Origin of the sequence: Empedobacter sp. UBA7252, assembly GCF_002472765.1 — a bacterium.
Classification (GTDB): Bacteria; Bacteroidota; Bacteroidia; order Flavobacteriales; family Weeksellaceae; genus Empedobacter; species Empedobacter falsenii_B.
The window spans coordinates 1-51,838 of sequence record NZ_DKSQ01000003.1 but is presented as its reverse complement, the minus strand read 5'-3'; the positions used below and the strand labels follow the sequence as shown (position 1 = coordinate 51,838).

Sequence of the window (51,838 nt, the reverse complement as noted above, 5' to 3'; positions counted from 1 at the left end):
TAATTAATATTGAATGAAAAAATATTTTACGCTGTTTTTTTGCTTAACATTTTATGTTATGAATGCGCAAGAAAATTTAACTGCTTATTACCAATACAAAACTTCATTTCTTAACTCAAACTTAAATGGTGTTTCAATAGTTTATGAACTTAATAAAAAAGGAGATGAAGCAAATTTTGAAATCAGAAAAAATGATAGATTTTATGATGGACAAATATACAATTATGTAAATTACAGAGATAAGATAGCAGAAACACAGCGAAATTATAAAGATAAAAGAGCTATAATCTTCAGTAATTTTAAGAAAATTGATTGGGTTTTTAAAGATGAGACAAAAGTTATTAATAATTGTAATGCGAAACGTGCAGACTTTCAATTTGAAGTTGGCAAATTAACACATACGATAGAAATATGGTATTGTCCATCTGAAATCCGATTTTCCCCAATTGATCAGGATATTAATTATTTTGATATTCCAGGATATATCATTTCCTATAAAGAAACACTAAACAATAAAGCTAAAATGGTAACCGAATATAATTTATTGGAGTTTAAAGAAAATAATACGATTCAGATAAAACGTCCAAATGAAGGTGAAAGAATAAATTATGATTTAATTGATAAAGGATTTACAACTTCAAATAATTAATATTGAATGAAAAATATTTTTACGCTGTTTTTTTGCTTAACATTTTATGTTATGAATGCGCAAGAAAATTTAAAAATAGAGTATGAATTCAGAAATGAATTTGATTATCAAAATGCCTCAGATGCTAAGAGTAGAGATATGTACAAAAATAGTAATGATAATCGGTTGTATTTTGAATTGATTACATCTAAAGACGAATCTACTTTTAATAAAATTGATCGAGTAGATAATTCACAAAATAAAAGTGGAATGTCAATAAGTTTTGTTAGTGGTCCTGGAGGATTTTTTTATAAAAATTTAAAAGACAATAATTCACTTTCTGAAATTAATTTTAATGGTAAAAATCTCCTTATTTCTGATTCAATTCCACAATATAAATGGATACTTAAAAAAGAAAATTCTAAAATTTTAGGATTTGATGTCAAAAAAGCAATTTTACAAGAATCAGAGAATACATTTGTAGAAGCTTGGTATGCGCCAAAGCTCAATTATAAAAATGGACCAACAAATTATGGCGGATTACCTGGTGTAATTCTAAAAATTATTTTAAACAATAAAGAAGGAAATCAGTTGAATAAGCAAATTTACGTTGCAACAAAAGTTGAAGTGAGTGATAAATTCAAAATAAATAAACCAACCAAAGGAAAACAGATAAGTCAAGCCGATTTTGAAGAAATGGTTGAAGAAGAAAACCGAAAATTTAATGAAATGTTTTTACAAAAATAAGATACGAAAAAAGGATTTCAATTGAAATCCTTTTTGATATTAAGTAATAGTTATTTGTAATCTATGAATATTTTTAATCAATATAATTACACTTTTTCTAAAACAAAGAATTCTTATCTTTGTTAGAGAAAAGTTGAATTAGATTTTATTCTAACAGAATACTTTTTTTATTAATTAAGATTTTTTGATACATGAAAATATTACTTTCTCCAGCGAAGATGATGAATTTGGAAACGAATGCTAAATGGAGAGCAACGACACCTCAATTTTTGGAACATTCACAAGAAATTATGGATGTTATGAAAGAGATGAGTACAACAGATCTTGAAAAATTAATGAAAATTTCGAAAGATATTGCAGAAATGAATGTGGAGCGTAATCAGGTTTGGAATGTTAAACCTACTGCGAAACAAGCTATTCCAGCAGCTTTAGCTTTCAAAGGTGAAGTTTATAGAGGTTTGAATGCTGAAACTTTAGATGATGAAGCATTTGATTACTTTAATAAACATGCATTTTTGTTATCTGGACTTTATGGGATGTTGCGTCCTTCTGATAAAGTAATGTTGTATCGCTTGGAAATGGGTTCGAAATTGGATGTTCATGGTTCGAAAAATTTGTATGGTTTTTGGAAAAAAATTTTGACACCTTTTCTAAATTTAAAATTGAAGAAAGGCGAGTTTATCTTAAATTTAGCAAGCAATGAATATGCAAAAGTTTTGGATAGAAAATCGTTAAAAGTTCCGATGATTGATGTAGAGTTTCAAGATTACAAGAACGGTGAATTGAAAAAAATCATGATGTATTTTAAACATGCTCGTGGTGCAATGGCGCGTTATTGTGCAGAAAATAAAGTTGAAACTTTGGATCAAGTGAAAGCATTTGACGTGGATGGTTATCGTTTTGATGAGAATCTTTCTACCGAAGAAATTTTGGTATTTACAAGATAATGACTAAAAAAATAATAACTTGAAGACTGCTTTATTAGTAGTCTTTTGTTATTTTTAAATAATATATGAAAGAAAATTTTATCGATAAATTACCCCTCAAAATTATTTACTCGTTCCAATCGCTGATTGAAGAATTAGAACGATCTGAATACAACTTTGGAGAGTTTAAAGCTTTTTTAGAATATCTGAAAGCTACTCGACCAGAGTTGATTGATGGTGTTGAAACATTTGAAGATTTTCAGAAAATTATTAAAGATGTTGAGCCAATTATTGAGAAAATTATTCCTAAACCATTTGTAAAATATAATTTAAAAGCGATAACTTTTCCTTTTTCTGACAAATTTATTTTTGCAACAGATCGACTTAAAGAGTTGATTGATAATAATGAATCACGACTAAAATTCAATTTTGAAGATTTAGATTATGATACATTATATAAGTTTTGTTGTTGCTTCATCTTATCGAAATATTATCATAAAAATTTAGATTTTAATCTATCAAATCAGTTGGTGATAGACAATCAAAATGGCTACAGAATTTATCTTGGGACTGATATAAACCATGATTATTTTCGTATTTATCCATCCGAAGATAAATTTAAATTGACTGAAGATGAAATTGAAGAGTTGTTGAATAATTATGAAGATACAGCTTTGTGGATGAGAAAAATTCCAATTGGATCTTGGATTGCAAAAGGGTTTAATCTTGTTTCATTTTTTGATAATACGACTGAAATTGCACTTTCTAACTTAAAATCTAAATTATTATCTTATGGAGAACCTTTTAATATTGTTCGAAATGATATTATTTCTGCATTAAAATCTATTTTTAGAATCAATAATTTAGAAGTTGGTTTTTCGGCTTATAATTCGGATAAAAATCAATTGGAAATTAGTCATTTATTACAATTGAATGATAGTTTATTGATTGATAATCATAAAAAAATAAAACTGAATGAAATTTTTTGTGCTGATTTAGAGAACAAAATATCGAAATCAGATTATTATGTTGTTTCTAATATTGACGCAGCTTTGGAGAAGTTTCCGCAAGATAAAATGTTGAGAATGGCAAATGAATCTGGTCTGAAAAGTTTGATTCTTTATCCATTGAAAAACGGAAAATCTCATTTAGGTATTTTAGAAATAGGCTCGAAAGAAGCTGGAGTTTTCAATCGAATTAATGCAAACCTTTTGCGCGAAATCACGCCTCTTTTAGAAGAATCTATTTATCGCTATACGGTAGAGTTTGAGAATCAAATCAATGCTTATATACAAACCGAATATACGTCGTTGCATCCAAGTGTAGATTGGAAATTTAGAGAAAAAGCTCGCGAACATATATTGCATCCGGGAAATACAAAACAAAAATTGCAGATCTCTTTTCAAAATGTATATCCAATTTATGGTGAATTGGATGTGAGAAATTCGTCAGTGATTCGAAATCAATGTTTAAAAATGGATTATACTAATCAGATTAATTACTTGATTTTGATTTGTAACGAGTTATATAATCGTACAAAAAAGAATAAATTTTTGGATTATATTGACGATTTGACTGATTTTTTGCAACGAATAGATAATGTAGATAAAATCTATTTCGAAAGCGAATTATTTGATTACATTACGTTGCATATTCATCCTGAAATTCCCAAATATGTAAAGGACAATGAGAAATCAATTATCGAAGAATATCTAAAAAAATTAGATTCTACAACGGGATTATTTTATGTAGATCGCAAAAAATTTGACCAAACAATTGTAATGACAAATTCACTTTTGTCGAACAAATTAGATACTTTTCAGAAAGATGCTCAAGGTGTATTTCCGCATTATTACGAACGTTTCAAGACAGATGGAATTGATTATAATTTGTATGTTGGACGAAGTATTGCGCCGTTCAAAAAATTCTCCTATCAAAATATTCGTGAAATTAGATATTGGCAATTACAGGCGATGATTTCGATGGAGCAATCGTATAAAGAAATTCAGAAAAAAACACCGCTAAAAGTAGAGGTTGCTTCGTTGATTTTTGCAACGAATACCACTATAGATATTTTGTTCAAATTAGATGAGAAACGTTTTGATGTTAATGGATACAACAATGCAAAATATGAAATAATTAAGAAAAGATTGAGTAAAGCTTTTGTGAAAGGAACAAATGAACGAATCAATTTGCCACACAAAATTTGTATTATTTATACCGAAGATATCCTAAAAGAAGAATACTCAAATTATATCAATTTATTAATTGATAAGAAATTTTTGAAAAAAGATGTTGAATATTTGGAAATTGATGATTTGCAGGGTATAAGCGGTTTGCAAGCAATTAGAGTTTCGATTAATTATAAAAATAAACTCGAAAAATATACTAAAATAGAAGAATAAAGAATGGAAAAAGATGATGTATTGCTTAATATTTCGATAGATAGTACTGCCGAAAATATTTGGAAAGTTTTGACAGATGAACAAGCGTTTAATGAATGTTTTGAAAACATAAAAATGACTTGTAACGAATGGAAAGTAGGAGAGAGGATAAAGTTTGTAACGCAAAAAAATAATGAAACGTTGGTAGATGAAGCCTTGATTACATCTATTATGGAGAATGAACGTTTGCGATATAATTATAAAAAACAAAATACAGACCATGAGATTGAAGTAATTTTTAATCTAAAATCTTCAGGTAATTTTACTTATCTATCAATTGAAGGAAAAGATTTTGCGGATGATTTTGAACGCTCACATTCAGAGAATGCGTGGATAAATATGATGCAAGCAATCAAGAAATATGTACAAAAAAAATAACCTTCAAATTTTTGAAGGTTATTTTTTTATATGTTAAAATCCGAAATTCAAACCAAAAACGATTCGCCCTGGATCTTCACCTTTAAAGTATGAAACTGTTGCGGTAATAGATTGTGCTCCGTTTATCCAAAGTCCACCACCCATAGATGAATGCCATTTATTTGAGTCTTCTCCGTTTAACCAAACTCGTCCATAATCAGCTCCAACAAAAAGACCTAATCGAAGTGGAACAACAGCTTTGAAACGTAAAGCATCAAATCGTAAATCAGATGTTTGTAAGAAAACTTTGTCTCCTGCAAAACGACCTAATCGATAACCACGTAAATCCTGATCTCCACCTAAATTAGCCATTTGATAGAATTCCATAAAATTACCCCAAACTGCTTTACCTTTTAGCATAGAAGCAACTGTTAATCTTCCATTTGCAGAAATTTTATGTGTGAAACCTAAATTAAGTTCGGTATAAAAATGATTACGTTCAAAATCTGTCAAATTAGAAATCCACTTTGCATTTGCTAAAAATGTCATGCCTAATTTTGGCAATGATTCGTTATCGTAATTTTTGAACAAATATTTAGCTCCAATTTCTCCGAAATGTTGTCCTTTGAAAACGTCTCTATTAATTGATGGGAAATCTTCGACGATACGATCTTTATTCTCTTCAATCTTTTTGTAACTATAAATTGCAGAAAAATCTAAACGACCATTGTTATTCATAATCTTGAAAATAGACGGTCCAATGCTATAACTTTCTAATCGAACACGGTTATAATCCATTCCAATTTCTTCTTGATTATTCACGGTCTCGTTTCCTAAACCAAAGAAATTTGTACTATAAGTCGGGCTCGTGTAAGCTGCATTAAGATCTAAATTCCACTTACCCAACGCTTTTGTAAACGTTCCTTTATATTTGGCATCCCAACCGCCTGTCGCAAAATAATAACTTAATTGCAAATTGTGACGTTGCGAATATGGTTTACGATCAAAACCGTTGACAGTGTAGGTTGGCGATAAACCAATTTTTATTCCGTCATCAGGATTGTAGCCAATATTAGGTAACATAGTAAAGAAATTATACATCGGTTGTTTGTAATCGTATGTATTAACCTCGTAATCGTTGACAAAATTTTTCGATGTTAAAAAGGTAGATTCTGATGCATCACTTCCGTTTGCGTAATCATATACTTTTACTTTTGCAGAACGCTTTACTTCGTATATATCGTCATCTATTCCACCAATAATACGAACTAAAATAGCGTTATTTGGCTTTCCTTCAACCTTGAATTTATCTTTTCCGTTTAATCCATATAAACGAATTTCTTTCGTTTCTTTTTTATCAAAATCTTCATCAAGAATTAAAGTTCGATCTTGTCCTGAATAGATTTTTACATTTGTTTTTCCCTTTGGTAAACGAGTGATCACAAAATCTTCATCTTCGTTTGTTCCTTTCAGAATGATTAATTTGCGAAGAACTTTATTATATTCTTCTGCAAATTTTTCTAATTTAGATTTTCGGGCAATAAGATTATTGATTACTTCTTGATCGTATTCTTGTTTTGTTTCTTCAGGAATTAATTCAAATGATTGTTTGATATAATCATCACTCAAATTATCTTGAATATATTTTGCTTCTTTTATCCATAATTCAAGATCGGATGATTCTAAAATGGCTAAATCCAATGGATAAGGTTCTCTATTGAACCATTTTACATTTTTGATGTCATCTTTATAATCTTGCATATGTCTCAAAGGAGGAATTTTCATAATTAAATGAAAGAAAAGTCCATCATAACGTGGAAATGCTTGATCTCTATCGCGTGGAATTGGTTTATAAACAGTTTGTTTATTCTCTTTGTAAACGCCCCAACGCCATTGGTCAGAATGTCGATCCCAATCTCCAACTAACATATCAAAAAGTCGTGCACGAATGTAGGCTTGCTTATCCACGACAACATCTTTGTTTTTGTGAATCGCAGCCAACATATCATCTGTGCTAACAATATCTTTTGGTTTTCCGAAAACACCGTCTTGATATCCGGACATTGGTCGTTCTTCTATCATGTATAATTCATCACCAAAATTCTCATTATATGCTTTCAAGGCTTCTTGTTTTGGAACGTAATATAATTTTGGCGTAGAATGCATAATATTGATTGGTTTCATCAAATTAGCAACTGTTAATGGATAATATGGATGATTGGTTGTATAGAAATCCATCAAAAATTTCTCTGTGAAAGAATCTTCAAATTCATCTGCAACATATTTATTTTTAAATGCTACTTGCTGAATGAATTGCGTGGCACTTTTCTTCACCGAGCGCATATTGTATTCTTCACCTTTTGCATTTGCCAATCGTAAACTTTGCGTTTGATGTCCACCACCCATTCTAACAGGGGTTAAACCTCCATTTAGTTGACTTAAATTAACAGTATTAGCAGTAATTGTTTGTCCATATGTTCGACGATAATGACGACCAAAAAAGAATTTATACGGATCAGATTTACGTGTAACGTCTAATGGATATACACTTGTTTCTTTCGTTTTTGGCATTTTTTTATCATCATAAACTTGTGCCAAATATTCCTTTTTCTTTTCTGTAATTTGTTTTGTTAATAATAATTCGATTCCATCGTCTTTAAAACCATAGAAATTAGCTTTAGAAGCGCCATTATCATATAAATCTAGTACAACAAAACCATTATCTCCGTAAGAAAAATCGTTTTTACCAACCGCTTTTGCAGATTCTTTTTTAGAACCAGAACCGCTGATAATTTGTTTGACATTGTTTTGTTGAATATATTGCAAGTTGTGATCGTGTCCAGAAACAACAATTACATTATTTCTATTTTCGATAAGTGTTGCAATACGAGAAGCCATTTCTCTGTATTTGAAATTATTAACATCTTGAGGACTAAGACCTGTTGTACTTCTTAATAAATTAATAAAAGATCCGATTACCGGTAATGGAACTTTGAAATTATCTCCTAATGGATAAAACTGTTTTTTGAAATCAAATTGTCCACCATGTGTTCCGTTCGAATATAGCGGATGATGCATTGTGATAACAGTTGTTCTGTTTTGATATTTGTTCAACTGCGATTCTAATTCTTCGAAGAAAGCTTCTCGCGATTTGATATCACATTTTTCATTTAGACCAGGATGTTTGTCCCAATCTTGCAAATACCATTCAGAATCTATCGCAATAATTCCGATACTATCATTTACATTTATTTTATCAATTGGACACGCATCTTTTGGTAAAAATGATTTTTTATTACCCAATTGTTTTTTGACTAATTTTTCTTGTTCTTTTAATCCTTTTACACCATTTCGCCAATCATGATTTCCTGGAATAAAAAGGGTTTTTCCTTTAAATTCTTTCGCTAAATCAATCTGAAATTGAAGTTTCTCTCTACTTGTTGTATATTCAGCTTTTGTAGAATCCGTTACAATTCCATTTTCGTAAACATTATCACCTAAAAAGAAAAGATAAGAAGAAGAGTCAGCTTTCGCTAATTGATTCTTTAAAATTTCTAAATTTTGTTTATTTTTTGGTTGATCAAGATCTCCTGCATCGCCTATTAAATAGATAGATTGAATTTTATTTCCTTCTACATTTTGTACTTTTTCTGTCTTAATGTTTTTCCCATATTGAGGATGTTGCGTAGCGCAAGATGTCATATAAAGGCAAGAACCTACTAAAGCCAAAAAAGGATAATTCAATTTTTTGTTGTTTAGTGTTGGTAATAATTTCATACATTTAAGCGTTAAAAACTTGTGATGAACCAATTGTTATTAAATATAGAAAACTATGTTTTCAATCTGTTCAAAGATAATCTTTCTTTAGATTTTACGTATCATAATTTTATGCATACCGTAAAAGTTGTAGAAGCAATAAAAACGTTGTCTACTGATGAGCAAATATCTACAGATTTACGAGAAAAATTATTAATAGCGGGTTGGTTTCATGATACGGGTTACACAAAAATCGTGCAAGGGCATGAAAGTGAGAGTGCAAACATTGCAAAAGAGTATTTGATTGAGCATAATTTTGACGAAAATTACATCAAAGAAGTCCAAGATTATATTTTAATCACAGCGCTAAATAATGTTCCAAAAAATATAGGTGAAGCAATTGTAAAAGATGCAGATAACTATCATTTAGGACAAACTGAATATCCTAAAATTTCTGAGTTATTACGTGATGAAATAGCTAAAATATGTCACAAAGAATTTTCTGATTATGAATGGCATGTAGAGAATAGAAATTTTTTTCTAAACATACATCATTTTTATACGGATGCCGCAAAAAAGCTTTGGCAGAAAGGAAAAGAAGAAAATTTGATCTTTACCCAAAATAAAATCAAAGAGATAGAGTTGATTGGTGATATTCCCAATAAGTATGAAATCAAGAAAAAGAAAAACGATAAGATTCAACAACCAGATCGTGGTGTTGATACACTTTTTCGTGTAACGTTGAACAATCATACTCGTTTAAGTGATATTGCTGATAGTAAAGCCAATATTTTATTGTCTGTAAACGCGATCGTGATTTCGATTGCACTTTCTACTTTGGTTCCAAAGTTAGGAAGTCCAAAGAATGAGTATTTACTTTTACCTTCAATTGTAATGCTTTTATCAAGTGTTGTTTCAATTATTTTTGCAATTTTAGCAACTAAACCAAATGTAACATACGAAAGTTTTAACGAAGAAGATGTCAAAAACAAAAAAGTGAATTTGCTTTTCTTTGGTAATTTTTATCAAATGTCACTTGAAGCCTACGATGATGCTATGCAAGAGTTGATGAAAGACAGAGATTATGTATATACTTCTTTGACAAGGGATTTGTATTATTTAGGAAAAGTTTTGGAACGAAAATATCGTTTGTTAAGCATAACCTACACAATTTTTATGATTGGAACTATTTTATCTGTTCTAACGTTTGCTTACGCGATGATCACAAATGTTGCTTAATTATTTTTTTACTTTTTCAAAAGTAAAAGCAATTTTACTTGATTCATCATTGCTAATTTCAGCTTTTAACTGATGACCAATTTTCCAATATTTGATAAGTTTAGGAAAATCATTCTCTTGATTTTCTAATGTAAACGAATTTCTATCAGAATTGATTAACTCAAAATCAGTTGTCTCTTTTTTAGTTTTGTCCAAATTAACTTTCAATATCCATTTATCATCAATCTTTGTGATAGTAAGATGTTCCTGCGAAATTGTATCATTATTTTTGATTGTAAACCCGCAACCTAAAAAAGTGTTTTTATCAACTTTTTTCCAGTTTTCATACGTTTTTCGATCCGATTTTTCATTTGTTCTAATCCATTCTCCAACCAAAAAATCAAAACTTGGTTTATCAGCAGAAGTTTTAGTTGATTCGCAAGAATTCAACAAAAAAATAAATAAAAGAAGAAAAGTAAATAGTTTCATATTAGTGTGCTTAATAGTAAAAATAATCAATTTGAAATAGTTAAAATGATAGAAATGATTTTTTCTCAAAAATTTTATTCTTTTATGTATTATTGGTTTACTTTTTGTGTAATTCGTGGCAGTTAAATTAGGCAATAAACAAAAGGTACACTATTTTTGAAGTATGCGACTTTCTACAAAACAAAAGTTTTTTCAATACATTAAAAAATCATTTAATTTTTTTCAAAACTTGTTGAACCTGTTAAAATTGGTTTTATCAGAGCGACAATTTTTGTATTTATCGTGTATTTTAGTAGCTATTTCATCTGCTTTTGCAGTGATTGTGCTAAAAACTTTTGCGCACAATGTTTTTCAATTTACTATTTATATTAATAATTTAGTCAAACTACCTTATATCAATAGTATATTGCCAATTATAGGTATTTTGTTGACGGTTTTTGTTGTGCAGAAATTTTTGGATGGTTCGATAGAAAAGGGAACTTCTCAAATTATGATTGCTGTAGCTAAAAAGTCTGGAATAATGCCTAAAAAACAGATGTATGCTCAGATTTTAACGAGTTCCTTAACAGTTGGTATGGGTGGTTCGGCTGGTTTAGAATCTCCAATTACAATTACTGGTGCAGCTTTTGGTTCTAATTATGCACAATATTACAGATTCAAATACAAAGAAAGAACACTTTTGTTGGCTTGTGGTGTTGCAGCTGGTATTGCGACTGCATTCAATGCACCAATTGCAGGTGTTTTGTTCGCGATAGAGATTGTATTAGCGGATATGAGTGTTACTGCTTTTATTCCTTTATTGTTATCTTCTGCAACAGGAGCTTTAATTGCCAATTTAACATTAAAAAGCAATATGTTATTATCCTTTCGTTATGCGTTAGGATTTGATTATCATAATGTTATTTTCTATGTGATTTTGGGTGTTTTAGCGGGGTTTGTTTCAGTTTACCATGCTCGATTATTTCGTAAAGTTGAACATTTGATAGGGAATTATTCGGATAATGTATATTGGCGAGCGATTGTTGGAGCGGGAAGTTTAGCAATATTGATTTTCTTTTTCCCAACATTATTTGGTGAAGGTTATGAGAGTATAAAATATTTAGCAAATGATGAAGCTGGTTTTATTTTAAATAATTCATTGTTAGAGAGTTTTAGAACGAATCAATGGATAGTTTTAGGATTTGTTTTTGTCACAATTTTAATCAAATCTATTGCAACAGGTTTAACTTTAGGAAGTGGAGGAAACGGAGGAAACTTCGCGCCTTCGTTATTTGTTGGGTCATATCTTGGTTTTTTCGTTGCAAAATTCTTTAATTTAATCGGTTTCAAAGAAGTTCCAGTCGGTAATTTTACTGTTGTTGGAATGGCAGCTGTTTTAAGTGGGTTATTTCATGCGCCATTAACAGCAATTTTCCTAATTGCCGAAATTACGGGAGGTTATGGATTAATTATTCCCTTAATGATTGTTTCTTCGATAAGTTTTGCAATTTCAAAACGATACGACAAATATTCGATGGATATATACGCAATAGCAGAAAAAGGAATTGTTTTTACATCTGATAAAGACCGAAATTTGTTTAATAAAATTGATTTGTTTTCGATTTATATCAAGAATATCAAAACATTGACGGTTTACAATTCAATTGAAGATATAAAAGAAATTTTTTCTACTACAACACAAGATTTTATTCCAGTCCTCAATGAAGATAAATCGATTCATGGAATTATAGTTTTAGATAATATTCGATCATTTATTTTTAATGATAATATTGATAAAAGTTACTTAGAATGTATAACAGAAGCAACTTCGACATCTATTTTTACGAATGCTGCTAACGTGATGAAAATGATGGAAGCAAAAAAAATAGATTATATTTTACTCACTAAAAAAGGTAAATTTGAAGGTTATGTAACCGAAAGTTTATTATTAGAAAGTTATCGAAGTAATTTGAATAAGTTGAGAATTGAGTAGAAATATTTGAATATAATATACAAAAAAAGCCTCTTAAATAGAGGCTTTTCATTATAATTCTTTTTTCATTTCGTATTGTTTGTCGTACAATTCTAATCCCATCGATTGAATAAAATCATTTGTAGAGATTTCTCTTTCGTCAACATTAATCATTTTAATCTCTTTATTTTTCAAATCGCTGAAAAGGATGGAAGCTAAATAACGATTTCTATAATCGTGATGAACACCAAATTGATAAATACGTGTATTATTTTTGTTGATAATTTTGTAAGCAACTAAAATTCCATCTTCATAAATTCCATTTATTTGACAATCTTCGATGATATTTTTTACACTTTGAATATCATTTTTCCAAGTAGGTTTTATATCCCAAAAGTTTTCACTTGTAATCAAATCTAAATCACTAAATTCTATAATTTCATGTAATGGATTTACGACCAAAATAGGAATTCCTTTATAACTGTTTAAAGTTCTTGTTTTTTCGAAACCACAAGCTTCATAAGCGTTAATAGCAAAATCATTTTTAATATTTACTTCTAAAAATATGTTTTTTACTTGTTGTTCTTTCAATTTTGGAAAACTAAAATCTAACATTTGTTGTGTGATTTTTTTTCCACGATGTTCAGGACAAACGCCCGTTCCACCAATATAAGCTGTTTTTACTTCGTTATAATTTCTAATTCCATAAAGTAAAAAGCCAACTAATTTTCCATCAATACTAGCACCTACAGAATAATCTAGATTGATATCTTCCATTTTTAATTTTCCCTGAAATTGTTCAGTTGAAAGATTGATAGAAACGTAATAATTTTGATAAGAAAGATTATATAAGGCTGATAATTCTTCCAAATCAACATGATTTAATGAGTGTATTTCAATGTTTGTTTGCATAGCTGTAATTTGCAAAGCAAAAATAGCCCCAACATTTAAGTTTTTTCTAAAAAAAATCTTAAAAAATTAGTAAAGATTGAATTTTATTTGAACTATGTAATCCGAATTTGATAAAAATATAATTTATTTAATAATATTGACTGAATAATTATACATAAATTTTAAAAATAGTGTAGAGGATGGTAAATAGAATTAAGAAAACTTCTTTTTTTTATGATTTAACATAAGCTTATTATTGATTATGCTGAAGAAAATTCTGTAATCAATAAATTTGCATACATTTTTAAAACTAAAACTACGAGAGAAGTCTAACTTTCTCCTCATTTGTTGAAACAATTATTCTTCTCTCGATTTTTTTTGAAAAATACTCCTCGAAGAATTCAAGTAAAGTGTATTTGTTACACTAATTAAAATACCAAATTCTCAAAATTTCTTTCCAAAACTTATTTCAAAATATCTATTTCTCAAAAAATATTTAAACATATGATGAATTTAATAAAGCTTTGAAAAATTATTAAAAAATGATTAACGAACATTTGTTAGTTTTTTTCTTTTGATTATTTTAGTCGTTCAAATTATCACAAAAAAAATGAGTAAAAATTTAACAAAATTGGCTTGTCTAGCTATATTTTGCAGCTATAGCTATGTCTCTGCTCAACAGAAAACGACAGATAGTGTGGTTGTAGAAAAAGTAGAATTAATACAACCAAGAGAAAACAAAGACAAAGTTGATGTGCAGTTTTATGGATTTATCAGGAATGATATTTTTATGGATACGCGTCAAATGATTGGAGCAGGAGAGGCTTTGGTTCCGCTTTATCCAAAAGATCGTTTATCGGATGTAAACGGTGCTGATATCAATGCAGCTTCTAAATTTCACATGTTATCGATTATTTCGAGAGCTGGTGTTAATTTGAAAGGTCCAGAATTACTTGGAGCTAAAACTTCTGGTATTTTAGAGGGAGAATTTTTTGGAGCAACAGAAGGAGGAATCAACGAGTTTCGTTTGCGTCACGCATATGTGATGTTGGATTGGGAGAAAACGCAATTAGGGATTGGACAATATTGGCATCCTTTCGTTGTGTTAGAAGCTTTGCCAAATGTTGCAAATTATGGAACTGGTGCGCCTGTTTATGCTTTAAATCGTAATCCTCAAGTTCGTTTAACGCATAAATTCACAGACAAATTTAAAGTTATTGCTGCTTTACATTCTCAACGAGATTTTACTCCAAATACAGAGCCCTTTCGAAATAGTGGAATGCCAGCGGCTCATCTTCAATTTCAATATAAATCACAAGTTTTTACTGCCGGAATTGGTGCGCAATATGAAAATTTGAAGCCAAAATTATCTTCAGGAAATCCTCCTGTTAAGTCTAATGAACGAGTTGAAAATGTTTCGTTTATGGCTTATTCTAAGTTAAATACAAAACCTTTACAAGTAACTTTCGCTGGATATTTGATGCAAGATGCGTCGTCTTTTGTACAACTTGGTGGAATTGTAGGATATCAAACAAGTCCGACGGCTGTTGAAACATATAAACCAATGAATACGCATAGTATGTGGATTGATTTGCAACAAAACTCAACAGGTAAATTTTCGTTCGGACTATTTGCAGGTTATGTTAGAAATAATGGTGTGAAAAATCCAGTAGAAGGAGCAATTGCATCAATATCTTATGGTGTAACGACAAATTGGGGCGCAATTTCGGCAACTCCAGGTACACGCACTGTAAATTATTTGTACAAAGTAGTTCCTCGTTTAGATCTTACCTTAAGCAAAGCCTTAAAATTTAGATTAGAATATGATCGAAGCACAGCGCAATGGGCAGATGCGACGATAAAAGGTACGGGAACCGAAAATAAATATTTAGCAAATAACAATAGATTTCAACTGACAACATTATTTAACTTCTAATATTACACAAAAAACATGAGTACAAATACTTTAGATACTTCGCAAACAGTAGCGAAGAAGGATAATATTTTCCAAATTATTTTAGCATCATCTGTCGGAACCTTAATCGAATGGTACGATATGTTCTTGGCAATCATCTTAGCTAGTGTATTATCAACACAATTATTTCCTAACGATGGTTCGTCGCATTTCTTAGAAACACTTGCAGTAGTGGTTTCATCATTTATGTTCCGTCCGATTGGATCATTAATTTTTGGAAGTATTGGAGATCGTATTGGTAGAAAATATTCATTCTTAGTTTCTTTAATTATGATGGGAGCAGCTACATTCTTGATTGGTTGTATTCCAACTTTTGATAGTGTAGGTTGGTTTGCTCCTGTTTTATTATTGTTTTGCCGCATTATGCAAGGACTTGCAATTAGTGGAGAATATGCAGGTGCTGTAATTTATGTAGCAGAACATGCGCCAGCAGAGAAGCGAGGATTTTACACAGGGTTTATTCAAGCAACTGTTCCAATTGGATTATTATTATGTTTAACAGTTGTTTTCTTAACACAATCATTTTTATCAGAAGAGGCTTTTGCAAGTTTCGGATGGAGGATTCCATTCTTATTTAGTGGAATATTAGTGATTTTGAGTTACTTTATTCGTCAACGCTTACATGAAAGTCCAATTTTTGAACAATTAAAAAAAGAAGGAAAAACATCTAAAACTCCAATTAAAGATGCTTTTACAACTCCAGGAAACGTAAAGTTAATGTTAAAGGCTATTTTTGGAGGAAATGCGGCGCAAAGTACAATTATGCAAACAACGTTATTCGTTACGCTTTTCTTCTTACAACGCGCAGTTAACTTACCTTACGAAACAGTTTTAATTGTTGTTTTATGTTCTACATTATTTAGTTCATTTTTCTATCAATGGTTTGGTGCATTAAGTGATAAAATTGGTCGTAAACCTGTTATGTTAGGTGGAATGATTTGTAGTTTTATCTTAATTCCATTATCATTTTTTTTGTACATGAAATTAGGAAATCCTGAAGGATTGAAAGAAGTTCATGATATTTCGAATTTAGCAGTTTTAGGAATTGTAGTTGTAAGTTTAATTACTTCAATTGCAGGAGCAGCAACATATGGTCCGCTTGGAGCTTTTATGTTAGAAATTTTCCCAACAAAGATTCGATACACTAGTATGGGATTTGCACAAAATATGGGAAATGGATTTATTGGTGGAGCAACAACTTTTGTAACGGAATTAATCAAAAGTACGATTATCGTTTCGGCTGCTATGTCGCCTTATATTGGATTAGCTTATCCATTGATATTAATCTTTATTGCGATTTTAGTGAATTATTTTACAATTCCAGAAACATACAAAACAGATTTAACAGAAGATAATTAAAATCAATAATAGACAAAATGTAAAAATCCTTCAAGTAATTCTTGAAGGATTTTTTTAGAGGAATTAAATTTCAATGCAAAAAAAATCCACTCAAACGAATGGATTTTTTTATTGTATCAGAAATATTATTTTTTCTTTTTTGTATCAACTGCTCCTGATAATTCAGATCCAGCTTTAAATTTAGCTACTGTTTTAGCAGCAATTTTAATTTCTTTTTTAGTTTGTGGGTTGATACCTGTTCTTGCAGCTCTCTCAGAAGTTGAGAAAGTACCGAATCCTACTAAAGCAACTTTGTCTCCTTTTGCTAAAGCTTTAGTTACATTTTCTGTAAATGAGTTTAAGGCTTTTTTAGCAGCTTCTTTAGAAATTCCAGCGTCAGCTGCAATCGCATCGATAAGTTCTGATTTGTTCATAGTTGTAACTTTTTAAATTAATTTATACACAAATATACTCTTTCCCTTTATTTGTGCAAGTTTCAACGCAAAAAATTTCAAGAAAAATGCAAAATTTTATGAAATCTGTGTCAAAAATCAGTAAATAAGTACTTATTTTACGAATAAGGTATCCTCGTTTTGATGTCCATTGATGAAATCTTTGGCTGTCATACGACGCTTTCCTTCCGGTTGAAGTTCTAAAATTTCGTAAACTCCTTGAGGTAGATTGATATAAAGGTTATTTTTTTGTAAAATTAATTGATAATCTTCTCCTTCAACAACAATATCCGTTTTTAGACCTGCATATATTTTTAACGATTTATAATTTTCGCCATTTCCAAAAGTTGTCCATGCACATGGATAAGGAGAAAGTCCTCTAATCTTATTGTGAATAGTATTGATTGAATCGTTCCAATCTATTTTACAATCTTCCTTAAAGATTTTTGGAGCATGTTTTAATTCTGTTGTTTCATCTTGCGGATGAGGTTTTAATGAATCATTTTCTAAACCATCCAACGTTTTCACGACTAATTTCGCACCGATATGCATCAATTCGTCATGAATTTTACCAACATTATCATTTTCTCCAATTTCTACTTTATCAGAAATTAAGATATTTCCGGTATCAATTTTTTCATCAATTAAGAAAGTTGTTACTCCAGTTTCCTGATCACCATTCATCACAGCCCAATTAATTGGTGCAGCTCCGCGATACTGAGGAAGAAGTGAACCGTGTAAATTGAATGTTCCTTTCGACGGAATTGACCAAACAACTTGTGGCAACATACGAAAAGCTACAACAACAAAAACATCAGCATTCCAGCTTTTTAATGTTTCGATAAAAGCTTCGTCTCGTAATTTTTCTGGTTGAGCCAAAGGCAAATTATGTTCAACTGCATATTTTTTGACATCAGAAATATTCATTTTTTGTCCTCTACCAGACGGTTTATCTGGAACAGTAACAACTCCAACTATTTCGTGATGACTATTTGTATTGATTTCATTCAAAGATGTCGCCGCAAATTCGGGCGTACCCATAAAGACTACTCGCATTTTTATTCTATTAGTTTATAAGAATTGAATCCAATTGGTTGAACTCGCATTTCGTCTATCAAATATTGCAATTCTTCGACGATTTTATCTTTTGGCGAATTTATGAATTTTGAAAGGATTTCGGCTTGCGTTTTTGTACCTTCTTTCAAATATTCAATTAAATCGGTTGAATTAAAGTTTTCATTTTGTTTTTTGGATTGACAAACATCGCATTTACCACAATTTTGATCAGATTTTTGATTAAAATATCCAAATAATAAACGTTCTCTACAAATTGTATTTTGTTCGGCATAATAAGCCATAGCTTGCAAACGTTTCCAATTATTCACTTGAATTGCTTCGAAATCTTTCCACAATTTATTTTTAAACGCATTAGAATCGCGCGGAACAAGAAATCTAAATCGCGCTAAAAATCGATCCGAATAATCAATAGAACCATTTTTTGCATATTCGTGTAAGCTATTCCTAATGTCGCCAATACTCATATGCAATTCAAACGCCATTTTACTTTCCGAAATTTCTCTATTATAAGTGTAAATTCCAGGGTAATGACGTTGTAAATAATCAAAAATTCGGTTTTCATTCAAATTAATTGAATGTGGTGACGCCAAAATTTGAATGCTACTATTTTGTGAATAATTTTTTTGCTGAATGATTTCTTTCGTATTTAAAAACTCTAAAAATTGAAGAACCATTTTAAGATTTAAACCAAATTTTTCGGCAAATTTTGGAAGATCCAATTGATAATTCATTTCCGTTAATTCGCCTTCCGCTAATTGCAATTGACTAAACAAACAATTCCCAATTTTGATAAAATCTTGTTGCGAAGGTAAATTCGCTTTGAAAATATTTTCTGCTTGAATTCGATCATCAGGATTGTACAAATAAATTCCATACGATTCCTGTTCATCACGTCCAGCGCGCCCAACTTCTTGGTAATACGCTTCTATTCCTTGTGGCAAATCGATATGAAAAACGGTACGAACATTTGGTTTGTCTATTCCCATTCCAAACGCATTTGTCGAAACCATAATTCGCGAATTACTTAACATCCAATCTTGCTGTTTTTGCTCTTTTTCGTCTTTGGTTAATTTGGCGTGAAAAAAATCGGCATCAAATCCATTTTGACTTAAAAAACTTGCAATCTCGTAGGTTAATTTTCGATTTCGAACAAAAATAATACTCGAACCAGGATATTTTTTTAAATAATAAATCAAATCATTTTTCTTGTCAGCAGAAAGGAAAACATTGTACGAAAGGTTTTCTCTTTTTAAAGAAGATTTGAAAACTTCAGGATTATTTAGCTCTAATTTTTCAACAATTTCTTGCTGAATTTTCTCTGTCGCTGTTGCAGTCAAAGCTAAGATTGGAACTTTAGGAAGAATAGTTTTTAATCTTGAAATTCGATGATATGCAGGTCGAAAATCATGTCCCCATTCAGAAACGCAATGTGCTTCGTCAACAGCTAGCAAACTAATATTGATTTGTTTCAATCGCTCGACAAAAATTCTACTTTGCAAACGCTCTGGCGAAACATATAATAATTTGATTTTATTGTTTTGACAATCGTCCAAAATTTTTCCAATCGTATTTTGGTCAATTTCATTGGTAATATATGCCGTAGAAATTCCTTTGGATTGTAAATTCTGAACTTGATCTTTCATCAACGCAATAAGCGGCGAAATGACCAATGTTAATCCATCAAAAATAATCGCAGGAACTTGATAACAGATAGATTTTCCGCCACCAGTCGGCAAAATTGCTAATGTATCTTTCCCTTCCAAAACACTTGCGATGATTTCCTCTTGCGGCGTTTTGAAAGAAGGATAATTCCAATACTTAAAAAGAATTTCTTTTGGTGTCAAATTACAAAGCTTTGTTGTAAATTTAGGTAAAATCTGTGATTTATTAGAAGAATTAATCGATTATACCTTTTCTATATTTTACAAAAAGTGGAATTTCATTCATTAAAAAATACAAAAAGCCAACAAATTTGTTGACTTTTTGTATTGAAATTTATTCTGTAATCCCTTCTAACATAAATAAGAAAGCATCTTCTTTTGCATCTTCTTTCAACGATTCAAATCGGCCAGAAGCACCACCGTGTCCTGTATCCATATTTGTATCTAAAAGTAGAATGTTATTATCTGTTTTTAAATCTCTTAATTTCGCTACCCATTTTGCAGGTTCCCAATATTGTACTTGAGAATCGTGCAAACCTGTCGAAACATAAAGGTTTGGATAAGCTTTTGCTTCCACGTTATCGTATGGCGAATACGATTTCATGTAATCGTAATATTCTTTTTCGTTCGGATTTCCCCATTCATCATATTCCCCTGTTGTCAATGGAATAGAATCGTCTAACATTGTTGTCACAACATCCACAAAAGGAACTTGCGCAATTACCCCATTGAATAATGTTGGCTCGTAATTAATCACAGTTCCCATCAACAATCCACCAGCAGAACCACCCATCGCGTACAAGTGTTTTGATGAAGTATAATTTTGTTGAATCAAATATTTTGCTGCATCAATATAATCAAAAAATGTATTTTTCTTTTCTAACATTTTTCCATCTTCATACCATTCGCGACCAAGATATTGACCACCACGAATATGCGCAATCGCATAGATAAAACCTCTATCCAAAAGACTTAATCGAACCGAACTAAAATAAGGCTCGATCGTGTAACCATATGAACCATAGGCGTAAAGTAGAAGAGGGGTTTCGGCAGAAAGAGGTGTATCTTTTCGACGAACTAATGAGATTGGAACCATTTCTCCATCGCGAGCTTCTGCCCAAATACGTTCAGAAATATAATTTTCTTTATCAAAATCACCTATAACAACTTGCTCTTTTTTGATTTCGAATGTTTTATCATTCATGTTAAAATCAATCACAGAAGAAGGAGTTGTCAACGATGTATATCCGTAACGCAAAATGTCAGTATCAAAATCTGGATTTGTGCCAACATTTGCTGTATAGGTTTCTTCGTTAAATGGCAAATAATAATCAGTTGAATTATCCCATGCTTTGATATTCATCTGCAATAAACCATTTGTGCGCTCTTCGATAACCAAATAATTCTTGAAAATTTCGAAACCTTCAATCAATGTTTCTTCGCGATGAGGAATTACATCAATCCAATTTTCTTGTTCTGTTTTTTCGACAGAAGTTTTCATTAATTTGAAGTTAAAAGCATCATCTTTATTGGTTTGAATATAAAATGAATCACCAAAATGTTCGATTGAATATTCTAAATCACGTTCTCTTTTTTGAAAGATTTTAAACTCAGCATCTGGTTGATTAGAAGGAATATATCTAAACTCGTCAGAAACAGTACTTGAAGATCCAATAATGATGTAATCTCTTGATTTTGATTTGTAAACAAACGCATTGAACGTATCATCTACTTCTTCAAAAACTAAAATATCATCTTCTTGTTTTGTACCTAATTTGTGTTTCCAAATTTGATAAGCACGCAATGTTTCATCTTTTCTTGTATAAAACAAGGTTTTATTATCAGCGGCCCAAACAGAACCTCCAGTTGTATTCTCTATTTTATCAGAAAGAATTTCTCCAGTTGTTAAATCTTTGATTTGAATCGTATAAATTCTTCGCGAAACATTGTCAACCCCAAAGGAAACCAATTGATTATTTGGTGCCATCGAAATTCCACCCAATTGATAGTACGAATGACCTTCAGCCATTGTGTTGACATCAAAAAGAATTTCATCTGGATTCTCTAAACTATCTTTTCGACGTTTGTGAATTGGATATTCTTTTCCTTTTTGATATTCCGTCAAATACCAATAACCATTCAATTTGTACGGAACAGACGAATCATCTTCTTTGATTCGCGCTTTCATTTCCTCAAAAAGTTTGGTTTGTAAAGCTTCTGTTGGTTGTAGAATAGCTTTTGTGTATTCGTTTTCTTGGTTCAAATAATTGATAACTTCAGAGTTTTCACGATCATTCAACCAATAATAATTATCGATGCGGATATCTCCGTGTTTTTCTAATTTTTGTTCTATTTTTTTCGCAATAGGTGCTTGCATTTTCTAAAATTTAAGGTGCAAATGTACTATAAAAACTTACTTTGAATAAGTTGTAGTTGACCAAGATTTATCACCTGTTTTATATTCGATGATGATATTATTTTCGTTCAAATAGCCAATTGTTTGGTAATTTCCGTTTTGAGAAATCACTGTCACATGGAAAATATTTTGTTGAGCAGCTGGATAAAATTGTGCAATAACTTGTGAATTTTCTTGATCTATTAAGACAAATTCGTTGTTATTTGTACTTGCTGTAGTGTAATTTTTTCCGTTTGATTTGTAGACGTTTTTGTTTTCTACAGTTTTATTTGACACTTGCGTAACGACTTTATTCGTTGTTTCTTTAACGGTTGTAGTTGTTGTATTTTCTGTTTTAGTTATAGGTAAATCTTTCGCATTTTGTTTTCCAACCTGATTCATAGCAAATGTTAAGGCTTCTTGATAACCTTTTGTAAAATCTTTTTCCTTTGACGAACCTTCATAAGTTGAAATCACATTATTATTACAGTCTGTAAACGTTACTTTTAATTTATTTTTAAAAGCAACAGAAGTATTTTCAATATTTGCTTTTGTAGCTAAACAAGGATTGATTTGCACATCTAACGGAATAGAATTTTCATTTACTATTTCATATTCTTTTTTTCTCAAAGCAGTTTTCAATCCTGTATTCAATTGATAATCTTCTTTTACGAAATCTTTAAATAGTTGAGGAATGATAACATATTTGTAATCAGCTACATTTTGTGCTTGTAATGACGATAAAGCAATAAGAAATAAACTTGATAATATAATTTTCATAGCAAGATTATTTAGCCGATAATTTAACTTCTTTCCAACTATTATTTTCAGAAACCTCATAGGAAATCGTATTTCCACTGATGTATCCTACCGAAAAATAATTCGAATTTCCTTTTGTAACAATTACTCTGTAAATTCCATTTTTTAGGGTCGGTTCAAATTTTGCAACAACTTGATTTCCATTTTCGGACATCAACATAAAACCACCATTTTGTAGTTCAATTTTTTGATAAGTAGTTGTTCCATCTGTCAATAAATTCGTAGCAGTGACCTGATTTCCTTTTGGTTCTGGCATATATGCAGCTGTTGTTTCTGTTTGGGGTTTTTCTAATTTCACCATTGGAACGGAGGCCTTTGCATTTTGAGATTTCAAAGGATTTAAAGCTAATTTTATTGCTTCTTGGTAACCTTTGTCATATTCTTTAATCTTAGAAGTTCCTTCAAATTTTTCAATATTTTTATTAGAACAATCTGTAAAACTTACCTCTAATTTATTATTCAAAAAACTTTTAACTTTTAAAATATCCGCATTCAAAGCTAAACAAGGATTTTGCACAACTTCTTGTGGCCAAGCAGATTTATCAGAAGGTAAAACTTCGTATTTTTTCTGCGTCAAAATATATCTTAATCGATTATTTAATTGATATTCATCTTTATCAAAACTAGAAAATTTTTCAGGAATATTGATGTACTTATAATCACTTGTTTCTTGTGCATTTATCGTAGAAAAACTACATAAAAGTATAGCAGCTATTAAATTTTTCATTTAAAAAGTTATTTGTATCAAATATAAAAAAATAGAATTGTTTTAACCTAAATATATTTGTTATGCTGAATTTTTCATTCCAAACTAGTTAATAAAATTGAATCATTTAAAATAATATTATTTGTAAGAAATGATTTATAGATCTGATTATAAATGATTAACTTTATTTAAATTAAAATCATAAAATTATGTCAAGTTTAAAAGATAAAGTTGCGATTGTAACTGGTGCTAGTTCTGGAATTGGAAAAGCTGTTGCTGAATTATATGCCAAAGAAGGAGCAAAAGTTGTCGTTTCGGATATTAATGAAGAAGGCGGAAATGAAGTGGTGGAAATCATCAAAAAGAATGGAGGAGAAGCGATATTTTTTAAAGCGGATACTTCATTGCCAGAAGATAATGAAGCGTTAGTAAATAAAACACTTGAAGTTTATGGAAAACTTGATATTGCTTGTAACAATGCTGGAATTGGAGGTCCTGCTGAGATGACAGAAAATTATCCGTTAGATGGTTGGAAAAAAGTAATAGATATTAATTTTAATGGTGTTTTTTACGGATGTAAATATCAATTGCAAGCAATGGAAAAAAATGGAGGAGGTTCTATTGTTAATATGGCTTCTATTCATGGGACTGTTGCTGCGCCAATGAGTTCGGCTTATACTTCTGCAAAGCATGGAGTTGTAGGTTTGACGAAAAATATTGGTGCAGAATATGGACCAAAAAATATAAGATGTAATGCAGTTGGGCCAGGTTATATTATGACGCCTTTATTATCGAATAATTTGAGTGCAGATCATTTAGAATTGCTTGTTACAAAACATCCAATGGGTCGTTTGGGGCAGCCAGAAGAAGTTGCAGAATTAGTTTTATTCTTAAGTTCGGACAAAGCATCCTTTATGACAGGAGGTTATTACCTTGTTGATGGTGGATATACAGCGGTTTAAAATATTTTTGATCGAATCTTTAAGATTAAATGGTTTTCTATAATTTAATCCTTAATTTTGCCTGAACGAAATACAAACAAACAATGAAATTTTTTATCGATACAGCTAACTTAGCTGACATTAAAGAAGCCCAAGATTTAGGAGTTTTAGATGGTGTAACAACAAATCCATCTTTAATGGCAAAAGAAGGAATTACAGGTCAAGAAAATATTTTGAATCACTACAAAGCAATTTGCGAATTAGTTGACGGAGATGTTTCTGCTGAGGTAATTTCTACTGATTTCGAAGGAATGGTAAAAGAAGGTGAAGCTTTAGCAGCTTTAAATCCTCAAATTGTAGTTAAAATTCCTATGACGAAAGATGGTGTAAAAGCGTGTAAATACTTTTCTACAAAAGGAATCAGAACTAACGTTACTTTAGTTTTCTCTGTAGGACAAGCATTATTAGCTGCAAAAGCTGGTGCAACTTACGTTTCTCCATTCATCGGACGTTTAGACGATATTTCGACAGATGGTTTAAACTTAATCGAAGAAATTCGTTTGGTTTATGATAACTATTTGTACGAAACTCAAATTTTAGCAGCTTCAGTTCGTAATACAATGCATATTGTAAACTGTGCAAAAATTGGTGCTGATGTTATGACAGGACCTTTATCATCAATTTTAGGATTGTTAAAACACCCATTAACAGATTCTGGATTAGCACAATTCTTAGCTGATTATGCTAAAGGTAATAACTAGATTAAATTTTTAATCCCATATAAACAACCGCTTTGAAGCTTATAATGTAGCTTTGGAGCGGTTTTTTTAATGTTTTGAATTTAGAAATAATTAGAAAATATTAGAATAGATTAGTATTTATTCGAAGAATTATTGCAAATTTATTGAAATTTTCAATACCCGATTTCTTTTATGATTACTGCAGAAATAATATTAGACTTAAGAAGAAAAACAAAAAAAGGTTTTCCTGTAAAAATTCGTGTTTACGATTCTGTAATTAAAAAACATGATTATGTAAGTTTAAAAATATATCAAAATGAAGAATCATTAAAATCTGATAATTTAATAAAACAAAGAGAATTTGAACTAATAAAGGAATTAGAATTTGTCAATTCTAGAAATATGAGTTTAGTTGAATCTTTGACAATTTTTCAAAATGGAGTTCCATTAAATGATATTGAAAAAAGAATTTTAGAATTAGAAGCAGAACTTGCAAGATTGCGATCTCAATTAAAGCCTACTATGTTGTTTGACTTTTCTGAAAGATACATTCAAGAAAAGATTAATAGAAAAGAGTTAGTAAGAATTCATAGATCAGTTTTATTAAAATTCAAATCATTCATTTCACCGAAAGAAAATATTGCGATTAATGATTTGAAAATTGAATTACTTTTAGATTTCCAAAATTATTTATCTGAAAATATGAGCGAAGAATCAGTTAATACTTATTTTTCTAAATTTCAATCAATTTTTTTAGCTGCTCAAAATAGAGAGGATTTAAATATCAAACAACAAAACCCTTTCAAGTTTATTAAAAAAGTAAATGTAAATAAGGATATTGATAAATCAATTTCGTTAGATTCTTTAAAAAAATTGAAAAATTACAATTTTGAAAATTGGAAATGGATTGACAAAACAAAGTATAAAATGATTGTAGATCTTTTTCTTTTTCAAATCGCTATTGGTGGTCATGACTTTATTGATATAACTGAGCTTAAGTGGACGAATATAAAAAATGACAGAATAAGCTTTAAACGAAACAAGAATCGAAAATTAAACAATGGCGGACCATTAATAAATAATAAATTATTCCCTTTTGCTTTAGAAGTAATAGAAAAATACGGAACAATAGAAAATGAACGGGTTTTTTCATTTATTCCTCGTCCAGATTATGAAAGTGATAATTCAGAATACAAAATACATCAAGCAGGTTATAATCGAATATTAACAGCGATTAAAAATAAAGCCGAAATCAAAGAAGAAGTTATTTCTAAACGAGCTCGATATACTTTCAATACTATCGCAGGAAACTTATTGATTAATCGTGATATGATTGAAGAGATTCAAGGTCATTCGCAAACTTCAATTTCTCATGGTTATTATGGAGGGACTTTAAATGAAATAAAAGACGCAGAACATTTGAAAGTTATTGAAGCGGTTTTTGGGAAATAAAAAAAGGATCCAAATGAATCCTTATAGTTAAATTTGTTTGTTATACTTCAATTGGATGTATATCGATTAAAGTATAATATATTTTTACTTTTCCAGATGGAAAAATTCTTTTTATTTTTTTTAATTCTAATTCGCATCGCTTATTAAAGTAATCGAAATTTAACTCAGTTATTTTATCTTCGTTTATAGTTTCATCAAAATAACCTGAAATTTTGTTTTCATTTTCATCAGTAAATTCAAACTTACCTGAATCTAATAATACACCTCTAAAAGTTCCTTTAATAATTAAATTTTCATCTGTTGTTATTGTTGAATTAATTCTTTCAAAACCATTATGAATCTGATCACTAGATATTGTTATAGAATCAGCAAGTTTTTGAAATTGCAACATTGAGTTTTCATTTGAAATTTCTTTAAGAAAAGTTTTTAAATTACCTAAACTTCTATTTGGGATTTTCTGAATTGTATTTTCAAAATCTTCATCACTTTTGGTTGTCACTTCAATTAATGTAATTACATTTTCTATTGCTTGATTTATTTCTAATTCTGTGAAAATATTATTTTGAGTTAATTGAGTAAGTTGCACTCCAAAAGAGCCTGTAGGTAAAGCTGTTAAGTAAAGTTCAGCCTCTTTGATGTCTTTTATTTTTCCTCTATTTTTAACTGTACCAAATTTTATTTTTGAAGTTTCTGTTTTAATTAATTCCTGAAATGGCTTGAGAATTTTACTTAAAAAATCAATTTTTATCCCTTTGGAACCAACTACTGCATTACCACTAAAAAGTAAAGAAACTTTTGCTTCGATAACATCTTCATTATTATTTAATTCATCTAATTCTTTTTTTAATAAATCAATTTTTTTTGATAAACTCATTGACATAAAAGGATCACCACTTGTAAGTTTCAATAGGTCTTCAAGTTCAATAATTTGTCCTTTTAATTTTGATTTTAAATTTATCATAGAGCTAAATTAGTTAAATATTCAATAGCTTGTTGATCGATTTCTGGCGTATTCAAATCAACTTTAATAATACCTTTCCAGACCCCTAATCTATTATGTGAAAATAACTGTATCCAATACGTTGTATATTTTACTGTGAAATCAGGGTTATTTGTATAATTAAATGGATAATGATCTAATTTGTACTCTCTTTTTGATATTTCAGAATCGAAAAATGATTTGAAATTATTGCTAATATTTAAAATTTGATCATTAGTGAAAATAGGCTGATCATATAATGTTATTATATCCAAATCTCTAGGTGCTCTATTTTCTAAAATTTCTATATTTTCAGTAAAACTACCATCTAACCATTGATAGCCATTAGTAAATCCATATTCAGTTAATTTCTGTCTAAATTCTAAAAACTTTTTTAATATATCAATTCTCTCAATTGATGTGCCAAATTTAGTCACAAACTCTAATGTATTAGAATAATACGGACTAATTTCTTCTTCTTTTCTAGGATCACCAATATGAGGTGGAGTAACATGATTATGGTCAAAATCAGGTATCATATCTTTTACTGCGGGTATTAAATTATGTAAGATTACAAATAATATTTTGAATACAATTACGGTTTCATGCAAAAAAAAAGAGTAGATCTTTATTTTTTACATTTCTTTATCATATGCTTTTTTGGTATATGAATTTTTGATTTGATCATTTACAAGTAAACTATAGTCAATATTATTAAATAAAGTATATTCTTCAATTAATGGCTTAAATTTCTCTCTACCGTTTGTATGTAAACAATTATAAAATAATAAAATTTGTTCGGAGCTAGATAATTGAGCTCTTGCAATTGAAATATATCGATTTTTATCAATGTCCTCCGTATTATCGATTAATTTGATAATATGATAATACGTTCTAAAATAATGGCTTAAATAGTTTCTGTATTGTGAATATATTTTTCCATAAATATAAATGATATTCTTTTCATCTAAATCTGATTCATTTAATCGTTTTTGCGTATAAGGGTCTCTATTTTCATTTAAATAAACTCTAAATGATCTATTTAAATCATTTTTTAAATAATTAAAGAATTCACGACCTGTATGATGTTTATCTCCATATTCATTTATATCCATTGAATTTACAATTGAATGAAATAGACTTAACATTTGAAAAAATGTGTTTTCAAATTTTTGAACTTTCAAAGTATCATTTTGAAGAGTCATTTCTAATCTTTGACTCTTTAATTCCAGCCTATTTTGTTTTAATTCAAATTGATTATATAGTATTTCAAGTTGTTGTTGTAATAATTGTTGTTTCTGTCCTAGAAAAGCTACATACACAAATAACAAACCTGCTAATGACCATGTAGAGGCAACGGAACCTGATAGAAAATCGCCTAACTCATTTAATTCAAATTTATCATTTTTTAAATAATAGTTTATTGAAAACCCAACTATTATAAATCCAATTAGCACAAATACCCAGGCAAGTATTGTGTAAATATTTATTTTAACCATTAAAGATTTTACTTTATTGGTAATTTCAAATTCTTTAAGAGATAAATCTTCTTCAATTATTTTAATTTCTTCGTCCATCAATTATTTTAATATATACTTTAATATAATTTTTGCAATAGTACTAATTATTAGTGTTTGTTTATTTTACGTGAAACCGTAATTATAACTGATTTCTTTTAATTTCTCAATTCACTACTCAATATATTGACCTCTTGTTTGATTGAGTTTAAATTTGATTTGTAATCAAAGAAACTTTCATAAACAGGTTGTTTTGTTTCTGAAACATATTTATTAAGTAAAGAATGTAACTTAATAAAATTATCGTGTTTAATCTTCTCGTTTTTATTAGGCTTATTAATGTAACCGAAATGATAATTTAATTCATGTAATAATTTACCAATACTATCACTTTTTCTGTTATAAATATTTTCAAATTGCAATCTTTCAATTGCTTTTTTATAATCACTTACATAACAGTCTTCAAACTTTAAAGAATTACATAAAGCGTATTTATTATTTTTATAAGCTTCTTCTCCAATAGTGAAATTCATTGATACTAATTCAGTATTTAAGCTGTCAATCTTATTTATTTGCGGTAATAATTCTTGAATATCTTTATTTAATTTCGATTCTGAACAAGAGAAAAGAACACTAATAAGAAGAAGATAAACTATATTTTTCATAAGATTATAAAGCTAATTTCTTACTATGAGTTGACGCTACAACTTGAAATAAAGCTGTTACCATTGAAATTGGCACTTCTTCATATTCAGGATAATCAAATTTATCTTCATCTAAAGGTTTTGGAATTAAAACAAGATATTTATTATCCTTATCTCTCCTTACTTTTTTTATTGTTCTTAAGTCATTTGTAGTTACAACTGCATATATTTCTCCTTGAGGGAAATATGTTTGCCATTCTGGAACTTCTCTTAATCCTAATATATCATCGTTTCCCAATTCTTTAGACATCGATTTTCCCGAATTCTTAATTGCAAATTGTGCGTTATGAAATTCAGGTAAGTAAAAATAATAAGAAGGAGCAACTGTTTGATCGTTGAAAATTTTGGTAAACCCAGAATAGAAATCTACATCATAAAAAGGAATTTTCTTTATAGGTAAGCTTTCAACTTCTTCTGTTTCTACTTCAATATATTCATCATTTGAACCACAATCAAAATATGTTTTATAGACATATTTTATTGAGTTTATTTTATCTTCTGGTATTTCTTTAGTTCGATATTCCCAATTGTTAAGAGTTTCTAAAGAAATTGACAAGTCATTTGCCATATCTTCACGCGAAATCTTTAATTTTTTTCTAATATTTTTTAATTCTATAATATTCATTATCAACAGGATAAAATATTAATTAATAAAAATATGTATATTTAACATATAAATATGTTGTGTATATGTTATAATTACATATATTTGTAAAACAATTTACTCATGTGTACAAAACTACACAGAGTAAACGAAGTAAAAGTAATAAAAATATACCAAAATAAGAGATACCCATGGCTGCGAAAGAAAAACAAAATACAAAACTGTACAAATGCTTTAAAAACGGACGTGTTCAATTAAAGAAGGAAGATTTTAAGCCTTTCAAAAAAGAAGTCATGATGTTTCTTTCGACAAATAGTGATAGCACTTATTATTCTTTGCAAAATGGTTCAAGGCCAATGAGTTTATCAGAAATGAAAACCATCGAAAGAATCTTCAAAAAGCATGGTGTAACACAGAATATTTGGTCAGACCCGAAATAACTAAACCCATATACCCGAATGGAACAATTAACAGAAAGAGAAAAACTAATCACTCAAATGATTGCGAGTGGTAATTCAGTAAAAGAAATTGCTGATAAGGTTTGCAGAAGTGAACATACAATTACTAAGCAAATCCAAGTGATTTACGATAAGACAGGAATCGCAAGACGATTAAACGCTCTAGCAGCTTACTATTACCAACTACTTATTTCAAAAGAGTTTGATAAGGTGAGTTTAAATCCAAATCAGCAAACATTTCTAGCATAAGAAGATCTTAGTCTCCGGACTTTAAAATATACAACGAAGCGTTCTTTTAAATTGAAATTAATCAAAATAGATAAAAAGTATTTCTTTTTATCCTTCTATTGGCGGGGTTGTCAGTAGGTTCTTACAGCGCATTAATTTGTTCTATAAGCGCGTACAATAAGACGCATATCCTTCTCTTAGCGGGACACGAATAAAGAAATCAAATTATAATCTTAAGAAGAAATCGAGTAAAAGAAACTTCAACAATACATTTTTTTGAAGTGTTCTTTGACATCATTGGGATAAATATAATAATCATTGCTAACTATATCATGTTAGGTGAGTCAGCGAGCTGTAATTGTATGAATTACTAAAGAAACAGCTAAGAGCGAGGGGATAACCTTTGAAGCATCCGAATTATTATGATTTATCAAACCGCGATAAGGCGCGGTATTTAATACCTGTTATAATCCATAGTGGCGGAATTGGTAGACGCAACCACAGAGCGTATAGGGAGTTAAGCTGAATGTAAGACCCTATGTTGGTTCAGCAGTTACAGGTTCGAATCCTGTCTATGGAACTAAAATCAAATAACTTATGAAACGTGAATCAAATTATGAGCGCTTTATTTCTTTTATAGAGAAAGCAACGCTTGGCTTTATAATAACCCTATGGGCATTAATTACCATATCAGTTTTAATAAATTTTATATATCACACATTCAAATTTGCTTTCACAATTCACTTTTAGTGAAATAATAAGTAATTCACTCAATAACATTATATGGCATTAAAAGTAAAAATTACAACTGAAAACAATGTTGTGAAAGCTATAAAAGATGGTGTTTTGGTTTACGCAGAAACAACTTCTTATAATCATGATATAAATTCTCCATTGAGAAAACTATACAATTATCTAGAAATAGATTTTGGAGAAACATTCGAAGTAGAAGTTCAAGTAAATGAAACTATGGATACTTTAATCTACTTGAATGATGAATTGTACTACAAAGAATCTGTTGCTCATGTTAAGCTATGTGGATTAGATGATTGTTTATTTATCAGAGTTTTCTGGTTATTATTTCAAGAAAAATTTGAAACCTCCGAAGCAAATAGAATAGATTTCCTTCAATCAGAGGTTTCTGAAATTAGAGAAAAATTATCTTCTATTGAATTAACTTTAAACCAGCAGGTAAAACAGGAAGGATTATAACTGTTCCTTCACCTTCTTCGAATCTTGAGATACAATACTTTCTTTGAGTAAATGATCTTAATGTTTTATCAATATCAGATTTAGAAGTATTTAATTCCTTAGACAACTCTTCTAAAGTAGTTATAAGAGAAGGCGAATCTTGTTGCTTCTTATAAATAAATTTTAATAACTCTTTTTCAAATTTCATAACGTATATATTTTATTGTTGGAACTACAAATATATACAAATTCCTGATTGGCAAGCTTCAACGTTCGAGCCGTTGACAGGAACTAATCCAAAAAACTAATCCAAATGAGTGTACAGCAACTTATATCAAAGCCATATGCTCCTATAATGGAAATTATAGAAGTGTACGGAATTGCTTTTGAAACATTCAATAAATATGTTTCTGAAAGTAAAGTAAAAATAATCAAAAGAGGTAATCGATGTACTTACAAAACAGCTGATGTGCATCAGATGCTTTCTGAACGTGGTTATCCAAAAATAAGAAAAACAAAAAAAGCTCCAGTTGCACCTGAAGCTTAAAAAAAATTTAAAATAATATGAAAATATGGTTTTCAAACTATGTAGCAAAACTACAAAGTTTTTTCCAACGAAAAAAAGTAGTTGAAAAAACAACTGAACCAGAAGAAACTAAAATTCTGGTAGGAATGGTAAAAGTCAACGCAAATAACAAAGTTATAGTGTTTGACTTTAGACTTCAAGAAGGTCAAAAGTTATCATTGAGCGATCATTTGAAAAGATACCACCAATGTGCAGATTCTCTTTTAAAAGAGCAATATCTGATTGATATGTATAACGATGGCTTTTTAGATGAAGCTATTGATTTGTATGAAAATAAGAATGGTTTAATCGTAATTAATAAGACGTTATGAACGAGCAAAAATTTGTGCAAGATTTAAATACAATGATTTGTCTTGCAGCACTTATTATCGTTGGTTTTTTCGTAATTAAAATTGTGTTTTAATGAAAAAAGAAATCTATATACCACAACTTGCGGAAATTGAATTTGATTTCATGCAAATGAAGCCAGATTGTTTTAGAAATGTTGATGGTGAAATGAAATTAGCTTTTGAATTGAAGTGTACTGATCCAAATTACAAAGGTCATAATCTTACTTTAGGATTGAATTTCAATTACAACGAGAATGCAATTGACGAACGTTTTCCTAACTATCGTTATACTGAATTAGAATCGCTTCATAGTATCGAATTGTATGATTATAACATTGAATATCAATTCAACGATTTCACAACAGCTAAAATACTTCAAATTGCAAGAGCTGTAATGCCACGGAAATATACTGAAATGCAAACTATCAAAACTTATTCACTATGAATGAAATGATTTACGTTTACGACCGAAATAATAAGCTTGTTTTTGAAACAGAAAATAAAGCTGAATTAAAGAGAAGATTTGGAATTACATATAAATCTTTAATGATTCGATTGAAAAATAAAACACCTTTCAAAGATTATTATTTTGCAATTGTTGCTGATTTTAAAATTCCTATTCAACCACTTATAAAACCTAAAATAAAATCATCTCCAGGTCGACCAAACACAAAACCAAACCTTAAAAAGCAGGAAGAAAAAGAAAAGTACAATGAAAACACTTTCTTAACTTATTCAGAAAGTAAAGAGCAGAAGAATATCGCTCAAAAAGTCTTAGAAAAAGCAAAACTTCAAAACAAACCTGTTCGCAGATTAAGCGTTAAAGATGCTGTCAGAAATTCTTTAAAACGCGAATTAAAACTTTCACATATCTAACAAATACCCAAACATTTACATGAAAAATATTGTATTAAAATCGCTGGAGTTGAAGAACTTCAAAAGCTTTCGTCATGCCAAATTTGACGATTTTAACGAAAAAGAGAACTTCATCCATGGTAAAAATGGAGCTGGAAAATCAACTTTATTTGATGCTTTCTTATGGTTGCTTTTTGGAAAAGATGCTAACGATCGTAAGGATTACGAGATTAAACCACTTGATGAAAATAATCAAGTTCAAAAACAAATTGATGTAGAGGTTCACGCCACTTTATTAATCAACGATGAGGAAGTTACTTTATCTCGAATCTATAAAGAGAAGTGGCAAAAAGTTAAAGGAGCAGAGGAAAAGACTTTCAAAGGTCATGAAACTGAATTAATCTTTAATCAAGTGCCTGTTTCCTTAAAAGAATTTAATGCAAAAGTTGCTGAGATTTCAGAGGAAAGTTTATTCAAATTAATAACTAATCCAAGCGCTTTTGAATCGTTAGATTGGAAGAAGAAACGTGAAGTATTAGTTTCGATTGCTGGAGAAATTTCTGATGAGGAGTTATTTAATTCTGATGTAGATTTTAAAGAGTTATCATTAAAGTTAACTAACAAGACTTTAGACGAATATGATACTCAGTTAAAAGCTTCTATCAAGAAATCTAAACAAGAGAAAGAAGATACTCCTGCTCGTATTGATGAGCTTAAAAACTCTAAAATTGAAGATATTGATTTTGGTAAAATTGATTCGGATATCCAGGAGAAAGAAACTAAGATTTCTGATATAGATTCAGAGCTGGAAAATGCTTCTAAATCGGTTCAAAATATTGTTGATGCAAACACGAAGGTTCAACAAGAAATTCAATCTTTAAACTCTCAAAAATCAGAGATTGAGATTGGGTTAAGAGCAAAAGCTAAACAAGAATGTTTTGTTGATACATCGAGTATTGATGCTTTGAAATCGAAGTTACGATTAAAGGAGAGTGAACGTGATGATTACGCTGATAATAGAATTAAATTAAAATCATCAATTGTTGATTATCAAAAGCAGATTGAAATTTTACAAGGTAAAAAACAAAGCTTAGTTGATTCTTACAATACTGAAAACGCAAAACAATTAATTTTCGATGATACAGATTTTAATTGCCCTTGTTGCTCGCGTCCATTCGAAGAAAAAGACATTAATTCAAAGAAACAAGAGTTAATATCAAAATTTAATACCGACAAAACATCTTTATTGAATTCAATAATTAATGATGGAAATCAAGTTAAAAAACAGATTGAAGTAGCCAATAACACTCTTAATGCATATCAATCAAAACTTGATGAACAAAAAGTATTTATTGATCAATTGACGGATGAAGTCATTTCAATCGAAAATCAAATCCAAACAGAGACGTCAAACCTTCAATCTCCTAAAAACGAAGAAGAAGTTTATCAAACTTTAATCAACGATGATGCGCAATTGTCAAAATTAAGTATTGAAATTGCAACTCTTCAATCTAAAATTAAGGAAGTAAAACAAGCTGATAATTCCGAATTGAAAGAGCAAAAACAAACCTTACAATCGGAAATTAAGCAGTTAATCGAACTTAAAGGAAAGAGTTCTGTAAATGAATCTATTGATAATCGTATCAAAGAATTAGCTAATCGAGAAAAAGAACTTTCTCAGATTATTGCAAACCTTGAAAAAGAACAATTTGTTATTGAGAGATTCAAGAAAGTCAAAACTGAAAGCCTTGAAAAGTCAGTAAATGAAAAGTTCGAATACGTCACTTTCAAATTATTCGAAGAGCAAGTAAATGGAGGTTTGAATCCTACTTGTATTACTTTGGTTAACGGAGTTCCTTTTGGTTCAGTAAATACAGCTGGAAGAATTAATGCAGGTTTAGATATTATCAACACTCTTTGTAAAGTAAATGAAATTAATGCACCTGTATTTTTGGACAATCGAGAATCTGTGACCGAATTAATTCCTACCGAAAGTCAAATCATCAGTTTGATTGTAGATCCTAATCAAGAAACTTTAAAATTTAATTAAGATGAAGCATTCTATTAAGAGAATAATAAATCAAATTGTTGATTTATGTCTGCAAAAGCAAATTCATTGTGATATTAATATGGAAGTATTTAATATTAGTATCTATACTAAATCAATAAAAAAGAATGCTTATTTCTACGGTCAACTTTATAATAATGATTTTATTACAAATGATACGACTTTAACTCTTTCAGATTTATTAAAATTCGTTAAAAATTACTAACCCCAAAAACAAAATAAAATGTCAGAAAATACGCAAGTAGCGCAAGTCAATCAACCAACACCAGCAGAAAAATTCGCTTTAGCGGTTGAAAAACAATATTCAAGTAATAATGGAGCGATTGAAATGTCATCGTTCCAAAAGAAATTAGCTCAAAACTATTTTATTGCTATTGATCAAGCCATTAAGGATTCTGAAAATAAAAGAAAGCAATATGAACCTTTACAGTACTCATGGCAAAATATGAATTTAGATGCTAAATTTTATTTTAATGTCATGGCTTATTCAGCAATAGGTTTAGATCCTTGTCAAAAAAACCATTTATCAATTATTTTGTACAAAAACAATAAACTTGGTAAATATGACATTAGTTTCACAATTGGTTATGTAGGATTAGAACTAAAAGCAAAAAAATATGGCTTTGATATTCCTAAAGAAGTAATTACAGAAGTCGTCTACACAAATGATATTTTCAAGCAGTACAAAAGAAATCGTGAAAATAAAGTCGAATCTTATGACTTTGAAGTTGTAGATGATTTTGACCGTGGAGAAATCAAAGGAGGTTTTTATTATCTAATCTATGAAGATGAAACAAAAAATCGTATTCGTGTATTCAACATGTACGATATCGAAAAACGTATTCCAAAATATGCAGCTGCAGAATTTTGGGGAGGTGAAAAAGATATTTGGAAAGATGGTCAAAAAACTGGTGAAAAAGAAGAAGTTGAAGGCTGGAGAGATGAAATGGTTCTCAAAACACTTAAACGCGCGGCTTATGATTCAATTCCAATTGACTCTGCTAAGATTGATGAAAATTTGATGCAAGTTATTCAAGCTGAAAAATCAAATGATGTTGAAGGTGATATCAAGTATGAAATTGAACAAAAAGCTAATTCTCAACATTTAGATTTTGAAGAAGCGAAATTGATTCAAGAAGCTTCTTCTCAGAAAATAGAAATTAATGCAAATTCAGTTGAGCCTATCCCTGTTGAACAAGCTTTTGAAAGTAATACAACCGAAATGCAATTTCCAACCGAACCACCTTTTGCGTAAATGCAACTCAAAATACTTAGCACAGGATCAGTAGGTAATTGCTACATCCTAGAAAATGAAAAAGAAGCCCTAATCATAGAATTGGGGCTTAATTTTTCCAAGATTAAAGAAGCTTTGAACTTTGATTTAAGTAAAATTTCAGGAGCTATAATTTCACATTGTCATTTAGACCACGCTAAAGGAATGAAACAAGCTTTAGATAATGGAATTGAATGCTATAGTAGTCAAGGAACTTTTCAAAGCTTAAACATCAAACATCACAATGCCAAAATCATCAAATCTAAACAAGCTTTTCAAATCGGAAATTTTAAGATATTACCTTTCGATGTTCATCACGATGTCAATGAGCCTTTAGGGTTCTTAATTGATCACGAAGAAACAGGCAGAGTGCTTTTTGTAACCGACACTACATACATTGATTATACTTTTCCAAATCTCAATAATATCATCATTGAAGCGAATTATTGTGAAGAAATAATCAAAGAAAAGTTAGGTAGTACATGGCAAGGTGAATTTTTAAAGAATCGAATCTTAAAATCCCACATGAGCCTTAATACTTGTAAAGAAACATTGCTTGCAAATGATCTTTCACAAGTACAGAAAATAATACTTATTCACTTATCAGACAGTAATTCAGATGAGCGAAAATTCAAAAAAGTAATCGAAGAAGCAACAGGTAAAATAGTCCACGTTGCAAACAACAATCAAATTTTAGAGTTTAACAAAAATCCTTTTTAGAGATGCAAAATTTAATCACTTCACTCGATGAAATTCAGTTAGAATTACAATCAATTCAAGAATTCACAGAAATAACTCCAAGTGAAGATGTAAACGAAATAGTTCAGAGAGGAAATGATTTGATTGCTTATCTCGCGCGGACTACAAAACTTTTAGCTGATTCAAAATATCACAAAGACAGTAAACTTAATTCTGCTTTTATGGATGAGATTCGAAAGATTTCGCAATTATCTGCATCAGTAGCAAATAAGTATGTTGATAGTCTTTGTAAGAACGAAAATTACCTAATCAATTGGTCTGAAAGATTAAATCGAACAGTTACACATCAAATTGATTGGTGTAGAACTATTGTAAGTAAAAACAAAGCAGAAATGCAAAACCTAAATTTTAGATGATAAAATCATGAAAGAATTAAAAAACGCATATATAGAACATTTAGTCCTACAAAAAGTAGGACACAAAGTAAGAGAAGAAGCGAATATTTTTGCTTCAAAAACTACTGAATTTGACGAATCAAAAGAAGAACAATTAATCCCTTTTCTTGTTAATCCATTCAAGAAAAATCTTGAATTAAAGCGATTCAGTCATTATACTGAGAAATTAGAATTCAATAAAGTTTACAACTTATGTAAATCTGCATTCGATGAAGAAATTGATTTTGTTGACTTTTCAAATGAAGTTCTAAAAACGCTTTACGATCAATCATTGCATCAACAAATTAAAAGTGGTGAAGTTTTTACTGTACAATTGAATAATGCTCAATTTGATGGAATTCCTTGTAAAGCTATTGGAATTTACAAACTTGAAAACAAGTCTAAATTTTTAAGATTTGATGAAAGAGAAACGATTGATTATAATGTCTTAAAAGGCTATAAACTTGATAAGTTAGATAAAGGAGTTTTAATTCTTGATACATATCGTGATGAAGGATTTAGAGTTTACACAATTGACGACAACAACGTTGAATCTGAATTCTGGACAAAGAATTTCTTAGAAGTAAAGCCCGTTACCAATCCAGCTTTACAAACAAAGAATTTTCTTGAAACAATTAACGATTTTGCTACGGATGTAATTCTACAACATTCTGATAAAAAAGTTCAAGCTGAATTTCTTTCAAATGCTATTGATCAATTAGCAAATAATGAATTCGTAAACATTGAGATTATTGATGAAACCTTAGGAGAATATAAAGAAGAATTCAATCAATACTTAAATCAAACAGAAATTAAACTTGATAAGGAATTCGAAGTTGATTCTGGAGTATTAATAACTCAATCAAAGAAAATCAAATCTGAAATAAAACTTGACACAGGGGCTAAGATTAATCTTGATTTATTGAATTCTGAATGCGTTGCTGATAATCTTGAAAGAGGTTTTGATGATGAAAAGAAGATGTTTTATTACAAGGTTTATTTTAATTCGGAAGCTTAATGGAAGAAGATGTAAAAACAATAAAATGTGACGAATGTAAAGTAGAGTTAGCTTTATGTTTAGGTTATGTCTGTTTACAAAATGATGATGAGCCTTTTGATAGCGGAAAAACAGAAGATATAAATATCAATAAAGAAACTAGAGTGTATTGTTATGTATGTCCAAATTGTAATAAAATAAAATCAGAAATTCAAGAATGCTAATTTTTTAATACCATCATGACTAAATACGAAAAAGAAGATAAGAAGCTGTTTTGGCTTCTTTTTTCTTCATCAATTATCGCGGTGCTTATCGTCGCACTTTATTTTAAACTAATCAAATACATACTATTATGGTAGCAGATATCGAACAATTAAAACAAACTATACAAGCCAAAGGATTTAGAGTTGAACATTACGAAAGTCCTATGCAGTTTAACATCATCGTCCAAACTAAAACAGGCGATCATTGTTTTGGTGAAATCTTTACAGGTTGCAACGTAAACGAACGCATCATAATCAAAAACAGGGCTTGCGAGAAATTAAAGGAGCTGATTAAACAAAATTAGTGTTATGGCAAGGCTAAGGAAAATAGGATTGGAATATTTCCCGTTAGATGTTTCTTTTTTTGAAAATGAAAAGATAGAAGCTTTATCTGGCGAATTTGGAATAAAAGGAGAAATAACCGTAATAAAACTTTTTTGCGAGATATATAAGAACGGATATTACTTAGAATGGAATGATCTTCAAAAGATGAAATTACTAAAAAGATTGCCAGGAATTAATGTTACATTATTGCAACAAATATTAAATCGACTTTTAAAGTGGGGTATATTTAATGAAGAAATTTTCTTGCAATATGGTGTAATAACAAGTAAAAACATCCAAAAACAGTTTATTGACTCAACTAAAAGACGTAAAGATAACAGTATCAATGAATACGCTTTAATTAATGTATACATAAATGACACTTCAACTAACATTAATGTAGACATTAATACCACTTCAAGTGGTCAAAGTGTTAACAAAAGTACACAAAGGAAAGTAAAGGAAAGTAAAGTAAATAATACTACTGAAGTAGTATTAGAAAAAAGTGAAAAAATTCTTCCACCACAAAATGAAGATATTCATATCAAATTTTGTCAAGAAACTCTTGAGTCAAGAAATTGGATAGACACTTTTCTTATCAACATGAAAATTCCTAAATCCAAAAACGATATTAATCTTAAAAGACTTTTGAAAGAATTTTTAAACCACTTGATTTTAGAGAATAAAATTCACACTAAAAAAAATGAATTTTTATCTCACTTTACATCTTGGTGTCGAAAACTTGACGATTCAAAATTAAAAGAGATTTATCTTAAAAAATCACAACCTAAGAAATCACAACCCAAAGACGATTATTATTTTCTAAACTAAAATTATGTTTAAGCACGGTCGAGAACTCCAATACGAACTCCAAAAAATACGAAATGAGGGAGAAATTGAACCGATACAACTTGGCTTTGAATCCTTCAATGACTTTGATAATGGAAAATTACTGCAAATGTCAAGAGGGACATGGGTATTGATCGGCGGCGAGCCACATCATGGTAAGTCACAATTTACAAATGAAATTATACTTCAACTCATGGAAAAACATGATTTCAAAGTAGCTCTATTTTCTTCTGAATCTGGGAATATTGCAAAAGTCTTTTCAATTTTTTACGGAATGTACATAGGAAAACAATACTCGAGAGTTCGATCAGATTTGAAAAAGAATGAATTTGCAATGAATGATGCTGAGAAGTCAATTGCAGAAGAATTTATAAACAATCACCTTTATGTTTTTGAACAAAACCCAACAGTCAAAGGGTATCAAAAAATAGAAAACTTTTACAAACTTGTTGGAGAAGCAGAAGAGAGGTTTCGAATAAAATTTGATTGCGTTGTTATTGATCCGATTTACGATATTGATGGTTTTGAACCTAAAGCAGAAGAAGTAAAGAAAATCTTATCATACATCGATTATCAATGTGAAACAAGTAATCGAATTGACATAGTTGTAAATCATGTTGCTGAGACAGCTAAATTCATCGATAAAAACGGTAACAGGAGAAAGTATAGAGCAGGAGGTGACGAATTTTATGGAGGTAAAAATAATCAAAGAAAAGCTAAGCTTCAATTATTAGTCGAAAGACCAACTCCTAACGAAGATCAAGATTTAGAACCTGGAGAAGAAAGAGTAACATCAAATCAATCCAACATCCATGTTTTAAAAGCTAAACCAGAAGGAATAGCGAAAATAGGCGTGTATCCAATTTTTTACGATTGGAAGTCAAGACGCTATTATGAACGAAAAGAAAATGGTCAAAGTCAATTTTCAAAAGGTTCAAAATTAGAATCTAAAGAGATTTATGAACAAAACTATCAAACAAATATAACAATAACAGCAAATCCAAATGACGCATTCTACACAACCGCAGAAGAAGATGATGATTTCCCATTCTAGAAAAACAATTCAAGAAGCAATGGAATTTTTTCTAAAACAATGGGATTATTCTATTGAAACCATGGACGATGAAACGAATCGAGAGTATATGATTTCAGTCGTAAATAACTTAGGGCTTAAATTAAGCGATTTAAACAACTCTTGGACTATTAAATGTGTCAACGATGTAGACAAGCTTGAAAAATTGCTTAAAAATGATAAATACAAGGAAAATGAGAGTTTATACAGTCATTCTATCAAAGTAATTTACATGATTAAGAATTTATACGAGTTAAAAAATAGAAGAACAGATGAAGTTTTTAAACTGAGAGCAGAAAATGCTGAGTTGAAATTAGAGATTCAAAAATTAAAGCAATTACAAAATGGAACTTAATCAAATCGATAATCTCACCGATAAAACAAATGAGGAATTGATTGAATTAGTAATTTCTCTAATTAAAACTCTCTACAACAAAAGACCAAAACAAGGATTTAGACTTGAATCTGGGATATTTGTAAAAGATCCAGAACACTACTTCAAATCATTCAAGTCGTACCTAACAAAACCAAATAATATTCGAAGCATTACTACAGGAGAACTCAAAGAAGATTGGGTTAAGTGGTATTGTATTTTGTTGAATTTAAAAAAGCAGATAAGATGAATTTTTACATAGGAGAATATTATCAATACACGAATTCAAAACAAAAATTTAAACTCAAAGAAAAGAGATTTTCAGTATTCGTTTTTGAATGTGGTCATTGGTGTACTGATAATGTTTTTCTTGATTTAATCAGAGTAAAAACTAATCAATTAGTTAGTGAAGATTTGCAATTAAAACTAAACTTTTAAAAAATGAATTATCCAGGAGAATTTAAAGAGCGTGCTCAAATAGAAATGTCGAAAAGATTAGGATTTAATAGTCGAACTGATTGTATTAATTCCTTAGGAGTAAAGGAATTTGCAAGAAAACGAAACGAATTTTACAAGACGTTTTTTGAGGAAGAAAACGAGCAGATAAAAGCTGAATCAAACACTCAGCATAAAGAACTAAAAAACAAAGATCTTCCTGAAAAATTGGAGTTGATTTTTGATTACATAAAACTTAATCCAGAAACTAGAATTTACAAAGTTGAAGAAAAATTCATGTTTTGTAAGTTTTACTTGAATATCGTTATAAAACTCGGTTATGTCGTGAATATTGGTTCGAAACACAAACCGATTTTCATAGTGAAACAGCAAGGTAAATCTTGTGTTGAAATTATTGCTGAAGTTCGTAATTATTCAAAATTAAAACAAAGAAGAATAAGAGCGAATGAAGCGAGAAGAATTGAACAAGGAATGTAATTTATTACTATGCCAATAATAGGGAAATATAATAAAATTTCTTTTACAGAAGAAGAAAAAATCTTTGTTCGAAATAATTTTAAAATCTACACAAATCAACAATTTGCAAATCATTTTGGATTAAAATTAACTACAACAAGAACATTGATTTATAAACTTGGATTAAAGAAAATGGAGCTTGAATACTGGACAGATGAACAAGTGAATTTTTTAAAAGAAAATTACAAGAAAATTGGTGATGTTGAACTTGCTGAAATCTTTAATTCGAAATGGACAAAAAATAAAGGCTGGACTAAAAAACACATAGAAAAGAAGCGTAGGTACTTAGGTTTAAAGAGAACTGAAAAACAAAAGTTAGAAATAGTTAAATCTAATTCAAGGAACGGGAAATATAATACTTCGGAAAAATCATGGAAAACAAGAGGAGTAACAAAAACTGGAACTCTAAAAGTTTGGAAGCTTTCTACAGGAAGAAGTGTTGTTGTTATTCGGCTTAAAGATAGATTTACTCCTTATGCGCCTTATTTCTATAAAAACCAGATAGGTGAAGTTCCAAAAGGAATGAATGTTTGTTTTAAAGATGGTAATCCGTTGAATATTGTTAAAGAAAATTTAGTCTTAAAATCTGATGCAGAATTAGCTTCTGAAAATTCCAAAAATCGAACTCCTAATGAACTCAAAGAAACAATTAGATTAATCAATAAAATCAACAAAAAAATAAAAGAAAAATCATGAATATTTTAGAATTAAATCAAAAATTATACGAGACTTTAGAAGGTCTTGAGTCAGGTAAAATTGACGCTAAAAAAGCTGACAGCATTGTAAACGTAGCTAATGCAATTACGAATAATACAAAATTGCTTTTAAACGTAGCTAAAACTGCAAAATCCCAAAATATGGCTCAACTTCTTTTAGGTGCTGAAACAGCTAATGAGATTGAGTACAGAGATATTTACGAGCAGAAAACTGATTTCGCTGTATCATTAGGTTATGATAATTTAGCTTCTGCAATCGGTAAAATTGGAAAAGATGAATTTGAGCAAAAATTTAAAAATCGAAAAATATAATGAGTAAATTAGTCGTAAAGCCATTTCAAAAACAAGAGGTTTTAAATGCAAAATTAACAACAATCGCAATCTTAAATCAAGTAATACTTGAGAAGTTCGATGAGATTGCAGATAAGAAAGAAGTGTGGAATCAACGCTTTAAAAACATTGGAAAGCAAAACATTTCAATGATTGAAGAATTGCAAGAGAAAGTGTATAATCAGCATTATGAAGCGAATCAAAACAGATTCATTTATGCAGAAGAATCAACACGAAGATTAATTAATCTTTTATCGACGATAAATGTTGATGAGTACATTGATTTAATGGGGTTTATAGAATTGATGAAACACGATAAAATTAATAAAACTAAACACTGTGTTAATTTTTTAATCGAAAATACGGAGCGAATTAATAATCAATTAAAAGAGGTAGTATGAAACTAATCAGCATGACAGATTTTGTTTTGGAGCAAACAGAATTGCTTTACGAAAAAAATCAAAGTAAGTTAATCCATAGAGTTGTTAACTACGCCCAATTCTTAAAACAACCTTCAAAACTTGGAATGTTTGTTCCTTGTGATGAAGAGGGTAATGTTTTGGAAGAGCCGACTATGGAAAAATACGGTTATTACTTTTCTAATCATCAAGAGGAACAAAGTGGATGGATGTACGAGGAAGGGGAAGATGAATACTACAAAGTACTTGAAAAATACCAACAAGCTAAAGAGCGTGTTTTGTTTGAGGGGTTTAGTGTATATAAAAATTTAATTAAAAACATTAACGGAGACAATATAATGACATGGTATATTGAGGCAAGATGTATAGAAGATTTAATTTTGATGAATTTAACATTAACACAAACAGCAATTAAACAAATAGGATTATGAAAATGTTTAACGTAAAGGCAGTTTTCTGCAATGAATCGGATAAATTAAAAACCTTCTCAAATGGGAATCACAATAATTTATCCCAAAAAAGAAAGGTAGAATTCAACAAATTGCAAAAAGAAATAAAAGATAAATTCAGCGCAAAAACATCATAAAATTTACACCTTTGTAAACTATACAACACACCCGTAAACAAAAACAGAAATTTCACCAAAAAAACATGTTTTTTATACGATTATTCTTTTTTAATTCAGAGACTTACCTCATATTTGAATCAATATTCAACGAAAGGGGTTTTGTGGCTAACATCAATTAAACTTGATTTTTAAACCTCTTATGAAAATAGGAGGTTTTTTATATGATTTTAGTCGGAATAGATCCAGACGTTGAGAAAAATGGTTTTGCTTTGATTCACAACAAAAATTATGAGTTAGCAAACCTAACGTTCTTTGAACTTTATGATAAGTTACAATCATTAAAAAATGATTTTGGAACTGAGAAAATTAAAGTTTTTGTCGAATGTGGTTTTTTAAATAAATCCAATTGGCATAAAATCAAAAAAGGTTCTGCATCAATTAATGCAAATATCGGAAACCGAACAGGACGAAATCATGAAGTAGCTCATAAAATTGTTGAAATGTGTGAATATCTAAACTTAACTCATTTTAAAGTAAAACCAACCACTAAAAAAAGAGATAACAAGGATTTTTCACTCATTACAGGAATAAAAAAAAGAACAAACCAAGAGCAACGAGACGCGATGCTTTTAATATTTGGAAGGTGAATTTTTTACATATATTTCTTTGTGTTTTGTTGGTTGGGAAAGTAGCTCAGTAGGTAGAGTGCTTAGATGATGAATCAAGAGGTCAAAGGTTCGAGCCCTTTCTTTTCCACTATTTCTGTTAAGGAAATGTTTCGGGTATTTAAAGACTGATGAAGTTTAGTAGTCAGTCTTTTATTTAAAAATGAATTTTAAATTTTATATAATCAAAGGCGCTAATAATTAGGCAGTAAGTAGCAAAGCGCTATTTACTGCCTTTTTTATTTTTATTCATGGATCAAAAAGTAAATAGATTTAACTCAAAGAATGTTCAAACATCTTTAATCCCGGACCTTTCAAAAAGGATTGAGATTTTGGAAGATGAGCAGTATCTATTTCTTCCAAATGATTGGATAAATGATGAAGAGCTTATTGTTTTAAAATTTAGAGCTGAACAAAAAAAATATAAAATTGAATATGCTGATTCGGCTCCAAAAACTTCAACACAATTAATCTTTGAGGAAATTGAAAAAGCAATCAATATTGTAACAGGATTAAACCTTCAAGATTATGCTTTAAATGACAGGAGAACTCATTTATTTTATGCTAGAGCAATCTATGTTACTATTTGCTTTTCATATAAAATCGAAAAGAAACTTATTTCAAAAAAAATAAACAAAGCAATTAAAACGATTGAACTGATTGTCGAAAAGCACGACGATCTTTTTAAATTCACTCCAGAGTATCGCAGAAACTATAATGACGTGATGCAAATAATCACAAATAACCAAGTAATAGATAAAGTTTAACCAATGGCAAAACAAAGTAAATCACAAATCGTAAAAGAATGGAAATCATCTGATATAAAAATCAAGAAGGATTCCAAAGGTTTACTTTGGGTTATTCTTGGTAGAGAAAAGGTTAAGCTTCCTAATGATTTAACTAATGTAAAATCAATTACTCTTAGTCAAGCTGAGGGATTTCTTGGTTTAGATAAATCTATTAATGATTTGGCTGATGATGTTGAGAAGAATAAAGTAGGAAGACCAACTGATTATAAAATTGAATATAATGAACAGGTATATAAGCTTTGTTTGTTAGGTGCTACTGATTCAGAAATAGGTGACTTTTTTAATGTTGATGAAAGAACAATTAATAATTGGAAGGTTGAATTTCCTGAATTTTTTCAGTCCATAAAAAAGGGAAAAGAGTATGCAGATGCAAACGTTGCAAATAAACTTTATAATCGTGCTTTAGGATATGAACATGAAGAGGATAAAATATTCAACGATCAAGGAGTTCCTTTGATAGTTCCAACAATTAAACATTACCCACCAGACACAACCGCAGCAATATTTTGGTTAAAAAATAGACAGCCAGCAAAATGGCGAGAAAAACAAGAAGTTGAAACAACTTTAAAAATAGAACAACCATTATTCGGAGATGATTAGACCTGTAATTGAATTCAACGGATTTCGATACACGACAGCTATTAAGAAGTTACGAAAACTTAAAAAGCGCATTCGTGTTATTCCAGGAGGAAGTTCGGCTGGGAAAACATTTGGTATTTTACCAATTCTAATCGATAAAGCAGCAAAAACTCCAATGTTGGAAATATCTGTTGTTTCTGAGTCTGTACCGCATTTACGAAAAGGAGCTTTGAAAGACTTCTTGAAGATAATGAAAGCTACAGGGCGTTATATTGATAAGAATTACAATAGAACTTTACTTACCTATACTTTCTCAAACGGAAGTTATATTGAGTTCTTCTCAGTAGATAACGAGGAACGTGTTCGTGGTCCACGTCGTAACATTCTTTACATGAATGAAGCGAACAATATTCGTTTTGATACTTATCATCAATTAGCTATTCGTACATCACATGAAATTTGGATTGACTTTAATCCATCTAATGAATTTTGGGCACACGAAGAATTATCTGAAAAAGATAATAACGATGTAGAATGGTTGACACTTACTTATAAAGATAACGAAGCATTACCGCAGACTATCGTTGAAGAACTAGAGAAAGCACGTACAAAAGGTTTTTATAATCCATTATTACCAATTGATAAACTATTTAATGAAACTAATATTAAGAATCAATATTGGTCGAATTGGTGGAAGGTTTACGGGCTTGGATTACTTGGAGCTTTAGAAGGGGTTATTTTTAGCGATTGGACAAAGGTGAAAGAAATTCCAAACGGAGCAAAATTACTTGGATTAGGAATTGACTTTGGATATACGAATGATCCAACTGCTATTCCTGCATTATATCAATTCAATAATGAATATTACATAGATGAAATTGAGTATAAAACAGGAATGTCGAATAGAGATATTGCTCGTAAACTTCAAAAAGAAGGTTTTACTGAACAGGATAAAATGGTTGCAGATTCAGCAGAACCTAAGTCTATTGACGAAATAAATTCTTATGGCTTTTATATTGAACCAGCAAGTAAAGGGCGTGATTCGATAATGTTTGGCATTGAAGTTTTACAAAATCATCATTTCAAAATTACTGAACGCTCGACGAATATAATTGAAGAATTTAGAAAATATTGTTGGGATGTTGACAAAACAGGAAAGAAGCTAAATAGACCTGTCGGCGGTTATAATCATTCAATGGACGCATTACGATATATTGGAATTGAAGTATTACCGCATAACGTGGTAAGTAATACAATTGAAAATACCGAAGATATACTATCAAGATTGAACTTTTAAAAAATAAATGAACGAACTATATAAACTATTAAATATACCCGAAGACTCACCAATACAAAAGATTATCGATGCCTTAAAACAAGATAAAGATAAAACCAAAATCATTGAAAAAGCTAAAAAGGAATTAGATCCAAAGCAGCATGATATAATGAATCCTATTCTTAGACGGCCTAAGAATAAGGATGAAAAAGATAAAAACAAAGATGTTATTTCTATTGCATTAGCTTATCAAAAATGGATTGTTCGAAAAGAAAAAGCTATGATTTTCGGTAATCAACCAATTTTAAGAGCTAATCCAAATGATGAAACCGAAAAAGCTGTCTTAAAAGCGATTGAAAGAATTTTGCACGACATCAAAGAACCTTCATTTAATCGAAAGCTTGCTGAATCAATTGGTTCTTTTACAGAAGGAGGTGAGCTTTGGTATTTGAAAGAAGGCGAAGAGCATGATTCTTACGGTTTTAAAACTAAGATGAAAATCAAAGCAATGTTATTGTCTTTAAAAAATAGTAGTCAACTATATCCGTATAAAGATGATTTCGATGATATGATTTGTTTCTCTCGTAATTACATTAAAAAGATTGAAGGAAAAGAGGTTGAGTATTTTGAAGTTTACACGCAAAATTTTACTTATTTATTCGAGAATTTTAAAGAATGGAGAATTGTAGAAGGTTATCCTAAAAAGCAAGTACTAGAAAAGATACCTGCTGTCTTTGGAGAACAGGAAAATGTTTCTTGGTATGATGTACAAGATTTAATCGAAAGGATTGAAGTATTGGTTTCTGATCATGGAGAAGTGAATGATCGAAATGCTTATCCAATTCTTAAAGTAATTGGTAAACTTAAAAATTATCTAAACAAAGGACCAGGGGGAGGAGTTGAACTTGACAAAGATTCAGATATGAATTATTTATCTTGGGATCAAGCTACAGATTCTATAAAACTTGAAATCGACAATCTTGTAAAGAACATTCAATTATTCTCTCAAACTCCAAATATCTCTTTTGATGAAGTAAAATCTTTAGGTGCTCTTTCTGGAACTGCTTTAAAAATGTTATTCCTTGATGCGCATTTGAAAGTAATGGAGAAACGAGAAATCTATGATGAGTATTTGCAGCGTCGAATCAATATAATCAAGCGAATCCTTGCGACATTAAATCCTTCTTGGAAATCTGCAATTGACAATCTTGTTATCGAGCCTGAAATCGTTCCTTTCATGGTAGAAAACGAAAAAGAACAAGTCGAAATCGCATTACTTAAAAATGGAAACAAGCCTTTAGAATCTCACGAGAAATCTGTTAAGAATTGGCAAGGTCAAGATACTGAGGATTACGAGAAGATAAAGCAAGAGGAAAGGGACGCTAATAATGTGGATTATTTTAATCCAGCGAGCGAATAAGAAATATAAACCTTACAAATCTGCTTATTTCTGCAAAAAGTGTACAAATAAGCAGGTTGTAAAAGGCTTATTTATCAAATAACCATCAAATAAGTTTATCTAAAAATAAACATTAAGCAAGATGAATTTAGACGTTGTTTTTAGCTTAAACAGATGGATTGATAACAATAAGCAAGAATTGAGTTCGTCTAAGCAACATCTAAGTTCATCTAAAAATCAAATAGCAATCAAATGAAAAAAAAGATATACAAAGATTCTTTACATGGATTTGAAGCTTTAACAAATAACAAAACAATTGCATGGATGTTAATTAGAGATAAATGTCGCGAATTAAAATTAGAAGTACCAACACTTGATCAAATAAGTGTCAAATGAAACATATTAAAGTATTCGTAAAATCTGAAAAAGAACCTATAATTATTGTTGATGAAAATAATAATATAGAGTTTAGACATGAAGTAGAGTTTATTGTGTTTAGTAATAAACAGCTTTCTGTTACTTTTATGAAAAACGAAGTAAAGTATTGGTTAATAAAAGAAATCGATTAATAATTTATGTCAATCGAAGAATTCATAATCCAAGATGAAAAACTTGCAAGAATAGCAGCTGGAAAAAACTTGCAACAAATCGAAAAGTTATTTCAAAAATACATTTCGAAAGTAATTTCTTTTTATCAATTAAACGAAAATATTGATTTAGATACCTTAACTCCACAATTAAAAAAAGAAATTGAAAAGCTAACGAAACAACTTGCAATCGATTTAGAAAATAAAATCAATTCTGCAACAAAAGAACAATGGATGCTATCGCAAGGAACCGCAACAAAATTCGTTGAAACTTATTTTGATATTAACAAACTAAACAAAGCTACTCAAGATATTTTCCGGAATAATAATCTTGATAATTACTTGCAGGCTCGCAAATCAAGATTAAATCAATTCAAGTTATCTGATCGTGTTTGGAATTATTCAAAGCAGTTTGAAACGAATATCATTGATTCGCTAGAAATAGCTTTAAAAAATGGAGATTCAGCACAAGTTTTAGCTCGAGATATTAAACAATATTTAAACGAACCTGAAAAGCTTTTTAGACGAGTTCGTGATGTTAAAGGACAATTACATTTAAGTAAAAATGCTCAAGCTTATAACCCGGGGCAAGGTGTTTATCGTTCAGCTCACAAAAACGCTTTACGTTTAGCTAGTACAGAAATTAATACTTATTACAAAGAATCTGAAAATCAACGCTGGCAATCTATGGACTTTGTTGTTGGTTTTGAAATAAAACGATCTAATAATAAATTTGATTGTAGTGTTTGTGG

Annotated in this window: 58 protein-coding genes and 2 tRNA genes; 45 read left to right on the top strand and 15 right to left on the bottom strand. The window is 29.8% G+C overall.

Annotated features, from left to right (window positions below):
* Positions 1-58: 58 nt before the first annotated feature.
* The 5 genes from B2X73_RS01565 (at position 59) to B2X73_RS01545 (ending at position 5,123) form a co-directional block, all read left to right on the top strand.
* Positions 59-649, top strand: coding sequence for a hypothetical protein (locus B2X73_RS01565; RefSeq protein WP_286495770.1), 591 nt, complete (start codon positions 59-61; stop codon positions 647-649).
* A 6-nt stretch (positions 650-655) separates the two neighbouring features.
* Positions 656-1,375, top strand: coding sequence for a GLPGLI family protein (locus B2X73_RS01560; protein ID WP_286495771.1), 720 nt, complete (start codon positions 656-658; stop codon positions 1,373-1,375).
* A 191-nt stretch (positions 1,376-1,566) separates the two neighbouring features.
* Positions 1,567-2,322, top strand: a complete 756-nt coding sequence (yaaA, locus tag B2X73_RS01555) for a peroxide stress protein YaaA (RefSeq protein ID WP_286495772.1) — start codon at positions 1,567-1,569, stop codon at positions 2,320-2,322.
* Positions 2,323-2,387: 65 nt separating this feature from the next.
* Positions 2,388-4,706: a hypothetical protein gene (locus B2X73_RS01550; RefSeq protein ID WP_286495773.1), complete on the top strand. Its 2,319-nt coding sequence runs from the start codon at positions 2,388-2,390 to the stop codon at positions 4,704-4,706.
* A 3-nt stretch (positions 4,707-4,709) separates the two neighbouring features.
* A complete protein-coding gene (locus B2X73_RS01545; protein ID WP_286495774.1) occupies positions 4,710-5,123 on the top strand; it encodes an SRPBCC family protein in 414 nt (137 codons plus the stop codon).
* 33 nt (positions 5,124-5,156) lie between these two features.
* On the opposite strand, the gene B2X73_RS01540 is transcribed toward B2X73_RS01545, so the two are convergent.
* Positions 5,157-8,879 carry a metallophosphoesterase gene (locus B2X73_RS01540; protein WP_286495775.1) on the bottom strand — a complete coding sequence of 1,241 codons (3,723 nt, stop codon included), beginning with the start codon at positions 8,877-8,879 and terminating at the stop codon, positions 5,157-5,159.
* Between the two features lie 24 nt (positions 8,880-8,903).
* Between B2X73_RS01540 and B2X73_RS01535 the strand changes: the two genes are divergently transcribed.
* A complete protein-coding gene (locus tag B2X73_RS01535) occupies positions 8,904-10,097 on the top strand; it encodes a Pycsar system effector family protein (RefSeq protein ID WP_219034917.1) in 1,194 nt (397 codons plus the stop codon).
* Here B2X73_RS01535 and B2X73_RS01530 read toward each other — a convergent pair whose 3' ends face one another.
* Entirely contained in the window at positions 10,098-10,565 is a 468-nt protein-coding gene (locus B2X73_RS01530; RefSeq protein ID WP_219034918.1) for a DUF6265 family protein, read from the bottom strand. It abuts the gene before it with no gap.
* A 163-nt stretch (positions 10,566-10,728) separates the two neighbouring features.
* On the opposite strand from B2X73_RS01530, the gene B2X73_RS01525 reads away from it, so the two are divergent.
* Positions 10,729-12,537, top strand: coding sequence for a chloride channel protein (locus tag B2X73_RS01525; protein WP_125349835.1), 1,809 nt, complete (start codon positions 10,729-10,731; stop codon positions 12,535-12,537).
* Positions 12,538-12,588: 51 nt separating this feature from the next.
* Here B2X73_RS01525 and B2X73_RS01520 read toward each other — a convergent pair whose 3' ends face one another.
* Complete coding sequence (locus B2X73_RS01520) at positions 12,589-13,428, bottom strand: GNAT family N-acetyltransferase (protein WP_221855927.1); 840 nt, start codon at positions 13,426-13,428, stop codon at positions 12,589-12,591.
* 589 nt (positions 13,429-14,017) lie between these two features.
* Between B2X73_RS01520 and B2X73_RS01515 the strand changes: the two genes are divergently transcribed.
* Together B2X73_RS01515 and B2X73_RS01510 are read left to right on the top strand one after the other, a co-directional pair.
* Positions 14,018-15,343 (top strand): DcaP family trimeric outer membrane transporter, encoded by a 1,326-nt coding sequence (locus B2X73_RS01515; protein WP_291095569.1) that lies wholly within the window; start codon positions 14,018-14,020, stop codon positions 15,341-15,343.
* A gap of 15 nt (positions 15,344-15,358) precedes the next feature.
* Complete coding sequence (locus B2X73_RS01510; RefSeq protein WP_125349838.1) at positions 15,359-16,741, top strand: MFS transporter; 1,383 nt, start codon at positions 15,359-15,361, stop codon at positions 16,739-16,741.
* Positions 16,742-16,866: 125 nt separating this feature from the next.
* On the opposite strand, the gene B2X73_RS01505 is transcribed toward B2X73_RS01510, so the two are convergent.
* From B2X73_RS01505 to B2X73_RS01480, 6 genes are all read right to left on the bottom strand, one after another.
* Complete coding sequence (locus tag B2X73_RS01505) at positions 16,867-17,154, bottom strand: HU family DNA-binding protein (protein ID WP_019975917.1); 288 nt, start codon at positions 17,152-17,154, stop codon at positions 16,867-16,869.
* Positions 17,155-17,286: 132 nt separating this feature from the next.
* A complete protein-coding gene (gene fmt / locus B2X73_RS01500) occupies positions 17,287-18,228 on the bottom strand; it encodes a methionyl-tRNA formyltransferase (protein WP_257468211.1) in 942 nt (313 codons plus the stop codon).
* A 2-nt stretch (positions 18,229-18,230) separates the two neighbouring features.
* Positions 18,231-20,093, bottom strand: coding sequence for a RecQ family ATP-dependent DNA helicase (locus tag B2X73_RS01495; protein ID WP_286495777.1), 1,863 nt, complete (start codon positions 20,091-20,093; stop codon positions 18,231-18,233).
* A gap of 151 nt (positions 20,094-20,244) precedes the next feature.
* The gene (locus B2X73_RS01490; RefSeq protein WP_286495778.1) at positions 20,245-22,287 is read right to left on the bottom strand and encodes a S9 family peptidase; all 2,043 of its coding nucleotides are present in this window, start codon (positions 22,285-22,287) and stop codon (positions 20,245-20,247) included.
* A gap of 36 nt (positions 22,288-22,323) precedes the next feature.
* Entirely contained in the window at positions 22,324-23,085 is a 762-nt protein-coding gene (locus tag B2X73_RS01485) for a hypothetical protein (RefSeq protein ID WP_280036346.1), read from the bottom strand.
* A 7-nt stretch (positions 23,086-23,092) separates the two neighbouring features.
* Complete coding sequence (locus B2X73_RS01480) at positions 23,093-23,851, bottom strand: hypothetical protein (RefSeq protein WP_125349842.1); 759 nt, start codon at positions 23,849-23,851, stop codon at positions 23,093-23,095.
* Between the two features lie 188 nt (positions 23,852-24,039).
* Between B2X73_RS01480 and B2X73_RS01475 the strand changes: the two genes are divergently transcribed.
* The 3 genes from B2X73_RS01475 to B2X73_RS01465 all read left to right on the top strand — a co-directional run bounded on the left by B2X73_RS01475 (position 24,040) and on the right by B2X73_RS01465 (position 26,963).
* The gene (locus B2X73_RS01475) at positions 24,040-24,792 is read left to right on the top strand and encodes an SDR family NAD(P)-dependent oxidoreductase (protein ID WP_280051417.1); all 753 of its coding nucleotides are present in this window, start codon (positions 24,040-24,042) and stop codon (positions 24,790-24,792) included.
* Between the two features lie 83 nt (positions 24,793-24,875).
* Positions 24,876-25,532 carry a fructose-6-phosphate aldolase gene (gene fsa, locus B2X73_RS01470; protein ID WP_286477659.1) on the top strand — a complete coding sequence of 219 codons (657 nt, stop codon included), beginning with the start codon at positions 24,876-24,878 and terminating at the stop codon, positions 25,530-25,532.
* Positions 25,533-25,703: 171 nt separating this feature from the next.
* The gene (locus B2X73_RS01465; protein ID WP_291095567.1) at positions 25,704-26,963 is read left to right on the top strand and encodes a phage integrase SAM-like domain-containing protein; all 1,260 of its coding nucleotides are present in this window, start codon (positions 25,704-25,706) and stop codon (positions 26,961-26,963) included.
* A 40-nt stretch (positions 26,964-27,003) separates the two neighbouring features.
* Here the strand turns inward: B2X73_RS01465 and B2X73_RS01460 are convergent, their stop codons facing one another.
* The 5 genes from B2X73_RS01460 to B2X73_RS01440 all read right to left on the bottom strand — a co-directional run bounded on the left by B2X73_RS01460 (position 27,004) and on the right by B2X73_RS01440 (position 30,788).
* The gene (locus B2X73_RS01460) at positions 27,004-27,924 is read right to left on the bottom strand and encodes a hypothetical protein (protein ID WP_280036385.1); all 921 of its coding nucleotides are present in this window, start codon (positions 27,922-27,924) and stop codon (positions 27,004-27,006) included.
* Positions 27,921-28,481, bottom strand: a complete 561-nt coding sequence (locus tag B2X73_RS01455; RefSeq protein ID WP_280036386.1) for a DUF6932 family protein — start codon at positions 28,479-28,481, stop codon at positions 27,921-27,923. The genes B2X73_RS01460 and B2X73_RS01455 overlap by 4 nt, the downstream gene beginning before the upstream one ends.
* Before the next feature lie 96 nt (positions 28,482-28,577).
* The gene (locus tag B2X73_RS01450) at positions 28,578-29,519 is read right to left on the bottom strand and encodes a putative phage abortive infection protein (protein ID WP_280036387.1); all 942 of its coding nucleotides are present in this window, start codon (positions 29,517-29,519) and stop codon (positions 28,578-28,580) included.
* A 98-nt stretch (positions 29,520-29,617) separates the two neighbouring features.
* Complete coding sequence (locus B2X73_RS01445) at positions 29,618-30,124, bottom strand: hypothetical protein (protein WP_291095563.1); 507 nt, start codon at positions 30,122-30,124, stop codon at positions 29,618-29,620.
* Positions 30,125-30,128: 4 nt separating this feature from the next.
* Positions 30,129-30,788 carry a S24 family peptidase gene (locus B2X73_RS01440; protein WP_291095561.1) on the bottom strand — a complete coding sequence of 220 codons (660 nt, stop codon included), beginning with the start codon at positions 30,786-30,788 and terminating at the stop codon, positions 30,129-30,131.
* Between the two features lie 170 nt (positions 30,789-30,958).
* Here B2X73_RS01440 and B2X73_RS01435 point away from each other — a divergent pair, with 170 nt between their 5' ends.
* The 4 genes from B2X73_RS01435 to B2X73_RS01420 all read left to right on the top strand — a co-directional run bounded on the left by B2X73_RS01435 (position 30,959) and on the right by B2X73_RS01420 (position 32,665).
* Entirely contained in the window at positions 30,959-31,207 is a 249-nt protein-coding gene (locus B2X73_RS01435) for a hypothetical protein (RefSeq protein ID WP_291095559.1), read from the top strand.
* A gap of 18 nt (positions 31,208-31,225) precedes the next feature.
* Complete coding sequence (locus B2X73_RS01430) at positions 31,226-31,474, top strand: response regulator transcription factor (RefSeq protein ID WP_280036394.1); 249 nt, start codon at positions 31,226-31,228, stop codon at positions 31,472-31,474.
* A 449-nt stretch (positions 31,475-31,923) separates the two neighbouring features.
* Positions 31,924-32,033, top strand: a tRNA-OTHER gene (locus tag B2X73_RS01425).
* Positions 32,034-32,236: 203 nt separating this feature from the next.
* Positions 32,237-32,665 carry a hypothetical protein gene (locus tag B2X73_RS01420; protein WP_291095557.1) on the top strand — a complete coding sequence of 143 codons (429 nt, stop codon included), beginning with the start codon at positions 32,237-32,239 and terminating at the stop codon, positions 32,663-32,665.
* Here B2X73_RS01420 and B2X73_RS01415 read toward each other — a convergent pair.
* Complete coding sequence (locus B2X73_RS01415; protein ID WP_291095555.1) at positions 32,619-32,852, bottom strand: hypothetical protein; 234 nt, start codon at positions 32,850-32,852, stop codon at positions 32,619-32,621. The genes B2X73_RS01420 and B2X73_RS01415 overlap by 47 nt on opposite strands.
* 105 nt (positions 32,853-32,957) lie before the next feature.
* On the opposite strand from B2X73_RS01415, the gene B2X73_RS01410 reads away from it, so the two are divergent.
* The 29 genes from B2X73_RS01410 to B2X73_RS01270 form a co-directional block, all read left to right on the top strand.
* On the top strand, positions 32,958-33,191 hold the full coding sequence (locus B2X73_RS01410; protein WP_291095553.1) for a hypothetical protein: 234 nt from the start codon (positions 32,958-32,960) through the stop codon (positions 33,189-33,191).
* Between the two features lie 17 nt (positions 33,192-33,208).
* The gene (locus tag B2X73_RS01405; RefSeq protein WP_291095551.1) at positions 33,209-33,541 is read left to right on the top strand and encodes a hypothetical protein; all 333 of its coding nucleotides are present in this window, start codon (positions 33,209-33,211) and stop codon (positions 33,539-33,541) included.
* Positions 33,542-33,632: 91 nt separating this feature from the next.
* The gene (locus B2X73_RS01400) at positions 33,633-34,004 is read left to right on the top strand and encodes a hypothetical protein (protein ID WP_291095549.1); all 372 of its coding nucleotides are present in this window, start codon (positions 33,633-33,635) and stop codon (positions 34,002-34,004) included.
* Positions 34,001-34,435 carry a hypothetical protein gene (locus tag B2X73_RS01395; protein WP_291095547.1) on the top strand — a complete coding sequence of 145 codons (435 nt, stop codon included), beginning with the start codon at positions 34,001-34,003 and terminating at the stop codon, positions 34,433-34,435. The genes B2X73_RS01400 and B2X73_RS01395 overlap by 4 nt, the downstream gene beginning before the upstream one ends.
* A 19-nt stretch (positions 34,436-34,454) precedes the next feature.
* Positions 34,455-36,464, top strand: a complete 2,010-nt coding sequence (locus tag B2X73_RS01390; protein WP_291095545.1) for an AAA family ATPase — start codon at positions 34,455-34,457, stop codon at positions 36,462-36,464.
* Positions 36,465-36,705: 241 nt separating this feature from the next.
* Positions 36,706-37,737, top strand: a complete 1,032-nt coding sequence (locus B2X73_RS01385) for a recombinase RecT (protein WP_291095543.1) — start codon at positions 36,706-36,708, stop codon at positions 37,735-37,737.
* Positions 37,738-38,475 carry an MBL fold metallo-hydrolase gene (locus B2X73_RS01380; protein WP_291095541.1) on the top strand — a complete coding sequence of 246 codons (738 nt, stop codon included), beginning with the start codon at positions 37,738-37,740 and terminating at the stop codon, positions 38,473-38,475.
* Positions 38,476-38,477: 2 nt separating this feature from the next.
* A complete protein-coding gene (locus tag B2X73_RS01375; RefSeq protein WP_291095539.1) occupies positions 38,478-38,870 on the top strand; it encodes a hypothetical protein in 393 nt (130 codons plus the stop codon).
* A gap of 7 nt (positions 38,871-38,877) precedes the next feature.
* Positions 38,878-39,906, top strand: coding sequence for a nucleoid-associated protein (locus B2X73_RS01370; protein WP_291095537.1), 1,029 nt, complete (start codon positions 38,878-38,880; stop codon positions 39,904-39,906).
* Positions 39,906-40,109 carry a hypothetical protein gene (locus tag B2X73_RS01365; protein WP_291095535.1) on the top strand — a complete coding sequence of 68 codons (204 nt, stop codon included), beginning with the start codon at positions 39,906-39,908 and terminating at the stop codon, positions 40,107-40,109. Before B2X73_RS01370 ends, B2X73_RS01365 begins: the two co-directional genes overlap by 1 nt.
* A 128-nt stretch (positions 40,110-40,237) precedes the next feature.
* Complete coding sequence (locus B2X73_RS01360) at positions 40,238-40,453, top strand: hypothetical protein (RefSeq protein WP_280036418.1); 216 nt, start codon at positions 40,238-40,240, stop codon at positions 40,451-40,453.
* Between the two features lie 4 nt (positions 40,454-40,457).
* On the top strand, positions 40,458-41,303 hold the full coding sequence (locus B2X73_RS01355; RefSeq protein ID WP_291095532.1) for a DUF4373 domain-containing protein: 846 nt from the start codon (positions 40,458-40,460) through the stop codon (positions 41,301-41,303).
* A 127-nt stretch (positions 41,304-41,430) separates the two neighbouring features.
* Entirely contained in the window at positions 41,431-42,375 is a 945-nt protein-coding gene (locus B2X73_RS01350; protein ID WP_291095530.1) for a hypothetical protein, read from the top strand.
* 19 nt (positions 42,376-42,394) lie between these two features.
* Entirely contained in the window at positions 42,395-42,748 is a 354-nt protein-coding gene (locus B2X73_RS01345) for a hypothetical protein (RefSeq protein ID WP_291095527.1), read from the top strand.
* Positions 42,738-43,016 carry a hypothetical protein gene (locus tag B2X73_RS01340; RefSeq protein WP_291095525.1) on the top strand — a complete coding sequence of 93 codons (279 nt, stop codon included), beginning with the start codon at positions 42,738-42,740 and terminating at the stop codon, positions 43,014-43,016. The genes B2X73_RS01345 and B2X73_RS01340 overlap by 11 nt, the downstream gene beginning before the upstream one ends.
* 191 nt (positions 43,017-43,207) lie before the next feature.
* Complete coding sequence (locus B2X73_RS01335) at positions 43,208-43,699, top strand: hypothetical protein (RefSeq protein WP_291095523.1); 492 nt, start codon at positions 43,208-43,210, stop codon at positions 43,697-43,699.
* A 144-nt stretch (positions 43,700-43,843) separates the two neighbouring features.
* Complete coding sequence (locus B2X73_RS01330; RefSeq protein WP_291095521.1) at positions 43,844-44,434, top strand: HNH endonuclease; 591 nt, start codon at positions 43,844-43,846, stop codon at positions 44,432-44,434.
* Positions 44,431-44,766 (top strand): hypothetical protein, encoded by a 336-nt coding sequence (locus B2X73_RS01325; RefSeq protein ID WP_291095519.1) that lies wholly within the window; start codon positions 44,431-44,433, stop codon positions 44,764-44,766. Before B2X73_RS01330 ends, B2X73_RS01325 begins: the two co-directional genes overlap by 4 nt.
* Positions 44,766-45,185: a hypothetical protein gene (locus B2X73_RS01320; RefSeq protein WP_291095517.1), complete on the top strand. Its 420-nt coding sequence runs from the start codon at positions 44,766-44,768 to the stop codon at positions 45,183-45,185. Before B2X73_RS01325 ends, B2X73_RS01320 begins: the two co-directional genes overlap by 1 nt.
* The gene (locus B2X73_RS01315; protein ID WP_291095515.1) at positions 45,182-45,634 is read left to right on the top strand and encodes a hypothetical protein; all 453 of its coding nucleotides are present in this window, start codon (positions 45,182-45,184) and stop codon (positions 45,632-45,634) included. Before B2X73_RS01320 ends, B2X73_RS01315 begins: the two co-directional genes overlap by 4 nt.
* A gap of 406 nt (positions 45,635-46,040) precedes the next feature.
* Positions 46,041-46,418, top strand: coding sequence for a hypothetical protein (locus B2X73_RS01310; RefSeq protein WP_291095513.1), 378 nt, complete (start codon positions 46,041-46,043; stop codon positions 46,416-46,418).
* A gap of 35 nt (positions 46,419-46,453) precedes the next feature.
* Positions 46,454-46,527: transfer RNA gene (locus B2X73_RS01305), tRNA-His, on the top strand.
* Positions 46,528-46,687: 160 nt separating this feature from the next.
* A complete protein-coding gene (locus B2X73_RS01300; RefSeq protein WP_291095511.1) occupies positions 46,688-47,203 on the top strand; it encodes a hypothetical protein in 516 nt (171 codons plus the stop codon).
* Between the two features lie 3 nt (positions 47,204-47,206).
* Positions 47,207-47,845 (top strand): hypothetical protein, encoded by a 639-nt coding sequence (locus tag B2X73_RS01295; RefSeq protein WP_291095509.1) that lies wholly within the window; start codon positions 47,207-47,209, stop codon positions 47,843-47,845.
* Entirely contained in the window at positions 47,838-49,121 is a 1,284-nt protein-coding gene (locus B2X73_RS01290) for a terminase large subunit (RefSeq protein ID WP_291095507.1), read from the top strand. Before B2X73_RS01295 ends, B2X73_RS01290 begins: the two co-directional genes overlap by 8 nt.
* A gap of 7 nt (positions 49,122-49,128) precedes the next feature.
* Positions 49,129-50,520, top strand: coding sequence for a phage portal protein (locus B2X73_RS01285; protein WP_291095505.1), 1,392 nt, complete (start codon positions 49,129-49,131; stop codon positions 50,518-50,520).
* A gap of 231 nt (positions 50,521-50,751) precedes the next feature.
* Complete coding sequence (locus B2X73_RS01280) at positions 50,752-50,895, top strand: hypothetical protein (protein ID WP_291095503.1); 144 nt, start codon at positions 50,752-50,754, stop codon at positions 50,893-50,895.
* Positions 50,892-51,068, top strand: coding sequence for a hypothetical protein (locus tag B2X73_RS01275; protein ID WP_291095501.1), 177 nt, complete (start codon positions 50,892-50,894; stop codon positions 51,066-51,068). Before B2X73_RS01280 ends, B2X73_RS01275 begins: the two co-directional genes overlap by 4 nt.
* A 6-nt stretch (positions 51,069-51,074) precedes the next feature.
* The coding region (locus B2X73_RS01270) for a hypothetical protein (protein WP_291095499.1) at positions 51,075-51,838 on the top strand (764 nt) is incomplete at its 3' end.

Coding starts and splice junctions, on each gene's coding strand:
- B2X73_RS01565 (WP_286495770.1), top strand. CDS start 59: ATGAATGCGCAAGAAAATTTAACTGCTTATTACCAATACAAAACTTCA.
- B2X73_RS01560 (WP_286495771.1), top strand. CDS start 656: ATGAAAAATATTTTTACGCTGTTTTTTTGCTTAACATTTTATGTTATG.
- yaaA (WP_286495772.1), top strand. CDS start 1,567: ATGAAAATATTACTTTCTCCAGCGAAGATGATGAATTTGGAAACGAAT.
- B2X73_RS01550 (WP_286495773.1), top strand. CDS start 2,388: ATGAAAGAAAATTTTATCGATAAATTACCCCTCAAAATTATTTACTCG.
- B2X73_RS01545 (WP_286495774.1), top strand. CDS start 4,710: ATGGAAAAAGATGATGTATTGCTTAATATTTCGATAGATAGTACTGCC.
- B2X73_RS01540 (WP_286495775.1), bottom strand. CDS start 8,879: ATGAAATTATTACCAACACTAAACAACAAAAAATTGAATTATCCTTTT.
- B2X73_RS01535 (WP_219034917.1), top strand. CDS start 8,904: ATGAACCAATTGTTATTAAATATAGAAAACTATGTTTTCAATCTGTTC.
- B2X73_RS01530 (WP_219034918.1), bottom strand. CDS start 10,565: ATGAAACTATTTACTTTTCTTCTTTTATTTATTTTTTTGTTGAATTCT.
- B2X73_RS01525 (WP_125349835.1), top strand. CDS start 10,729: ATGCGACTTTCTACAAAACAAAAGTTTTTTCAATACATTAAAAAATCA.
- B2X73_RS01520 (WP_221855927.1), bottom strand. CDS start 13,428: ATGCAAACAAACATTGAAATACACTCATTAAATCATGTTGATTTGGAA.
- B2X73_RS01515 (WP_291095569.1), top strand. CDS start 14,018: ATGAGTAAAAATTTAACAAAATTGGCTTGTCTAGCTATATTTTGCAGC.
- B2X73_RS01510 (WP_125349838.1), top strand. CDS start 15,359: ATGAGTACAAATACTTTAGATACTTCGCAAACAGTAGCGAAGAAGGAT.
- B2X73_RS01505 (WP_019975917.1), bottom strand. CDS start 17,154: ATGAACAAATCAGAACTTATCGATGCGATTGCAGCTGACGCTGGAATT.
- fmt (WP_257468211.1), bottom strand. CDS start 18,228: ATGCGAGTAGTCTTTATGGGTACGCCCGAATTTGCGGCGACATCTTTG.
- B2X73_RS01490 (WP_286495778.1), bottom strand. CDS start 22,287: ATGCAAGCACCTATTGCGAAAAAAATAGAACAAAAATTAGAAAAACAC.
- B2X73_RS01485 (WP_280036346.1), bottom strand. CDS start 23,085: ATGAAAATTATATTATCAAGTTTATTTCTTATTGCTTTATCGTCATTA.
- B2X73_RS01480 (WP_125349842.1), bottom strand. CDS start 23,851: ATGAAAAATTTAATAGCTGCTATACTTTTATGTAGTTTTTCTACGATA.
- B2X73_RS01475 (WP_280051417.1), top strand. CDS start 24,040: ATGTCAAGTTTAAAAGATAAAGTTGCGATTGTAACTGGTGCTAGTTCT.
- fsa (WP_286477659.1), top strand. CDS start 24,876: ATGAAATTTTTTATCGATACAGCTAACTTAGCTGACATTAAAGAAGCC.
- B2X73_RS01465 (WP_291095567.1), top strand. CDS start 25,704: ATGATTACTGCAGAAATAATATTAGACTTAAGAAGAAAAACAAAAAAA.
- B2X73_RS01460 (WP_280036385.1), bottom strand. CDS start 27,924: ATGATAAATTTAAAATCAAAATTAAAAGGACAAATTATTGAACTTGAA.
- B2X73_RS01455 (WP_280036386.1), bottom strand. CDS start 28,481: ATGATACCTGATTTTGACCATAATCATGTTACTCCACCTCATATTGGT.
- B2X73_RS01450 (WP_280036387.1), bottom strand. CDS start 29,519: ATGGACGAAGAAATTAAAATAATTGAAGAAGATTTATCTCTTAAAGAA.
- B2X73_RS01445 (WP_291095563.1), bottom strand. CDS start 30,124: ATGAAAAATATAGTTTATCTTCTTCTTATTAGTGTTCTTTTCTCTTGT.
- B2X73_RS01440 (WP_291095561.1), bottom strand. CDS start 30,788: ATGAATATTATAGAATTAAAAAATATTAGAAAAAAATTAAAGATTTCG.
- B2X73_RS01435 (WP_291095559.1), top strand. CDS start 30,959: ATGGCTGCGAAAGAAAAACAAAATACAAAACTGTACAAATGCTTTAAA.
- B2X73_RS01430 (WP_280036394.1), top strand. CDS start 31,226: ATGGAACAATTAACAGAAAGAGAAAAACTAATCACTCAAATGATTGCG.
- B2X73_RS01420 (WP_291095557.1), top strand. CDS start 32,237: ATGGCATTAAAAGTAAAAATTACAACTGAAAACAATGTTGTGAAAGCT.
- B2X73_RS01415 (WP_291095555.1), bottom strand. CDS start 32,852: ATGAAATTTGAAAAAGAGTTATTAAAATTTATTTATAAGAAGCAACAA.
- B2X73_RS01410 (WP_291095553.1), top strand. CDS start 32,958: ATGAGTGTACAGCAACTTATATCAAAGCCATATGCTCCTATAATGGAA.
- B2X73_RS01405 (WP_291095551.1), top strand. CDS start 33,209: ATGAAAATATGGTTTTCAAACTATGTAGCAAAACTACAAAGTTTTTTC.
- B2X73_RS01400 (WP_291095549.1), top strand. CDS start 33,633: ATGAAAAAAGAAATCTATATACCACAACTTGCGGAAATTGAATTTGAT.
- B2X73_RS01395 (WP_291095547.1), top strand. CDS start 34,001: ATGAATGAAATGATTTACGTTTACGACCGAAATAATAAGCTTGTTTTT.
- B2X73_RS01390 (WP_291095545.1), top strand. CDS start 34,455: ATGAAAAATATTGTATTAAAATCGCTGGAGTTGAAGAACTTCAAAAGC.
- B2X73_RS01385 (WP_291095543.1), top strand. CDS start 36,706: ATGTCAGAAAATACGCAAGTAGCGCAAGTCAATCAACCAACACCAGCA.
- B2X73_RS01380 (WP_291095541.1), top strand. CDS start 37,738: ATGCAACTCAAAATACTTAGCACAGGATCAGTAGGTAATTGCTACATC.
- B2X73_RS01375 (WP_291095539.1), top strand. CDS start 38,478: ATGCAAAATTTAATCACTTCACTCGATGAAATTCAGTTAGAATTACAA.
- B2X73_RS01370 (WP_291095537.1), top strand. CDS start 38,878: ATGAAAGAATTAAAAAACGCATATATAGAACATTTAGTCCTACAAAAA.
- B2X73_RS01365 (WP_291095535.1), top strand. CDS start 39,906: ATGGAAGAAGATGTAAAAACAATAAAATGTGACGAATGTAAAGTAGAG.
- B2X73_RS01360 (WP_280036418.1), top strand. CDS start 40,238: ATGGTAGCAGATATCGAACAATTAAAACAAACTATACAAGCCAAAGGA.
- B2X73_RS01355 (WP_291095532.1), top strand. CDS start 40,458: ATGGCAAGGCTAAGGAAAATAGGATTGGAATATTTCCCGTTAGATGTT.
- B2X73_RS01350 (WP_291095530.1), top strand. CDS start 41,431: ATGTCAAGAGGGACATGGGTATTGATCGGCGGCGAGCCACATCATGGT.
- B2X73_RS01345 (WP_291095527.1), top strand. CDS start 42,395: ATGGAATTTTTTCTAAAACAATGGGATTATTCTATTGAAACCATGGAC.
- B2X73_RS01340 (WP_291095525.1), top strand. CDS start 42,738: ATGGAACTTAATCAAATCGATAATCTCACCGATAAAACAAATGAGGAA.
- B2X73_RS01335 (WP_291095523.1), top strand. CDS start 43,208: ATGAATTATCCAGGAGAATTTAAAGAGCGTGCTCAAATAGAAATGTCG.
- B2X73_RS01325 (WP_291095519.1), top strand. CDS start 44,431: ATGAATATTTTAGAATTAAATCAAAAATTATACGAGACTTTAGAAGGT.
- B2X73_RS01320 (WP_291095517.1), top strand. CDS start 44,766: ATGAGTAAATTAGTCGTAAAGCCATTTCAAAAACAAGAGGTTTTAAAT.
- B2X73_RS01315 (WP_291095515.1), top strand. CDS start 45,182: ATGAAACTAATCAGCATGACAGATTTTGTTTTGGAGCAAACAGAATTG.
- B2X73_RS01300 (WP_291095511.1), top strand. CDS start 46,688: ATGGATCAAAAAGTAAATAGATTTAACTCAAAGAATGTTCAAACATCT.
- B2X73_RS01295 (WP_291095509.1), top strand. CDS start 47,207: ATGGCAAAACAAAGTAAATCACAAATCGTAAAAGAATGGAAATCATCT.
- B2X73_RS01290 (WP_291095507.1), top strand. CDS start 47,838: ATGATTAGACCTGTAATTGAATTCAACGGATTTCGATACACGACAGCT.
- B2X73_RS01285 (WP_291095505.1), top strand. CDS start 49,129: ATGAACGAACTATATAAACTATTAAATATACCCGAAGACTCACCAATA.
- B2X73_RS01280 (WP_291095503.1), top strand. CDS start 50,752: ATGAAAAAAAAGATATACAAAGATTCTTTACATGGATTTGAAGCTTTA.
- B2X73_RS01275 (WP_291095501.1), top strand. CDS start 50,892: ATGAAACATATTAAAGTATTCGTAAAATCTGAAAAAGAACCTATAATT.